57 protein-coding genes and 5 tRNA genes are annotated in these 50,874 nt (G+C 60.4%); 31 read left to right on the plus strand and 31 right to left on the minus strand.

The features are described 5' to 3' along the window. Nucleotides 1-127 precede the first annotated feature (127 nt). The 5 genes from FY112_RS21460 to map form a co-directional block, all read right to left on the minus strand. Nucleotides 128-937 (minus strand): endonuclease/exonuclease/phosphatase family protein, encoded by an 810-nt coding sequence (locus FY112_RS21460; RefSeq protein ID WP_181018260.1) that lies wholly within the window; start codon nucleotides 935-937, stop codon nucleotides 128-130. Between the two features lie 58 nt (nucleotides 938-995). After that, a complete protein-coding gene (gene sthA, locus FY112_RS21465; protein WP_025394349.1) occupies nucleotides 996-2,402 on the minus strand; it encodes a Si-specific NAD(P)(+) transhydrogenase in 1,407 nt (468 codons plus the stop codon). A gap of 219 nt (nucleotides 2,403-2,621) precedes the next feature. After that, nucleotides 2,622-3,809 carry an alpha-hydroxy acid oxidase gene (locus FY112_RS21470; RefSeq protein ID WP_151519236.1) on the minus strand — a complete coding sequence of 396 codons (1,188 nt, stop codon included), beginning with the start codon at nucleotides 3,807-3,809 and terminating at the stop codon, nucleotides 2,622-2,624. 178 nt (nucleotides 3,810-3,987) lie between these two features. After that, entirely contained in the window at nucleotides 3,988-4,815 is an 828-nt protein-coding gene (radC, locus tag FY112_RS21475; protein ID WP_151519237.1) for a DNA repair protein RadC, read from the minus strand. A 7-nt stretch (nucleotides 4,816-4,822) separates the two neighbouring features. After that, nucleotides 4,823-5,659, minus strand: a complete 837-nt coding sequence (gene map, locus FY112_RS21480) for a type I methionyl aminopeptidase (protein ID WP_025394352.1) — start codon at nucleotides 5,657-5,659, stop codon at nucleotides 4,823-4,825. 248 nt (nucleotides 5,660-5,907) lie between these two features. Here map and FY112_RS21485 point away from each other — a divergent pair, with 248 nt between their 5' ends. From FY112_RS21485 to FY112_RS21495, 3 genes are all read left to right on the plus strand, one after another. Further along, on the plus strand, nucleotides 5,908-6,567 hold the full coding sequence (locus FY112_RS21485; protein ID WP_151519238.1) for a TetR/AcrR family transcriptional regulator: 660 nt from the start codon (nucleotides 5,908-5,910) through the stop codon (nucleotides 6,565-6,567). 102 nt (nucleotides 6,568-6,669) lie between these two features. Then, nucleotides 6,670-6,870, plus strand: coding sequence for a hypothetical protein (locus FY112_RS21490; RefSeq protein ID WP_151519239.1), 201 nt, complete (start codon nucleotides 6,670-6,672; stop codon nucleotides 6,868-6,870). Continuing rightward, entirely contained in the window at nucleotides 6,867-7,199 is a 333-nt protein-coding gene (locus FY112_RS21495) for a DUF6105 family protein (RefSeq protein ID WP_003558937.1), read from the plus strand. The genes FY112_RS21490 and FY112_RS21495 overlap by 4 nt, the downstream gene beginning before the upstream one ends. Here the strand turns inward: FY112_RS21495 and ruvX are convergent. Next, on the minus strand, nucleotides 7,136-7,630 hold the full coding sequence (gene ruvX / locus FY112_RS21500; RefSeq protein WP_151519240.1) for a Holliday junction resolvase RuvX: 495 nt from the start codon (nucleotides 7,628-7,630) through the stop codon (nucleotides 7,136-7,138). The genes FY112_RS21495 and ruvX overlap by 64 nt on opposite strands. A gap of 181 nt (nucleotides 7,631-7,811) precedes the next feature. On the opposite strand from ruvX, the gene FY112_RS21505 reads away from it, so the two are divergent. The 4 genes from FY112_RS21505 (at nucleotide 7,812) to FY112_RS21525 (ending at nucleotide 10,795) form a co-directional block, all read left to right on the plus strand. After that, nucleotides 7,812-8,516, plus strand: coding sequence for a metal-dependent hydrolase (locus FY112_RS21505; RefSeq protein WP_151519241.1), 705 nt, complete (start codon nucleotides 7,812-7,814; stop codon nucleotides 8,514-8,516). Nucleotides 8,517-8,585: 69 nt separating this feature from the next. Then, nucleotides 8,586-8,873, plus strand: coding sequence for an Asp-tRNA(Asn)/Glu-tRNA(Gln) amidotransferase subunit GatC (gene gatC, locus FY112_RS21510; RefSeq protein WP_151519242.1), 288 nt, complete (start codon nucleotides 8,586-8,588; stop codon nucleotides 8,871-8,873). 57 nt (nucleotides 8,874-8,930) lie between these two features. Further along, a complete protein-coding gene (gene gatA, locus FY112_RS21515; protein ID WP_151519243.1) occupies nucleotides 8,931-10,412 on the plus strand; it encodes an Asp-tRNA(Asn)/Glu-tRNA(Gln) amidotransferase subunit GatA in 1,482 nt (493 codons plus the stop codon). Between the two features lie 107 nt (nucleotides 10,413-10,519). After that, nucleotides 10,520-10,795, plus strand: coding sequence for a hypothetical protein (locus tag FY112_RS21525; RefSeq protein ID WP_151519244.1), 276 nt, complete (start codon nucleotides 10,520-10,522; stop codon nucleotides 10,793-10,795). A gap of 49 nt (nucleotides 10,796-10,844) precedes the next feature. On the opposite strand, the gene FY112_RS21530 is transcribed toward FY112_RS21525, so the two are convergent. After that, on the minus strand, nucleotides 10,845-11,102 hold the full coding sequence (locus FY112_RS21530) for a YjhX family toxin (RefSeq protein ID WP_151519245.1): 258 nt from the start codon (nucleotides 11,100-11,102) through the stop codon (nucleotides 10,845-10,847). 310 nt (nucleotides 11,103-11,412) lie between these two features. Here FY112_RS21530 and FY112_RS21535 point away from each other — a divergent pair, with 310 nt between their 5' ends. Beyond that, nucleotides 11,413-11,922 (plus strand): GNAT family N-acetyltransferase, encoded by a 510-nt coding sequence (locus FY112_RS21535; protein ID WP_017960228.1) that lies wholly within the window; start codon nucleotides 11,413-11,415, stop codon nucleotides 11,920-11,922. 4 nt (nucleotides 11,923-11,926) lie between these two features. Here the strand turns inward: FY112_RS21535 and FY112_RS21540 are convergent, their stop codons facing one another. After that, a complete protein-coding gene (locus FY112_RS21540; protein ID WP_151519246.1) occupies nucleotides 11,927-12,238 on the minus strand; it encodes a DUF1294 domain-containing protein in 312 nt (103 codons plus the stop codon). 128 nt (nucleotides 12,239-12,366) lie between these two features. On the opposite strand from FY112_RS21540, the gene gatB reads away from it, so the two are divergent. Further along, a complete protein-coding gene (gene gatB, locus FY112_RS21545) occupies nucleotides 12,367-13,869 on the plus strand; it encodes an Asp-tRNA(Asn)/Glu-tRNA(Gln) amidotransferase subunit GatB (RefSeq protein WP_151519247.1) in 1,503 nt (500 codons plus the stop codon). Between the two features lie 3 nt (nucleotides 13,870-13,872). Next, on the plus strand, nucleotides 13,873-14,373 hold the full coding sequence (locus FY112_RS21550) for a GNAT family N-acetyltransferase (RefSeq protein ID WP_151519248.1): 501 nt from the start codon (nucleotides 13,873-13,875) through the stop codon (nucleotides 14,371-14,373). Here FY112_RS21550 and FY112_RS21555 read toward each other — a convergent pair. Further along, nucleotides 14,370-14,972 (minus strand): hypothetical protein, encoded by a 603-nt coding sequence (locus tag FY112_RS21555; RefSeq protein WP_025394366.1) that lies wholly within the window; start codon nucleotides 14,970-14,972, stop codon nucleotides 14,370-14,372. The two genes, FY112_RS21550 and FY112_RS21555, sit on opposite strands and share 4 nt — an antisense overlap. A 58-nt stretch (nucleotides 14,973-15,030) precedes the next feature. Between FY112_RS21555 and FY112_RS21560 the strand changes: the two genes are divergently transcribed. The 3 genes from FY112_RS21560 (at nucleotide 15,031) to FY112_RS21570 (ending at nucleotide 16,546) form a co-directional block, all read left to right on the plus strand. Next, the gene (locus FY112_RS21560; RefSeq protein WP_025394367.1) at nucleotides 15,031-15,495 is read left to right on the plus strand and encodes a GNAT family N-acetyltransferase; all 465 of its coding nucleotides are present in this window, start codon (nucleotides 15,031-15,033) and stop codon (nucleotides 15,493-15,495) included. A gap of 102 nt (nucleotides 15,496-15,597) precedes the next feature. Further along, nucleotides 15,598-15,996 carry an NADH:ubiquinone oxidoreductase subunit NDUFA12 gene (locus tag FY112_RS21565; RefSeq protein WP_131663908.1) on the plus strand — a complete coding sequence of 133 codons (399 nt, stop codon included), beginning with the start codon at nucleotides 15,598-15,600 and terminating at the stop codon, nucleotides 15,994-15,996. A gap of 115 nt (nucleotides 15,997-16,111) precedes the next feature. Beyond that, entirely contained in the window at nucleotides 16,112-16,546 is a 435-nt protein-coding gene (locus FY112_RS21570; protein WP_077981141.1) for a DUF2155 domain-containing protein, read from the plus strand. Nucleotides 16,547-16,636: 90 nt separating this feature from the next. On the opposite strand, the gene aat is transcribed toward FY112_RS21570, so the two are convergent. The 5 genes from aat to FY112_RS21595 form a co-directional block, all read right to left on the minus strand. Next, nucleotides 16,637-17,251, minus strand: coding sequence for a leucyl/phenylalanyl-tRNA--protein transferase (aat, locus tag FY112_RS21575; protein WP_151519249.1), 615 nt, complete (start codon nucleotides 17,249-17,251; stop codon nucleotides 16,637-16,639). A gap of 7 nt (nucleotides 17,252-17,258) precedes the next feature. Further along, nucleotides 17,259-18,614, minus strand: a complete 1,356-nt coding sequence (gene accC, locus FY112_RS21580) for an acetyl-CoA carboxylase biotin carboxylase subunit (protein WP_017960235.1) — start codon at nucleotides 18,612-18,614, stop codon at nucleotides 17,259-17,261. Between the two features lie 4 nt (nucleotides 18,615-18,618). Continuing rightward, nucleotides 18,619-19,089, minus strand: a complete 471-nt coding sequence (accB, locus tag FY112_RS21585; protein WP_017960236.1) for an acetyl-CoA carboxylase biotin carboxyl carrier protein — start codon at nucleotides 19,087-19,089, stop codon at nucleotides 18,619-18,621. Between the two features lie 20 nt (nucleotides 19,090-19,109). Continuing rightward, nucleotides 19,110-19,547, minus strand: coding sequence for a type II 3-dehydroquinate dehydratase (gene aroQ, locus FY112_RS21590; protein WP_085742420.1), 438 nt, complete (start codon nucleotides 19,545-19,547; stop codon nucleotides 19,110-19,112). Between the two features lie 160 nt (nucleotides 19,548-19,707). Further along, nucleotides 19,708-20,466: a DsbA family protein gene (locus FY112_RS21595; RefSeq protein WP_151519250.1), complete on the minus strand. Its 759-nt coding sequence runs from the start codon at nucleotides 20,464-20,466 to the stop codon at nucleotides 19,708-19,710. Between the two features lie 209 nt (nucleotides 20,467-20,675). Between FY112_RS21595 and FY112_RS21600 the strand changes: the two genes are divergently transcribed. Then, nucleotides 20,676-21,833: an aminotransferase class I/II-fold pyridoxal phosphate-dependent enzyme gene (locus FY112_RS21600; RefSeq protein ID WP_151519251.1), complete on the plus strand. Its 1,158-nt coding sequence runs from the start codon at nucleotides 20,676-20,678 to the stop codon at nucleotides 21,831-21,833. A gap of 39 nt (nucleotides 21,834-21,872) precedes the next feature. Here FY112_RS21600 and FY112_RS21605 read toward each other — a convergent pair whose 3' ends face one another. After that, on the minus strand, nucleotides 21,873-23,213 hold the full coding sequence (locus tag FY112_RS21605) for a DUF2778 domain-containing protein (protein ID WP_151519252.1): 1,341 nt from the start codon (nucleotides 23,211-23,213) through the stop codon (nucleotides 21,873-21,875). A gap of 186 nt (nucleotides 23,214-23,399) precedes the next feature. Next, complete coding sequence (gene phaC, locus FY112_RS21610; protein WP_246700725.1) at nucleotides 23,400-25,268, minus strand: class I poly(R)-hydroxyalkanoic acid synthase; 1,869 nt, start codon at nucleotides 25,266-25,268, stop codon at nucleotides 23,400-23,402. A 150-nt stretch (nucleotides 25,269-25,418) separates the two neighbouring features. Between phaC and FY112_RS21615 the strand changes: the two genes are divergently transcribed. The 5 genes from FY112_RS21615 (at nucleotide 25,419) to recJ (ending at nucleotide 31,073) form a co-directional block, all read left to right on the plus strand. Further along, a complete protein-coding gene (locus tag FY112_RS21615) occupies nucleotides 25,419-25,832 on the plus strand; it encodes an SHOCT domain-containing protein (RefSeq protein ID WP_151519253.1) in 414 nt (137 codons plus the stop codon). A 221-nt stretch (nucleotides 25,833-26,053) separates the two neighbouring features. Continuing rightward, nucleotides 26,054-27,271 carry an LL-diaminopimelate aminotransferase gene (locus tag FY112_RS21620; RefSeq protein WP_027684874.1) on the plus strand — a complete coding sequence of 406 codons (1,218 nt, stop codon included), beginning with the start codon at nucleotides 26,054-26,056 and terminating at the stop codon, nucleotides 27,269-27,271. A gap of 61 nt (nucleotides 27,272-27,332) precedes the next feature. Beyond that, entirely contained in the window at nucleotides 27,333-28,658 is a 1,326-nt protein-coding gene (locus FY112_RS21625) for a homoserine dehydrogenase (protein WP_151519254.1), read from the plus strand. Between the two features lie 163 nt (nucleotides 28,659-28,821). After that, nucleotides 28,822-29,079, plus strand: a complete 258-nt coding sequence (locus FY112_RS21630; protein WP_151519255.1) for a hypothetical protein — start codon at nucleotides 28,822-28,824, stop codon at nucleotides 29,077-29,079. 191 nt (nucleotides 29,080-29,270) lie between these two features. Then, the gene (recJ, locus tag FY112_RS21635) at nucleotides 29,271-31,073 is read left to right on the plus strand and encodes a single-stranded-DNA-specific exonuclease RecJ (protein WP_151519256.1); all 1,803 of its coding nucleotides are present in this window, start codon (nucleotides 29,271-29,273) and stop codon (nucleotides 31,071-31,073) included. Between the two features lie 48 nt (nucleotides 31,074-31,121). On the opposite strand, the gene FY112_RS21640 is transcribed toward recJ, so the two are convergent. From FY112_RS21640 to gloA, 5 genes are all read right to left on the minus strand, one after another. Then, nucleotides 31,122-31,196: transfer RNA gene (locus FY112_RS21640), tRNA-Glu, on the minus strand. Between the two features lie 176 nt (nucleotides 31,197-31,372). Then, nucleotides 31,373-31,447: transfer RNA gene (locus tag FY112_RS21645), tRNA-Glu, on the minus strand. A gap of 76 nt (nucleotides 31,448-31,523) precedes the next feature. Next, a tRNA-Glu gene (locus tag FY112_RS21650) sits at nucleotides 31,524-31,598 on the minus strand. Nucleotides 31,599-31,795: 197 nt separating this feature from the next. Continuing rightward, nucleotides 31,796-32,866, minus strand: coding sequence for a D-Ala-D-Ala carboxypeptidase family metallohydrolase (locus FY112_RS21655; protein ID WP_151519257.1), 1,071 nt, complete (start codon nucleotides 32,864-32,866; stop codon nucleotides 31,796-31,798). A 166-nt stretch (nucleotides 32,867-33,032) separates the two neighbouring features. Further along, the gene (gene gloA, locus FY112_RS21660; RefSeq protein ID WP_012757288.1) at nucleotides 33,033-33,473 is read right to left on the minus strand and encodes a lactoylglutathione lyase; all 441 of its coding nucleotides are present in this window, start codon (nucleotides 33,471-33,473) and stop codon (nucleotides 33,033-33,035) included. A gap of 195 nt (nucleotides 33,474-33,668) precedes the next feature. On the opposite strand from gloA, the gene FY112_RS21665 reads away from it, so the two are divergent. Together FY112_RS21665 and FY112_RS21670 are read left to right on the plus strand one after the other, a co-directional pair. Continuing rightward, a complete protein-coding gene (locus tag FY112_RS21665; protein WP_012757289.1) occupies nucleotides 33,669-34,247 on the plus strand; it encodes a cold-shock protein in 579 nt (192 codons plus the stop codon). 2 nt (nucleotides 34,248-34,249) lie between these two features. Continuing rightward, the gene (locus FY112_RS21670; protein WP_151519258.1) at nucleotides 34,250-34,738 is read left to right on the plus strand and encodes a DUF192 domain-containing protein; all 489 of its coding nucleotides are present in this window, start codon (nucleotides 34,250-34,252) and stop codon (nucleotides 34,736-34,738) included. A 54-nt stretch (nucleotides 34,739-34,792) separates the two neighbouring features. Here FY112_RS21670 and FY112_RS21675 read toward each other — a convergent pair. Next, nucleotides 34,793-34,869: transfer RNA gene (locus FY112_RS21675), tRNA-Pro, on the minus strand. 642 nt (nucleotides 34,870-35,511) lie between these two features. Here FY112_RS21675 and FY112_RS21680 point away from each other — a divergent pair. The 3 genes from FY112_RS21680 to FY112_RS21690 all read left to right on the plus strand — a co-directional run bounded on the left by FY112_RS21680 (nucleotide 35,512) and on the right by FY112_RS21690 (nucleotide 36,975). Further along, nucleotides 35,512-35,817, plus strand: coding sequence for an ETC complex I subunit (locus tag FY112_RS21680; RefSeq protein ID WP_131629416.1), 306 nt, complete (start codon nucleotides 35,512-35,514; stop codon nucleotides 35,815-35,817). A gap of 57 nt (nucleotides 35,818-35,874) precedes the next feature. Continuing rightward, nucleotides 35,875-35,951, plus strand: a tRNA-Arg gene (locus tag FY112_RS21685). 184 nt (nucleotides 35,952-36,135) lie between these two features. Continuing rightward, nucleotides 36,136-36,975, plus strand: coding sequence for an isocitrate lyase/phosphoenolpyruvate mutase family protein (locus FY112_RS21690; protein ID WP_151519259.1), 840 nt, complete (start codon nucleotides 36,136-36,138; stop codon nucleotides 36,973-36,975). Nucleotides 36,976-37,303: 328 nt separating this feature from the next. On the opposite strand, the gene FY112_RS21695 is transcribed toward FY112_RS21690, so the two are convergent. Then, nucleotides 37,304-37,594, minus strand: coding sequence for a DUF982 domain-containing protein (locus FY112_RS21695; protein ID WP_062943664.1), 291 nt, complete (start codon nucleotides 37,592-37,594; stop codon nucleotides 37,304-37,306). A gap of 406 nt (nucleotides 37,595-38,000) precedes the next feature. Here FY112_RS21695 and FY112_RS21700 point away from each other — a divergent pair, with 406 nt between their 5' ends. Beyond that, nucleotides 38,001-38,180 (plus strand): hypothetical protein, encoded by a 180-nt coding sequence (locus tag FY112_RS21700; protein WP_003559012.1) that lies wholly within the window; start codon nucleotides 38,001-38,003, stop codon nucleotides 38,178-38,180. Between the two features lie 125 nt (nucleotides 38,181-38,305). On the opposite strand, the gene FY112_RS21705 is transcribed toward FY112_RS21700, so the two are convergent. After that, a complete protein-coding gene (locus tag FY112_RS21705; RefSeq protein ID WP_027665990.1) occupies nucleotides 38,306-38,617 on the minus strand; it encodes a hypothetical protein in 312 nt (103 codons plus the stop codon). A gap of 160 nt (nucleotides 38,618-38,777) precedes the next feature. Next, nucleotides 38,778-39,221 (minus strand): DUF3597 domain-containing protein, encoded by a 444-nt coding sequence (locus FY112_RS21710; protein ID WP_151519260.1) that lies wholly within the window; start codon nucleotides 39,219-39,221, stop codon nucleotides 38,778-38,780. A gap of 469 nt (nucleotides 39,222-39,690) precedes the next feature. Here FY112_RS21710 and FY112_RS21720 point away from each other — a divergent pair, with 469 nt between their 5' ends. Next, complete coding sequence (locus tag FY112_RS21720) at nucleotides 39,691-40,296, plus strand: hypothetical protein (RefSeq protein ID WP_151519261.1); 606 nt, start codon at nucleotides 39,691-39,693, stop codon at nucleotides 40,294-40,296. Nucleotides 40,297-40,355: 59 nt separating this feature from the next. On the opposite strand, the gene FY112_RS21725 is transcribed toward FY112_RS21720, so the two are convergent. The 4 genes from FY112_RS21725 to FY112_RS21740 all read right to left on the minus strand — a co-directional run bounded on the left by FY112_RS21725 (nucleotide 40,356) and on the right by FY112_RS21740 (nucleotide 44,652). Next, on the minus strand, nucleotides 40,356-41,129 hold the full coding sequence (locus tag FY112_RS21725) for an amino acid ABC transporter ATP-binding protein (RefSeq protein ID WP_012757299.1): 774 nt from the start codon (nucleotides 41,127-41,129) through the stop codon (nucleotides 40,356-40,358). A 35-nt stretch (nucleotides 41,130-41,164) separates the two neighbouring features. Beyond that, a complete protein-coding gene (locus FY112_RS21730; protein ID WP_077981125.1) occupies nucleotides 41,165-42,319 on the minus strand; it encodes an amino acid ABC transporter permease in 1,155 nt (384 codons plus the stop codon). A gap of 1 nt (nucleotide 42,320) precedes the next feature. Then, a complete protein-coding gene (locus FY112_RS21735; RefSeq protein WP_151519262.1) occupies nucleotides 42,321-43,523 on the minus strand; it encodes an amino acid ABC transporter permease in 1,203 nt (400 codons plus the stop codon). 103 nt (nucleotides 43,524-43,626) lie between these two features. Beyond that, nucleotides 43,627-44,652 (minus strand): amino acid ABC transporter substrate-binding protein, encoded by a 1,026-nt coding sequence (locus tag FY112_RS21740; RefSeq protein WP_017960259.1) that lies wholly within the window; start codon nucleotides 44,650-44,652, stop codon nucleotides 43,627-43,629. A gap of 361 nt (nucleotides 44,653-45,013) precedes the next feature. Here FY112_RS21740 and FY112_RS21745 point away from each other — a divergent pair, with 361 nt between their 5' ends. Continuing rightward, nucleotides 45,014-46,204 (plus strand): cystathionine beta-lyase, encoded by a 1,191-nt coding sequence (locus FY112_RS21745; RefSeq protein ID WP_151519263.1) that lies wholly within the window; start codon nucleotides 45,014-45,016, stop codon nucleotides 46,202-46,204. Between the two features lie 31 nt (nucleotides 46,205-46,235). On the opposite strand, the gene FY112_RS21750 is transcribed toward FY112_RS21745, so the two are convergent. Both FY112_RS21750 and FY112_RS21755 read right to left on the minus strand, forming a co-directional pair. After that, complete coding sequence (locus tag FY112_RS21750; protein WP_151519264.1) at nucleotides 46,236-47,390, minus strand: FAD-dependent monooxygenase; 1,155 nt, start codon at nucleotides 47,388-47,390, stop codon at nucleotides 46,236-46,238. Nucleotides 47,391-47,417: 27 nt separating this feature from the next. Beyond that, nucleotides 47,418-47,663 (minus strand): zinc-finger domain-containing protein, encoded by a 246-nt coding sequence (locus FY112_RS21755; protein ID WP_003539274.1) that lies wholly within the window; start codon nucleotides 47,661-47,663, stop codon nucleotides 47,418-47,420. Nucleotides 47,664-47,821: 158 nt separating this feature from the next. On the opposite strand from FY112_RS21755, the gene FY112_RS21760 reads away from it, so the two are divergent. The 4 genes from FY112_RS21760 to FY112_RS21775 all read left to right on the plus strand — a co-directional run bounded on the left by FY112_RS21760 (nucleotide 47,822) and on the right by FY112_RS21775 (nucleotide 50,556). Beyond that, the gene (locus FY112_RS21760) at nucleotides 47,822-48,607 is read left to right on the plus strand and encodes an alpha/beta fold hydrolase (RefSeq protein ID WP_151519265.1); all 786 of its coding nucleotides are present in this window, start codon (nucleotides 47,822-47,824) and stop codon (nucleotides 48,605-48,607) included. Nucleotides 48,608-48,735: 128 nt separating this feature from the next. Next, complete coding sequence (gene cysE / locus FY112_RS21765) at nucleotides 48,736-49,569, plus strand: serine O-acetyltransferase (protein WP_003539276.1); 834 nt, start codon at nucleotides 48,736-48,738, stop codon at nucleotides 49,567-49,569. Nucleotides 49,570-49,709: 140 nt separating this feature from the next. Further along, the gene (locus FY112_RS21770) at nucleotides 49,710-49,913 is read left to right on the plus strand and encodes a DUF3126 family protein (RefSeq protein WP_003539277.1); all 204 of its coding nucleotides are present in this window, start codon (nucleotides 49,710-49,712) and stop codon (nucleotides 49,911-49,913) included. 271 nt (nucleotides 49,914-50,184) lie between these two features. Then, entirely contained in the window at nucleotides 50,185-50,556 is a 372-nt protein-coding gene (locus FY112_RS21775) for a phasin family protein (RefSeq protein WP_017960264.1), read from the plus strand. Nucleotides 50,557-50,874 lie beyond the last annotated feature (318 nt).

Genomic DNA, 50,874 nt, shown 5'->3' on the forward strand with positions numbered 1-50,874 from the left:
GAAGGCAAAATGGCGTTGAAGACACATACAAGCACGACGTATCAATGCGATTTAGGAGGTCAAACTAAGGCGTAAAAAAACGGCACGGCGCGCAAACGCTTCACGAAGTGTATCATTTCTCAATATACTACCCAATATCGAGCAGCAATGCGCGATGGTCGGAGACTTCGGGTGCCTCGACCACCTCGAATTTGGCAACCTTCACCCCTGGCGTCACTAGCATGTAGTCGGCAAAGCGGCCCTGCTTCAGATAGTAGGAGGTCCGCGTGTCTACAAGGCCGCTTCCGGTGACGAGATCGGAAAGCCCGAGTCTGGCGAGAATCTCAAAGGTCGCGCTATCAGGCAGCACGTTGAAATCGCCGCAGACGATGAGCCCTTCGTCGCCGGGCCAGACCCGCTCGATGAGCCGGACTAGCGCCGCGGCCTGCTTTTCACGCGCCGCCGTGACGCCCTTGCCTGCGGGATCGCGCAGGCCATGCATGTGGGCGATGGTCACGGTAGAAGCGCATTCATGGCTGAAGAGACGGATGCAATGGGCGTTTCGCGGCCGAGGATGTTCGCCCCAGCCATCAGCCGAAAAACCGCCATGCACGAAGTCCAGCCCTTGGACGATGACGGAATGCGTTTTGCGCACGAAGGTCGCCAGCCCGAATTCGGCGACAATGGCGCTATCGCCGTCGAAGAGTTCGCCTCTCGATGTCGGGCAGAAGAAGCCATCATGGCCGGGCAGGGCGGTGCTGATCTCGGTAAAGAGATTGAAGCGCTGCGGCAGCTCGACATCGCCATCCCGATAGGTCGACCAGCCTGTGCCGACGCCGGGTGCGCGCAAAACCTCCTGCAGGCACAGCACGTCGGGATCGGCCGCCGTCACATATTCAATCAGCGCTTGATGAAGCCTGCCGCCCCATGCGTTCAAGGAAATGATGCGCAATATCATTCGGCTCCGTTTTGGCGGCCGGACTTAGACGGCCGTTCCCTCGACGACGCGACGGACTTTAGAGCTCCGACTTGATGTCGCCCATCCGGTTCCAGGCATCGAGCCCGGCGATCTTGTAGGCTTCGGCGAGCGTCGGATAGTTGAAGGTGTTCTCGACGAAATATTCGACCGTGCCCTTGAGGTTGAGCACCGCCTGGCCGATATGCACCAGCTCGGTGGCGCCTTCGCCGACAATATGCACGCCGAGCAGGCGTCGTGTCTTCAGCGAGAAGATCAGCTTCAAAAGCCCGGTATCGAGGCCCATGATATGACCGCGCGAGGTTTCACGGAAGCGGGCGATGCCGCATTCATAGGGAATACCGCGCTCCTTCATCTCTTCTTCAGTCAGGCCGCAGGTCGAAATCTCCGGCACGGCGTAGATGCCATAGGGGAAATATTTCGGCGGCTCCTTGGCGACCGCGCCGACCGCGACGCGGGCGGCGATGCGGCCCTGTTCCATCGAGGTCGAGGCAAGGCTCGGAAAGCCGACGACGTCGCCGGCGGCATAGACGTTGGCAACCGATGTCTGGAAGGTTTCCGGATTGACCTTGAGACGGCCGCGGCTGTCGGCTTCGAGGCCGATGGCCTGAAGGTTCAGCGCATCAGTCGCCCCCATGCGGCCGGCGGCGAAAAGCACCATGTCGGTCGTCAGGCGTCGGCCGCTGTCGAGCGTCAGTTCGACCTTGCCGTTTTCGAGCCTCTCCACCTTATCGGCCTTCTGGCCGAGCAGCAGCTTCATGTTGCGGTCGCGCAGCTGGTAGGTAAAATCCTCGATGATTTCCTTGTCGATGAAGTCGAGCATTGTCGCCTTCGGGTCGATTACGGTTACGGCGGTGTCGAGCGCGCTGAAGATCGTCGCATATTCGATTCCGATGACGCCGGCGCCGATGACCACCATCGATCGCGGCAGGTCCTGGATGTCCAGCAGTTCGTCGCTGTCGAGAACGGTCTTTCCGTCGAAGGGCATGTAATCGGGGCGGAATGGTTTAGTGCCGACTGCAAGCAGTACGCTGGCGGCGGTGACCTGCGTGGTCTCGCCGTCATCCTTGATCACCTGCAGCGTCGACGCATCGATGAAGCTTGCCTTGCCGCGAATATGCTGCACGCGGTTGCGGGCGAACTGGTGTTCCAGCACCTCGACCTCGTGGTTGAGCGTAATCAGCAGGCGGCGCCGCAGGTCATCTGCACTGATCTCTTCCTTGACGCGGTAAGACCGGCCGTAGAAGCCGCGTTCGCGCCAGCCGGAAAGATTAAGCGCAGTCTCGCGCAGCGTTTTGGAAGGGATGGTGCCGGTATGCACGGATACGCCGCCGACGCGTTTGCCCTGCTCGATGACAAGCACTTTCTTGCCGAGTTTTGACGCCTGGATCGCGCCGCGGCGCCCTGCGGGACCGCTGCCCACCACAACGAGATCGTACTGAAGCATCATCAAGCCCCGGATTGGAAAGGAATCATATTGCGACGCAAAATGTCGCCCGTCCATCGTTAGCCGGTCAATGTTACAGATTGTTTTACGGCCGCCTCATTGGTCCTGACGGGTGCTTTTTCGGGCAAGTGAGCCCTTCGGGAAACAGCTTTACGCCAAGGGTCGTAGCCGACGAACACCGGCAGGGGCGCTTGCCATGCTCGGTGGCTCGACGGCATTTCATGCGTGGGTAATGTAGTCCGCGGAAATATCGCCCACCTTGGTGACGCCGAGCAGCGCCATATTGCTATGCAGTTCCGTCTTCAGGATATCGGCCGCCTTGAGCACGCCCGGTAGGCCCGCGACGGCTGCGGCATAAAGGAATGGCCTGCCCACGAATACGAAACAGGCCCCGAGTGCGAGGGCCTTCATGATGTCCGTTCCACGCCTGAAACCGCCATCGACCATGACGGCAACGCGGTCTCCAACACGGGATGCAATCTCCGGAAGGACCTGAAGGGGAGATGCGGTGCCGTCGAGCTGGCGGCCGCCATGGTTGGAGACGATCACTCCATCCGCCCCGGTGTCGACAGCTCGGGCCGCGTCGTCAGGATGCATGATCCCCTTGACCACGAGTTTGCCGGACCACCTGTTGCGTATCCGCTCCAGATGGTTCCAGTTGAGATGGTCGCGCCTGCCGAAATCGCGCGTGACATTCGAGGAGATGATCGGCGCGCCTCTTGTGGCATAGGAATTTTCAAAATGCGGAATGCCATGCCGGACGATCGTGCGCAGGAATGTGCCGGTGGTCCAGCGCGGGTGCGAGATGCCCTGCCATGCCAGGCGGAAATCGGGACGCAGAGGCGTCGAAAATCCGGCCCTTATATTGTTTTCCCGATTTGGCAGCGTGGCTGTGTCCACGGTCAGCAGAAGCGTGCGCAAGCCGGCCGCGCCGACGCGATCGATGAGAGCGTCGATGCGGTCGGGTTCGCCGGGGAGATAGGCCTGAAACCATGCTTGCGGCGAAACCGCAGCGATCTCTTCCAAAGGGATAAGCGATGAACCGCTTATGATCATCGGGATTCCCGATTGATCCGCTCCTTGCGCGAGCACGATGTCACCTCGATAGGCCATCAGCGCGCTGATACCCATCGGCGCGATGCCGAATGGTGCGGCATGGGTCTTGCCGAAGAGGCTCGTCTCGGTGCTGCGTTTCGAGACGTCGCGAAGGACACGAGGCCGGAAGGCATAGGCCTGGAAAGCCTCTGCATTATGCCGTAGCGACGCATTGGTCTCGGTCGCGCCTGCGATATAACCGAACAGGGGCTTTGGCAGATGTCGCCGCGCCTTTATTTCAAAGTCATCGAGGCAGAGCACGTCGCGGCAGAGCCGGGTCGATCGATCGGTATTGCCGCTGCGGATCGTCATGGAGCTTCATCTTCTCGGTATTTCGGGCGGGCATCGTCCAGGGTGCAGGACTGCATACAATCCCGCACCACCGACTGCTGTCAACTCCAGCATTCCGCAGTCTTCTCGCGGGATGGACCAGGGCATGGTCGATGCGCCGGGGCTCTGCATCTCGCCAGCGATCAGCCGCAGTGTTTGTTCAGATCAGCTTCAGCCCCTTCAGGCTGACATGGCCATCCTTGCCGATGATGACATGGTCGTGGACGGTGATATCCAGCGCCTTGGCGGCATCGATGATCACCTTCGTCATGTCGATGTCGGCGCGCGACGGTGTCGGGTCGCCGGAGGGATGGTTGTGGACGAGGATCATCGCCGTTGCCGAAAGCTCGAGCGCGCGTTTGACCACCTCGCGCGGATAGACCGGCGTATGGTCAACCGTGCCGCGGCCCTGCACCTCGTCGGCGATCAGCACATTGCGCTTGTCGAGGAAGAGGATGCGGAACTGCTCGCGGGTCTCGTGCGCCATGGCGGCATGGCAATACTGGATGACCGAAGACCATGAGGACAGGACCTGTTTGCTCCTGAGTTCGCTCTTCAGCGTCCGGTGGGCGACAGTCGAGATCAGCTTCAGGTCGAGCGCCACGGCCTCGCCGACGCCCTTGATCTCCATCAGCAGCGCCTGAGGTGCACCGAAAACGCCGGAGAGCGAGCCGAACCGTTCGATCAGCGCCTTGGCGATCGGCTTGGTGTCGCGCCGCGGGATCAGCCGGAAAAGCAGCAGTTCGAGGATTTCGTAGTCGGCCAGCGCGGTGTCGCCGAGCTCCCGGAAGCGGTCACGCAATCGCTCGCGATGGCCGTGATAATGCTCTTGGCCGGCGAGCGAGGCGGGCAGGGCGGTCCTGGCATTCGGCGCGGACGGCTTTTGCGGCCGTCCGCCAAAGAACGAGCGTTCGTCGGCGGCAAGGGACTCTTGCGTTGGGAAAGGCAGCTCGTCGTCGGAAGATGTCGAAACGGGGCCTTTCGCCATCGGACCGTCACCCGTTGTGTGACGGCAGGCCGGGGCGGTCGAGCCCACCCGGCGACAGCGTGAAGATCTCGCAGCCGTCGGAGGTGACGCCGACGGTATGTTCGTACTGCGCCGACAGCGAGCGGTCGCGGGTGACTGCCGTCCAGCCGTCGGCCAGCACCTTCACATGCGGCCGGCCGAGGTTGATCATCGGCTCGATGGTGAAGATCATGCCTTCGCGCAGCTCCGGCCCCTCATTGGCGCGGCCGTAATGCAGGATATTCGGCGAATCGTGAAACAGCCGGCCGACACCGTGGCCGCAGAAATCGCGCACCACCGAACAGCGCTCGGCCTCTGCATAGGTCTGGATCGCCTCGCCGATCGCGCCTGTGCGGGCGCCGGGCCTGACGGCGGCAATGCCGCGCATCAGCGATTCATAGGTGACCTCGAGCAGCCGCTCGGCAGCACGCTTGACGACGCCGACCGGATACATCCGGCTGGAATCGCCATGCCAGCCGTCGAGCACGAAGGTAACGTCGATATTGACGATATCGCCGTCACGCAGCGGCTTGTCGTTCGGAATGCCATGGCAGACGACGTGGTTGATCGAGGTGCAGGTCGATTTGGTGTAGCCGCGATAGTTCAGCGTCGCCGGATAGGCGCCGTGATCCATGCCGAAATCGAAGACGAACCTGTCGATCTCATCGGTCAGCAGGCCGGGCTTGACGATGTCGGCAAGCGCATCGAGGCAGCGCGCGGTCAGCTGGCATGCCTTGCGCATGCCCTCGAATGCTTCAGCGTCATAAAGCCGGATGGCGCCCGTATTCTTCGGGGGCGCGGTAGAGGCTTCGATATAGTTCACCATTGCTTGGCCTTAGCGGAGATTGTTAGATTTGTTCATAATGCAGCTATGCCGGGTTCGTCCATCACGATCAACCGCCAGGACGAGATTTCTGAGCGGATCCGATCCGTCCAACGTGCAGCCTGCCACATCCGTTCGGCGGACAATCAACGGTCCGGCTCGAATATCCACAATCTTCCCAAAGGGATAGGATTGATTGCATGAAGCCTCCCCGCTACTCACCGATTGGTGACAGCGGGGAAGGGTCGATCATGCTGAATGAAGCCGCAAATCTTGAAAATTCACCCGGGACCGGCGAGGGGCCGGAGCGGCGCGTGCGTGATCGCGGTGCCACCGAGCGCGCCATCCTTGCCGCCGCCAAGGGGCTGCTCGCCGAGGAAGGCTTCCAGAATTTCGGCATCAATGCGGTCGCCCGCCGCGCCGGTTGCGACAAGCAGCTGATCTATCGTTACTATGGCGGCCTCGACGGCTTGGTCGAGGCGATCGGCACCGATCTCGGCACATGGGTCAAGGATCGCATTCCGGAAGACGCCGGCGGCATGTTCCTGCTCACCTATGGCGACCTGATGGAGCGGCTGTCCCTTCTCCTCCTCGACGCCTTGAGAAACGATCCGCTGATGCGCCGCATCCTCGCCTGGGAGATATCGGAAAACACCGAACAGGTGAGGCGGTTGTCCGAGGCGCGTTCGAAGGCGCTGGCTCTTTGGCTGGAGCGCATGCGCGGCTCGCTGGCGCCGCCGAAGGGGGTGGATGCGGCAGCCGTCAACGCCGTCGTCATCGCCGCGATCCAGCACCTTGTGCTCGCCGCCGCAGCCGGCGGGCAGTGCGCCGGCCTGTCGCTGAAAATGCCCAAGGACTGGGAGAAGGCAGCGACGGCGCTGAAGCGCATCGTGCGCGGCGTCTACGGCTGATATCTGCTCATCCACAGGTGGCGGGCGTAGCATTAACCTTAACAAATGGTTTACGTTGCGTGGGGCTGGTTAACCCGACAGTGTGGTCTCAGCAGAGATTGTATGAGTAGAAGACCCGATTTGACGACCATGGGAACCAAGATCGCCAAGGCAGTGTTTCTGGTGGCGGCGATGATGTTTTTCGCAGTCCTGGCGCTGGATATCGCAACTCCGACGCTCGTGCTTTGCATCATGGCATTGTCGACCCGGTTGGTCTCCCTCGATCTGCCCGTGGCGCGCAAGTATGGAGGAGAGGCCGCATGAAGTGGTTTCTGATCTTCTGGGCCGGCCCCATCGTCTTTCTGGGCGGATGGTACTGGCTCTCCTATTACGACATGAGTTTCGGCATCTTCATGCTGAGCCGCCAGGTCCATGACCTGACGTTCGAGCTATACGGCAAGGCGCTTGGCATTCCGCCGGAGACCATCCCGCCGCTCGTTGCCCGCGCGATCGCGGTGGACAGCCTTGTGGTCTTTGCCATTATCGGCCTTCGGAAGCGCAAGTCGATCATCGCCTGGTGGAAGGCGCGTCAGGCGCTGAATTCATCTCCATCAGACCTTGCCAGCAAGGAAAGCCTGTCAAGCGCGCCCTGAAGGATGAAGCTTGCCGCGGCTGAATCGATCCGTTCAGCCCGCTTGGCGCGGGAGACGTCCATTTCGAGCAGCGTCCGTTCGGCCGCAACCGTCGAAAGCCGCTCGTCCCAATAGACGAAGGGCAGTGGCGTCTTCTGCTCCATGTTCCGCACGAAGGCGCGCGTCGCCTGCACGCGCGGACCCGCCGATCCATCCATATTCATCGGCAGGCCGATGATAAAGCCTGCGACCTTTTCCGCCGTCGCGAAGTCCAACAGCGCCTGGGCATCGATGGTGAACTTGACGCGGCGGATCACCGTGCGCGGCGTGGCGAAACGCCGCCCCAGATCGGACATCGAAAGCCCGATCGTCTTGGTGCCGAGATCGAGGCCGGCAATCGCCTGTCGCGGGGCAAGCGTCTCGGCCATTTCCTCGATTGTCAGCACCGTCATCGCCGTTTCATCCCGTCAAAACAAATTGAAGTCGCCGCCGCTTTTCTTTGCGGCCGCATAAGATATGTCCTTAGGGCATGACGCCGAAAAGTGTGAGCGGTTTTCCGACGACATCATGCTCTCATTCTTTGATGTGGCATCGAAACCGGCTTTGCATCACGTAATAAAGGAGAGACATTTCATGAAGATCACCTGGCTCGGCCATTCCGCCTTCCGCATCGAGACATCAAAGGCGAAGATCCTGCTCGACCCGTTCCTCAGCTATAACGCCTCCTTTTCCGGCCAGAATATCAAGGATGTTTCCGCCGGCATCACCCATATCCTGCTGACGCATGGCCATGGCGATCATGTCGGCGATACCGTGGCACTCGCCAAGGAAACCGGCGCCGTCGTTCTCGCCAATGCCGATCTCGCCGCCTGGCTTGGCTCTAAGGGCGTCGACAAGATCGAGATGGGCAATACCGGCGGCACGATCGCGCTCGGCAGCTTCTCGGCAACCTTCACCAATGCGCTGCACTCCTCCGCCCAAATCACCGAGGACGGCGTCTCACACGCGCTCGGCAACGCCAATGGCCTGATGTTGCATTTCGACGACGAAGCCTCGATCCTTGCCATGGGCGATACTGACATCTTCTCCGACATGGCGCTGATCAACGAATTGCACCAGCCTGATATCGGCTTCGTGCCGGTCGGCGACCGCTTCACCATGGGCGGCGCGGTGGCAGCACTTGCCTGCCGGCGCTATTTCAACTTCAAGACCGCAATCCCCTGCCACTACGGAACCTTTCCGATCATCGATCAGACGGCCGAAAAATTCGTTGCCGGCATGGACGGATCGAAGACGGATGTGAAGGCGATGAGGCCTGCCGAGAGCCTGTCGATCTGACGAAACCCCGTTGCGTCAGGCGGACATGGCCTTTATAGCGAGTAGGAAAAATCCTATCCGGAGAATGCCATGTCCGTCGATCTTGCCACCGTGAAGCGCGTCGCCCACCTTGCCCGTATTGCCGTCTCCGAGGACGAGGCAAATCGCATGGTCGGCGAGCTGAACGGCATCCTTGGCTTCGTCGAACAACTCTCCGAAGTGAATGTCGACGGCGTCGAGGCGATGACGTCGGTGACGCCGACGGCGATGAAGAAGCGGACCGATGAGGTGACCGACGGCAGCAAGGCAGCCGATATCGTTGCCAATGCGCCCGTCACCGACCACAATTTTTTCCTGGTGCCGAAAGTCGTCGAATAAGGCTTCAAAGCCTCTTTCCGACCCTGTTGCCATTTCCAGATCTGAAGCGAAAACACGATGAGCGAACTCACCAGCCTGACCATTGCCGAAGCCCGCCAGAAGCTGCGCGCCAAGGAAATCACCGCGATCGAACTGACCGAAGCCTATATCTCGGCGATCGATGCGGCCAATGGCCGGCTTAACGCCTATATCAAGATCACGCCGGATCTTGCCCGCGTTATGGCCAAGAACTCCGACGAGCGCATCGCCGCCGGCAAGGCGGGCGACCTCGAAGGCATTCCGCTCGGCATCAAGGATCTCTTCGCCACCGTCGGCGTTCACACCCAGGCCTGCAGCCACATTCTCGATGGTTTCGAGCCGCGTTATGAATCGACCGTGACGCAGAACCTCTGGGATGACGGCGCCGTCATGCTCGGCAAGCTGAACATGGACGAGTTCGCCATGGGCTCGTCCAACGAGACCTCGCATTACGGCCCGGTGATCAATCCCTGGCGTGCAGCAGGTTCCAACCAGCAGCTCGTGCCCGGCGGCTCGTCGGGCGGTTCGGCCGCAGCCGTCGCCGCACATCTTTGCGCCGGCGCGACCGCGACCGATACCGGCGGCTCGATCCGCCAGCCGGCCGCCTTCACCGGCACCGTCGGCATCAAGCCGACCTATGGCCGCTGCTCGCGCTGGGGCACTGTCGCCTTCGCCTCTTCGCTCGACCAGGCAGGCCCGATCGCCCGCGACGTACGCGATGCCGCGATCCTTTTGAAGTCGATGGCAAGCGTCGACGCAAAGGACACGACATCGGTCGATCTGCCGGTGCCGGATTACGAAGCAGCTCTCGGCCAATCGCTGAAAGGCATGAAGATCGGCATTCCGAACGAATATCGTGTCGACGGCATGCCGGATGAGATCGAGACCCTCTGGCGCCAGGGCATCGCCTGGCTGAAGGATGCCGGCGCCGAGATCGTCGACATCTCGCTGCCGCACACCAAATACGCCCTTCCGGCCTATTATATCGTCGCTCCGGCCGAGGCATCCTCGAACCTCGCGCGCTACGACGGCGTGCGCTACGGCCTGCGCGTCGACGGCAAGGATATCGTCGACATGTACGAGAAGACGCGTGCCGCGGGCTTCGGCAAGGAGGTCAAGCGCCGCATCATGATCGGCACTTATGTGCTGTCGGCCGGCTATTACGATGCCTATTACATCCGCGCCCAGAAGGTCCGCACGCTGATCAAGCGCGATTTCGAACTCACCTTCGACGCCGGCGTCGATGCCATCCTGACGCCGGCAACGCCGTCGTCTGCCTTCGGCGTTGCCGATGAGAACCTCGCCGCTGATCCGGTGAAGATGTATCTGAACGACATCTTCACCGTGACGGTCAACATGGCGGGCCTGCCCGGCATCGCCGTGCCGGCCGGCCTCGACCACAAGGGCCTGCCCCTCGGCCTGCAGCTGATCGGCAAGCCTTTCGACGAGGAAACCCTCTTCAAGACCGCCCACGTCATCGAGCAGGCAGCCGGCCGGTTTACGCCGGCCAAGTGGTGGTAACGGATCTAACGATCCGAAAGATAGCGGCTGCCGACCACGAAACGGTCGGCGCCGTCGGCTTTGCCGCATGGTTGACTGATTGATAGCCGGAACCAGGAGAAGGTTTTATGGCCAGCAATGATCTTGCGCAATTGATCGAGGCATTCGATCGCCTCTCTGCCGGCGGTTTCACCATGGGTGCGGAGTGGCAGGCGGTCCACGACATCTGCCAGCGCCACGAGGGCGAACAGCCGTTCGACTGGGGGCACGCGCTTTGCCATCGCATCGAGGGCGATGACTGGAACGCCGATTACTGGTATCGCCGCGCCGGCAAGGCGCGCGGCACAGGCACGATGGCCGACGAGTGGTCGGTGATGCGAACGGAACTCTCTGCAAAGGCTTGAGGCGATATCCCGATCGCGCCCGTTCCAGACGCGATCGGGAGTGCCGCTATTACTTGTTGTTCAACTGCGACCTCACCAACCTCAGCCCTCTTTCGGTGATCCGGTAGGGGTGGCCGCCTGCGGACTTGATTGCCTTCAGTCGCTTCAGCCTGCGGAAGAGATCGAGATCGACGCCGGGATAGAGCCAGCCGTCGCGGGTGAAGCAACTGACCGCCTCGATCTTCCTGTCGTCGTCGCGGGTAATTTCAATGCGGCCGCCCTGGGCCATGAGATGCAGGATGCGCTGCTCCGTGCGAGAAATGTCCATGTGTTGAGATCCGGTATCGCGCCGTCAGGGCGCACAAAAACGATCTGGCGCTCATTCGAACGTCAGGGCTTCGTTTTTTTCGGGCCCATGCGCGCAAGCGAACTTGCGGGCAGGGCCTTTACCGGGTCTCAGGCAGGCTCAACATAAAACACCTCGATAAGACCTACTATTCAGCCCGGAAAATTCCGTCAAGAGCGTACTTGCCTCTCAAAACCAGTCGAAAACCGCGGTTTCGGTCGATCATCTCTTTGGAGCTACTGGTAAAATCCGCGACTCAATGGTCTAGTTGACGGGTAACGCGGAGGTGTCGTTGATCCACATTCGCAATGCCCGCGACGGTGAAGCGGAGCTATTGAGCGAGATCGGGCTGAGGGCCTGGCAAAAGGCGATGGCGTCGATCGGCGAATCGGACGCGATGACCGACGCGGCGCGCAACGCCTTCCGGAACTTCGTGGAAAACGACTGGCTGACCATCACCGTCGTCGAGCAGAACGGCCAGGTCGCAGGCTGGGCGGCGCGCGAGGGATTGGACGAAACCATCTCGGATTTCTGGATCGACCCCGCCTTCAACCGCCAGGGCCTCGGTTCGGCTCTTCTTGAGCGCATCGAAAAGGATATTGCCGATCAGGGCTTCGAGAAGGCGGCGATGCAGACCCATTCCGGCAACAGCGAGGCGATCGGCTTCTTCCGGAAGCACGGCTACAGTATCCATTGGCTCTCGGTCGCCTACAATCCGAAGCTTGATCGCGACGTCCCCTCCGTCGGGCTGACGAAACAGCTGGTCTCCGACGGCCAAGGTGGATATGGGCAGGAATTCTGATGCTTCAAAAATCCTGAGGAAGCAGAAAGCTCCATTGCGGCACGAAGGCCAGGATAGCAATCAGTGCGCCATGCAGGATCAGGATCGCCGCCAGGATTGACCGGAACGGCTCCTTTCTCGTCTTGTGCCGCAACAGCTGCTGTGCCGCCACCGCGCCAAGGCTGCCGCCGATCAGCGCAAGCAAGAGAAGCGTGCGCTCGCTGATGCGCCGCCTGCCGTGGCGCGACGCCTGCTTGTCGAAGAAATAGATCCAGAATACCAAAAGGTTCAGCGCCAGAAACAGCAAGGCCCATTTGATAATATCGGTCATCGTCATAGGGGAACCCTACCGCGGCTGCGTTAATGGACGGCAAAACCGCGATGCACGCCATGGCGAAGCCTTGCACCGGCACGCCATTTCCTTTACCTCACCAGTGGAAAAGAACAGCCTGCAAAGAGCATCAGATGACCCTTGTCGACGTCCGCACGCCTGATCCGAAACGCTTCATCCCCGGCGCCACCGGCGACTGGGAAGTCATCGTCGGCATGGAAGTCCATGCCCAGGTGCTGTCCAATTCGAAGCTCTTCTCCGGCGCTTCGACGGAGTTCGGCAAGCCGCAGAATTCGAACGTCTCGATGGTCGACGCCGCCATGCCCGGCATGCTGCCCGTCATCAACGAGGAATGCGTCAGGCAGGCGGTTCGCACCGGCCTCGGCCTGAAAGCCCAGATCAACAAGCGCTCGCTGTTTGATCGCAAAAACTATTTCTATCCCGACCTGCCGCAGGGCTATCAGATCTCGCAGTTCAAGGATCCGATCGTCGGCGAGGGCAAGATCGTCATTTCGCTCGGACCGGACCGCCAGGGCCAGTTCGAAGACATCGAGATCGGCATCGAGCGCCTGCATCTGGAGCAGGATGCCGGCAAGTCGATGCATGACCAGCACGCGACCATGTCCTATGTCGATCTGAACCGTTCCGGCGTAGCGCTGATGGAGATCGTCTCCAAGCCCGACATGCGCTCGTCCGACGAGGCCAAGGCTTATATGACCAAGCTGCGCTCGATCGTGCGCTATCTCGGCACCTGCGACGGCAACATGGACGAAGGTTCGATGCGCGCCGACGTCAACGTCTCCGTCCGTCGGCCGGGCGAGGGTTTCGGCACGCGTTGCGAGATCAAGAACGTCAACTCCATCCGTTTCATCGGCCAGGCGATCGAATATGAAGCCCGTCGCCAGATCGGCATTCTGGAGGACGGTGGCAAGATCGATCAGGAGACCCGCCTCTTCGACCCGAACAAGGGCGAGACGCGCTCGATGCGCTCCAAGGAGGATGCGCACGACTATCGTTATTTCCCCGATCCTGATCTGCTGCCGCTCGAATTCGACGATGCCTTCATCAAGGCGCTCGAAGCCGATCTGCCGGAACTGCCTGACGACAAAAAGGAGCGCTTCGTGCGCGAGCTCGGGCTGTCGATCTACGACGCCTCGGTGCTCGTTTCCGAAAAAGCGATCGCCGATTATTTCGAAGCGGTCGCCGCAGGCCGTGACGGGAAGACGGCCGCCAACTGGGTGATCAACGATCTGCTCGGCGCGCTGAACCGCACCGGCAAGGACATCGAGCAGACGCCGGTTTCGCCGGCCCAGCTCGGCGCCATCATCGATCTCATCAAGGCAGAAACCATCTCCGGCAAAATCGCCAAGGATCTCTTCGAGATCGTGCTCAACGAGGGCGGCGATCCCGCAGAGATCGTCGAAGCGCGCGGCATGAAGCAGGTGACGGATACCGGCGCGATCGAAAAGGCCGTCGACGAGATCATCGCCGCCAATCCCGATCAGGTCGAAAAGGTCAAGGCGAAGCCGACCATGGCGGCATGGTTCGTCGGTCAGGTAATGAAGGCGACCGGCGGCAAGGCCAACCCGCAGGCCGTCCAGGCCCTCGTCAAGGCGAAGCTCGGCATCGAGGAGTAAGCGGTGTATTTCGTCCGCACCGCCGGCGAGCGCGACCTGGAGAAGGTGCGCGCCCTCTTGGTGGAGAGCTTTCATGCCACCTATGACAGCCTGCATGGCAGAGCCAAGGTGGCGGATCTGATCACCCATCTCTTTTCGCCGGTGGCGCTGAAGACGCGCCTCGTGCGAAAGGATGCCGAATTCCTCGTTGCCGATGATGGCCGCAATATCGGCGGCATGGGTTATGCGGCCATGTCGCAGCAATTGACGAAGACTGTCATGCTGCATCTCCTCTATGTCGGGCCGGCGCTGCAGCGCCAGGGTATCGGCCGCGATATCTTCGCCGAGCTCGAAACCTGCTTTCCCGATGCGGAGATCATGCGCCTCGAAGTCGAACCGCAGAATGCTGCGGCGATCGCCTTCTATCGCACGCATGGCTTCACCGAGATCGGCCGCAACGAGAATAGTGGAGCCGGACAATCCGGCATTCCGGCATTGGTGTTGGAAAAGCGCTTGGCGGGTTAAACGCCTGTATCGTTGAGTGCCTTGCTATGGTGGGTGTGGTAGGTTTGGAGCAGTTGCATCAGTCGCTCCTTGCTGACGGTAAGACCACCCGTTTCGATGCGCAGTTGCCGAAGTTCATTCGTCGCACGTGCGGTATGGAATAGTGAGAACACCGGTTTGCGACCCTGAATGCCGTCTGGTCGGCACCAGACAGCGATTGTATCTCCAGTGCCTTCTGCGTCCGTTCCCGGCGATGCGGACAACAGGTTGCCCAGAACGAGAAAAATTGTTCGCAAAATCCTTTGCGCCAGCGTGGGTGCCGCCGCCTCGATGCGTGCGACTGCCGGCCACGGAATTAATTCTTGCATTAGCCGAAGATCTTTGAAGCCATTTGGACCTATCGCAATGATCGTCTTATTGGATGAAAAGATCAGGACATAAAGATTGCGAAATAGGTAGTACGCAACTGGCGGACCACAGAGGAGGGACAGGAAAAACGAATTCAAAGTCCTATCGAAAATCCCGAAGCCGAAGAAAATTATCACCAGTGTTGATAGTGCAATTCTAAGCCGAATATCCCTGGCGGAGTATCTGACCTCACGGATATCGCTCAAGAACATCCGTCTTTTTCCTTCCGCAACAATCATCGTCCGATTTTTACATAGGTAGAAAAGTTTGATGCCACAAGATTTGAATATCCGTGAAGCTCGCAAGGACGACCTGCCGGCGCTGGTGGCTATGTTTTCGGCCGACGCACTCGGCGGTCACGGCGATACCACGGAAGCTGAAGCCTTTACCGATTACGTCAGGGCCTTCGCCGTCATCGAGGCTTCGCCTGACCAGACGCTTTATGTCGCAGAGCGCGGCGGCAAGGTCGTCGGCACGTTTCAGACGATGGTGACGACCACGCTCACCGGCCGCGGCTCCTCGGCGATGATTATCGAGGCGGTGCAGACACGCGCCGATATGCGCGGGCAGGGGATCGGTGCGCTGATGATCGAATTCGCCATTGCCGAGGCAAAAGGCCGCGGTATCGGGCGGGTAGCGTTGACCTCGAATGCGGTGCGCAAGGATGCCCACCGTTTCTATGAAAGGCTGGGCTTCAAGCCCTCTCATCTCGGCTTCAAGATGGCTTTGAAATGACCATGGCCGTCGTGGAATCGCTGGACAATTCGGCTTGGCGACGGCATAAGCGAGGAAACGAATTCTGGTTTGGCTCGCATCTGGCGGGCACAAGGAAAAGACATGTGGAATCTTCTGGTTCAGACCTTTACCTGGTGGAACGGTCAGACGATGGGCACGCGTTTTGCGACCTGGCGATTTGGCAAGCGCGTCGGCGAGGATGAATTCGGCAACGTCTACTACGAAGGCGGCATGTCCTCCTACGGTCTGCCGAAGCGTTGGGTGATCTACAAGGGTTATGCCGAAGCCTCCGCCATTCCGCCGGGCTGGCATGGCTGGATGCATCATCGCACCGATGTTCCCCCGTCCAAGGAGACCTATGTCGCCAAAGATTGGCAGAAGCCGCACCGGCCCAACCATACCGGTTCGCCGCAGGCCTATCGTCCGCCGGGTTCCATCGCCGTTCCGGGCGAGCGTCCGCGCGTCACCGGCGATTACGACGCCTGGACGCCAGGCAACTGAGACGGCTCGACCGGGCGATCCCAAGACCCGGCTTTTGGCCACAATTGACCTTTACCCGCAGGTTGGCCGCGCTTGACCGCGGCTGTGAACTGAAAATGTCTGGAGACGGGTACATATGAAGCTCTTCACGCGGAACATGGTCCTGCGTGCCGCCGGATCGCTGCTGGCGCTCTCGGCCCTGCTTCCACCAGTTGCGGCACATGCCGCACGCATCGAAAATCCGGTTGCCGTCTTTTCCGGCCTCGACAAGATCACCGGCCGCATCACGACCTTCGACGTCTATGTCAACGAGACGGTCCAGTTCGGTGCGCTGCAGGTGACACCGAAGGCCTGTTATTCGCGCGACCAGTCGGAAGCACAGAAGATCGACGGTTTCGTCGAGGTCGACGAGATCACCCTCGACCGCAAGATCCGCCGCATCTTCACCGGCTGGATGTTCGCCGCCAGCCCCGGCCTCAACGCTGTCGAGCACCCGATCTACGACGTCTGGCTGAAAGAATGCAAGGCAAGTTCGGATGTCCCGGCGCCTGACGGCGCCAAGGCGAAGTAACTGCGTCTTTGCTGGTCTGCGGCATCTTCCTCAACCCGGCGTGTGGCATGGGGCGATGTTGTCTGCTGGATTTTACTCTGAAAACGATCCTCAGAACGCCAGATGCGGCGATTCCATCGCCGCGGCAAGCATCGCGGCATAATCGGCCTTCGGAACGTCGATCGCTCCGAACGTCTTCAGGTGCTCGGTGGTGAACTGCGTGTCGAGCAGGGTGAAGCCCCTTTCCCGCAGCCGGTCGACCAGATGCACGAGGCAGATCTTCGAGGCATCTGTCCGGCGCGAAAACATGCTTTCGCCGAAGAAGGCCGAGCCGAGCGAGACGCCGTAGAGGCCGCCGACCAGCTCATTGCCCTCCCAGGCTTCGACGGTATGGGCATGGCCCATGTCGAAGAGCGTCGAGTAGAGCGATCGGATCGTCCTGTTGATCCAGGTGCTCGGGCGCCCGGATGTCTCCTCCGCACAGGCAGCAATGACCTGATCGAAAGCGTGATCGAAACGGATCTCGAAGGGTTTCTTGCGTACTGCCTTGGCAAGGCTTTTCGATACGTGGAAATGGTCGAGCGGCAGCACGCCACGCAGTTCCGGTTCGACCCAGAAGATCTCCGGGTCGTCGGCGGATTCGGCCATCGGGAAGAGGCCGATGGAATAGGCGCGCAGGAGAATGTCAGGGGTTATGCCTGGTGACTTCCTGCGCGATCCTGCCATTCCGGTCCTATGCCGCCGGTGTGTTGGCGAGGTAGTCTTCCAGCCAGTGGATATCGTAATCGCCGTTGGCGATATCCTGGTTGGAGACGAGATCCTGGAACAGCGGCAGCGTCGTATTGATGCCGTCGACGACGAATTCGTCGAGCGCCCGGCGCAGGCGCATCATGCATTCGACGCGGGTACGGCCGTGCACGATCAGCTTGCCGATGAGGCTGTCGTAATAGGGCGGGATCTTGTAGCCCTGATAGGCACCGGAATCGATGCGCACGCCGAGGCCGCCCGGCGCGTGGAAATGCGTGATCGTACCGGGCGAAGGCACGAAGGTGCGCGGGTGCTCGGCATTGATACGGCACTCGATGGCGTGACCGGAAAAATGCACTTCGTCCTGCGTCACCGAGAGACCGCCGCCGGAAGCGACGCGGATCTGCTCGTGCACGAGATCGATGCCGGTGATCGCTTCGGTGATCGGATGCTCCACCTGCAGGCGGGTGTTCATTTCGATGAAATAGAACTCGCCGTTTTCGTAGAGGAATTCGATCGTGCCGGCGCCGCGATATTTCAGCTTCTTCATGGCGTCGGCGCAGACCTGGCCGATCTTCATGCGCTGCTCGACGTTGAGTGCCGGCGAATTCGCCTCTTCCCAGACCTTCTGATGGCGCCGCTGCAGCGAGCAGTCGCGCTCGCCGAGATGGATTGCATTGCCTTCGCCGTCACCGAACACCTGGATTTCGATGTGGCGTGGCTTGCCGAGATATTTTTCCATGTAGACGGCATCGTTACCGAAGGCGGCTGCCGCTTCCGTGCGGGCCGTCGACCAGGCCTCGATCAGGTCGGCCTCGCTTTTGGCGACCTTCATGCCGCGTCCGCCGCCGCCGGCCGTGGCCTTGATCAGCACGGGATAGCCGATTTCAGCCGCCGTCTTCAGCGCATCCTCTTCGGTCTTCACTTCGCCGTCCGAGCCCGGAACGACGGGGATGCCGAGTTCCAGCGCCGTCGTCTTGGCGGTGATCTTGTCGCCCATGATGCGGATATGGTCCGCCGTCGGCCCGATGAAGGTGATGCCATGGGCTTCGAGGATGTCGGCGAACTTGGCATTCTCCGACAGAAAGCCGTAACCCGGATGCACGGCGTCGGCACCGGTGATCTCGCAGGCGGCAACGATCTGGTGGATGTTGAGATAGCTCTCGCGCGAGGAGGGCGGGCCGATGCAGACACTTTCGTCGGCAAGACGCACATGCATGGCATCGGCGTCGGCGGTCGAATGAACCACCACGCAGGCGATGCCGAGCTCCTTGCAAGCCCGAAGCACGCGAAGGGCGATTTCCCCGCGATTGGCGATGAGGATTTTCGAAATCATGGGCATCGGCCTATTCGATGACGACGAGGGCTTGGCCGTACTCGACGGGGTGTCCGTCATCGACGAGGATCTCAGTCACCTTGCCTGACTTCGGCGAGGGGATCTGGTTCATCGTCTTCATCGCTTCGATGATGATCAGCGTCTGGCCTTCCTTGACGGTCGCGCCGACTTCGATGAACGGACGCGCACCCGGTGCCGGCGCCATGTAGACGGTGCCCACCATCGGTGCATTGACGACATTGGCCGGATTGCGGCTGGGCGCTGCGGCAGGCGCGGCAACGGCTGCCGCAGCGGCGGCTGCGGGCGCGGCATAACCAGGTGCTGCGATCGGCGCCTGGACATATTGCGGCGTGCCGGCGCGCGAAACGCGGATGCGCAGGTCGTCCTGCTCGACCTCGATCTCCGTCAGATCCGTTTCGTTCAGTATATTGGCGAGATCGCGGATCAGTGCCTGGTCGATACCCGATTTCTTTTCAGCCATGGTGTTGCCCTGTCTTCTTCTTATGCCGTGATGTTCTTCAGCGCGTGGAGCGCCAGGATGTAGCTATGAGGCCCGAAGCCGCAGATCACGCCTTTGCATGCCGGCGCGATCATCGACTTGTGGCGGAATTCTTCCCGTGCATGCACGTTGGATATGTGGAGCTCGACGACGGGAATGGAAATCGCGCGGATCGCATCATGCAGCGCGACCGATGTATGCGTATAGGCGCCTGCATTGATGGCAACGCCGACGGCCTTTTCGTCGGCCTCATGGAACCAGTCGACGAGCGTGCCTTCGTGGTTGCTCTGACGGAAGTCGATATCGAAGCCGAGTTCGCGGCCTGCAGCCTTGCAGTCCGCCTCGATGTCCTTGAGCGTCTTGCCGCCATAAATGCCAGGCTCTCGTTTGCCCAGCATGTTCAGGTTGGGGCCGTTCAGGACAAAAATCGTTTGCGTCATCGAATGTTCCGTAAAATGTACGACGGCAACCTATAGACTCCGCGAAGGCTGAATGAAAGCCCTTACGGATTGCCCAGCGGCAATCGTGCCACATTTGTCCACATGGTTGAAACACTTCGATTTTGGCGATTTGATGGGCTATCGTTCGGCGGTTGATTGCTCAGCAGGCGGTCTTGCCGCAGCTGCGCATGTTCTTGACCTTGGCTTCGAGATCGTCGAGCCCGACGGCGCCCGGCACCAGTTCGTTGCCGATCACATAGGAGGGCGTGCCGCTGATGCCGAGACTGGAGGCGAGCTGGTAGGTCGCCTGGACGATCCCGTCATTCGGGCTCTTTGCCATCTCGGCGCGGATCTTGTCCTCGCTGACGCCGAGCGAAGCTGCGACCGCGACCGCTGTTTCGTCAGAGGCGCGGCCTTCGGTGCCGAGAAGGGCGACGTGGAAATCGGCATATTTCTCCGGTGCGAGCTTGCGGAAGGCGTCGGCCACCTTGTGGGCGGCGACAGAATCCGGTCCGAGGATCGGGAATTCCTTGAGGACGAAACGGACGTTCTTGTCCTTCTTCAGCATCGCCTGCATGTCGGGAAGCGCATGGCGGCAATAGCTGCAATTATAATCGAAGAATTCGACGACAGTGACATCGCCCTTGGGATTGCCGAGCGTGACGTCGTTCTTCGATTCGAAGATGTCGGTGCTGTTCTCTTCGATCGCCATATTGGCCTTCACCGACCGCTGGGCTTCCTGCTTCTTCTGCAGCGCATCCTGGACTTCGAGCATGATCTCGGGGTTATCGAGCAGGTATTGCTTGATGAATTCGCCGAACTCCTTCTTCTGCTGGTCGTCGAGCGCTGCCGCCGGAAGCGGAAGGGCGATCGATGCGGCAAGCGCCAGTGCGGTGAAGGTCTTCGGGAAGAATGCCATGATATCCTCGTCATCGGCGATATGGTCGTCTCTTCATCGAGAAGACCCGTCGCCGGGTTATGGACTTGAATGCGTCGCGTCAAGGTACGGTGCGTTCGGTTCTGCTCAAACCAGAATTTTTCGTCCCGCGCGGCCCTCGCGGGATTGTGATGAGCCGATTAATGCGGCAATTGTCGGGCCGTGACGCAGAAGCTGAGCGAGAAACGATCTTGTTTTCCATATCGAAACGCAGCGAAGTCGAGCCTTTTCACGCCATGGACGTCCTGGCGGAGGCGACGAAGCGGCGTGCGGCCGGCCATCCCGTCATCTCGATGGCGGTTGGCCAGCCCTCGCATCCGGCGCCTCAGGCGGCCCTCGAAGCAGCGCGCGCAGCCCTTGCCGAAGGCCGGATCGGTTATACCGATGCGCTGGGGACGGCACGGCTGAAATCGGCGCTTGCCTGGCACTACAAGGATCGCCACTGCCTGGAGATCGATCCCAAGCGCATCGCCATCACCACAGGTTCCTCGGCCGGCTTCAATCTCGCCTTCCTGTCGCTCTTCGATGCCGGCGATGCGGTGGCGATCGCAAGACCCGGTTATCCCGCCTATCGCAATATCCTCGGCGCGCTGGGTCTGAAGGTTCTCGAAGTGCCGGTAACGGCCGAGACCCACTTCACCCTGACGCCGCAAAGCCTCGAAGCGGCGCAGAAGGAAAGCGGCATCACGCTGAAAGGCGTGCTGCTCGCAAGCCCCGCCAACCCGACCGGTACGGTGACCGGCCGCGAGGGGCTGAAGGCGCTTTCGGATTACTGCGCGGCCCATTCCATCGCCTTCATCTCCGATGAAATCTACCACGGGCTGACCTTCGCCGGCGAGGAGGCGAGCGCGCTGGAACTGACCGACGAGGCGATCGTCATCAACTCTTTTTCTAAGTATTATTGCATGACCGGCTGGCGAATCGGCTGGATGGTACTGCCGGAACGCCTGGTTCGGCCGATCGAGCGGGTGGCGCAGAGCCTCTATATATCCCCGCCCGAGCTCTCCCAGATTGCCGCCACGGCCGCTCTCAGCGCCGGCGCCGAGCTCGATCGTTACAAGGCCAGTTACGCCGGCAACCGCGACTTGCTGATGCGGCGACTGCCGCAGATCGGGTTATCGATTGCCTCGCCCATGGACGGGGCCTTCTACGCCTATCTCGACGTCACCCGCTTCACCAATGACAGCATGGGCTTTGCCAAGCGCATGCTCGCGGAAATCGACGTCGCCGCCACGCCCGGTCTCGATTTCGATCCGCTGGAGGGAAATCGAACGCTGCGTCTGTCCTACGCGGGCTCGCAAGCGGAGATCGCCGAGGCGGTGGAGCGAATCGCAGCCTGGCTGAAGTAGCGTCCGATGCCGGGCAAGCGGCGGTGCGCTCTCCAATCCTCAGCTGCGCCGCGAAAACAGCGAGGCAAGCGTCGAAGACGGTTTATTGTTCAGCCGCGGCACCACGACGAGCTGCTTGATGTCGCCGCGTTTGTAGGCGGCGAGGAAGCGGCGGTAATCCTTGAAGGAGACGCAGCCGTTGGAATCGCCGTTCTTGCCGAGCATGTAGGTGTGGGCAAGCAGGCCGACACGGTCATAGATGGCGTCCGAACCCTCGATCGGTGTCAGCCGCAGCGCCTCGACGCCGTGGAAAAGGCTCTCGCGCATGGTAAGAACATAGGTGTGCGGCGGCGTCGGTCCGTGCATCTTCTTGTTGGCGAAACGCGGCTTGTCGCGCATCTTGCCGAGCCCGGAATGGGCCTCGAGCCGCTCGCCGTTCGGCAGATAGACGGTGCTGTTCTCGATGTCGTAGATCGCCACGCCTGCGCGCAGCTTCGGCGAGAAGACCGGCTTGTCGTAGCGCGGTACTGCATCGTCCTCGTCATCCTCGATCGGCGCGTTCGGCTGGGCGTAGGCAAGCACAGGCTCGCCAGAGCGCTCAGACCCCTTGGAGAGCGGTGTCGGTTTGCCGACGAGTCCGTCAGGACGCGCCATCGGCAGCGGCACCGAATCCTCGTTCGGCGCCAGCACGAGATCGAAGGGTGGCGCGTCTTCCGCGGCGGCGACGACCACCGGAGCTGGCTCCGATGCGGGAATGGAGGCCGTTTTGAGGGGAGATGCGGTTGGCTCGACCGGAGCCGGCGCGAGTTGCCGGGATCCTGCATCGGCAAGTGCCAGCAGGGTCGGGAGTTCGGCTGCGGCGACGGCTTCTTTCGAGGGAACGATGATCCGGTCGCCGTCGTCTTCTTCCGTCTCTGCCGAGGCGAGCTCGACCGCCGCCGCCGCAATCACATCGTCCTTGCGGAATTTGGCGCTGTCGGAGATCGCCGCCACGACCGGCTGTTCGGCAGCCATGGCGAGCCGATTGTTTTTGGCAAGAACCGCAAGCGCCGTTGCAGCGGCGGCGGTCTTTTCGGCATGGGATTGAATGAGGTTCGCCGTCAGCGGGACCTTCGGCTTCGCATCGAAGGCTGTCAGCCGGTCAGCCTTGCCGACATGGATCAGCCTCTCATGGCGCGGTGAAGGCGCCACCTTCGGCGCAGCCGCCACCTGTGCCAGGCGATCCGGCGGAGAATAGGGAGCGGCTATCGAGTGCATCGTCGCGAAGGTCGCGATCAGCCAGGTGGAGGTCAGAAATCCGGCGCCGACAACACCGTAAAGGAAACCGCGAGATCTGCGCCAACGGAAAGCAGATCCGCCAAGAGGGGTGACGTCATCGAACGTCCCGACCGCACACGCCATACTACACTCGTCTTTCAAACTCGCTACGCAGGCCGGCGGCACTGACTGACTACACTTCGCCGGGGCCGGTACAGGCGCAAATGGGCCGAATTTAGACCACCCACGACGTCCGGCTGTCTCGCAAGGATGACGAATTATGGTTTCTAATTTGTTTACGCGGCCTCAAAAAGAGATGTGTTTGGGCTCTCAGGCGCGCTCCATCACATAACTTCCGGGCGCTTCCTCGATGGCGTTCAACGCATCGCCACCGGGTTTGCGCGCCGGCACGCGTCTGCCGTCATGCGTCTCGATCCAGGCCTGCCAATGCGGCCACCATGAGCCTGGGGTCTCCGTCGCCTGTTCGAGCCAGGTCTCGTAGTCTCCCTTGGCGGGGCCGCCCGTCCAGAATTGATATTTCTTCCTGTCAGGCGGATTGACCACGCCGGCGATATGTCCCGAGCCGGTCACGACGAACTCCACCTTGCCGCCGAAGAACCGGCTGCCGAGGAAGACGGACTTGGCAGGGGCGATGTGATCCTCACGGGTGGCGAGATTATAGATCGGGATCTTGACGTCCTTCAGCGACACGGACTTGCCGTCGAGGATCATCTCGTTCTGCGTCAGCGCATTCTTGAGATAGCAATTGCGCAGGTAGAAGGCATGATTTGCCGCCGCCATGCGGGTCGAATCGGCGTTCCAGAACAACAGGTCGAAGGGCAGGGGATCCTGACCCTTGAGGTAGTTGTTGACGAAATAAGGCCAGATCAGCTCGGAGGCGCGCAGCATGTTGAAGGCCATCGACATCTTCGTGCCATCGAGATAGCCGGCCGCCTGCATATGCTCTTCGAGCGCTTCAAGCTGCTCCTCGTCGACGAAGATTTTGAGGTCGCCGGCATGGGTGAAGTCGACCTGGGTGGTGAAGAGTGTGGCGGTCTTGATGCGCTTGTTCTTCTCCTTGGCATGCAGTGCCAGTGTTGCCGCAAGCAGCGTGCCGCCGACGCAGTAGCCGACGGCGTTGACGTCCTTCTCGCCGGTCGCCTTCTCGACCGTTGCCAGCGCGAAATCGATGCCCTCGCGGGCATAGGCCGCCCAGTCCTTATCGGCGTGGCGCGCATCCGGGTTGACCCAGGAAATGACGAAGACCGTCTGACCCTGGTCGACGCACCATTTGATGAAGGATTTTTGCGGGTTGAGGTCGAGAATATAGAACTTGTTGATCCAGGGCGGGCAGATCAAAAGCGGCCGCTTCAGTACCGTTTCGGTCGAAGCCTCGTACTGGATGATCTGGCAGATGTCGTTCTGGGCGATCACCTTGCCGGGCGTCAGCGCCATATCGCGGCCGACGGCGAATTTTGTCATGTCGGTCTGGCGAAGGCGAAGGTCGCCATGTCCGGCAGCGATATCCTCGGCCAGCATCTTCATCCCGCGCACCAGATTGGCGCCGCTGGTCGCGATCGTCTCGCGGTAGAGCTGCGGATTGGTGACAATGAAGTTGGTCGGCGAAAGTGCCGCCGTAATCTGCTTCACGTAGAAGCCGGCCTTGTGTTTGGTGTGCTCGTCGAGGCCCTCGGTCTCCGACACCATCTTTTCTACCCAGTCGGTCGTGACGAAATAGACCTGGCGAAGAAAATCGAAGAACGGATTCTTCTCCCAGTCCTCGTCCGAGAAACGCTTGTCCTTGCGGGTGTCCGGCTCGGGAGGCGTGGGATCGCCCTGCATGCCGCGCGTGCCTTGCATGCGCTGCATCGAGCGCATCCAGATGCCGAAGAACGAGGACATCAGCTGCGTCTGTGCCTCGAAGGTGCGGCGCGGATCGGAAATCCAGTATTCGGTGACCTTGGAAAGCGTCTTGACCATGTCGGTCATCGGATCGGCGGCGCTTTCGCTGATCTCGCCGCGTTCGCGCGGCGCAAGCCAGGCAGATGCTGCTTGTCCGAGATTTTCGAGCGCCCGAGCGAAATTCATCGCCATGGCCTCAGGATCCTTCAGCAGATAGGGATCGAGATCGGTCGCGTCGAAGCCGGCCTTTTCGCCATTCTTTTGGCCGCCATTCTCCTGCTTGCTGTCGGTCACCATTTCCTCCGGCGGCAGCACCACTCTTTTTATCCATTCGTTGTACATCGTGATCGAACGAGAAAACAAGTTCCACCCGCATCGGCTCATGCTATTGCTTTGTGGCTGCGACAAATTTAACAGTCGAAGCAGTCAAAACTGGATTTTTGAGGCATGACGAAGAACGGCATTCGGCGCATCGCAACCTTCAACCGCACCGCACTGATCTGCGCCGCGGCGGCGATGGCTCTTGCCGGATGCAATCTGACGGCGGAACAAAAAGCCGCAGCCGCCGCCAAGCGAGCGGCGCCAACCGCCGTCGTCATGCCGGCCACCAAGGGCGATGCGGCCGAGGGCGGCCTTGCAAAATACCCGGACGGCTATCCGAATTTCGGCGCGCCGCTGACCGCCGCCAATGTCCAGATGAGCGACGAGCAGGCGGCCGAACTGCAGCATCAGCTGACGGCTCTGGCCGCCCGGCGCAAGGCAGGCGCGATCTCGGAAGCCGAATATCAGGCCAAGGTCGCCGAAATGCGGCGTCTCGCCGCCGAGCACGGCACGGATACGCTGTCTGAAATCTCCAAATAGACCTTGCCTTTCAGGCAATTTGGACGCAAAGCCTTCGGCAAGGATCGGAAGATACAATTTTCCCGATAAAGCGCGTTACGCGGCCTTTCCGTCAAAGATTCGCCGCGTCGCTTGGGTCTGATGAATACGGCGTTGCGATTCTGAAGTTCGTGTCGCAGCCGCCGGGAGACGGAACGAACTTCGACTGCGGCCCGAAATGCCGCCTTTCCATGGGGAATGAGATGGAAGAGTTTCACAAAGTCCGGCGTTTGCCGCCTTATGTTTTCGAACAGGTCAACCGTTTGAAGGCAAGCGCGCGAGCGGGCGGCGCCGATATCATCGATCTCGGCATGGGAAACCCCGACCTTCCCACTCCCCAGTCGATCGTCGACAAGCTGTGCGAGGTCGTGCAGGATCCGCGCACGCACCGCTATTCCTCTTCCAAGGGCATTCCGGGCCTGCGCCGCGCCCAGGCCGCCTATTATGCCCGCCGTTTCGGCGTCAAGCTCAACCCGGATACCCAGGTGGTCGCCACCTTGGGCTCCAAGGAAGGCTTCGCCAACATGGCGCAGGCAATCACCGCGCCGGGCGACGTGATCCTCTGCCCGAACCCCACCTATCCGATCCACGCCTTCGGCTTCCTGATGGCGGGCGGCGTGATCCGTTCCATGTCGGTGGAGCCGGATGCGAGCTTCTTCGAGCCGCTGGAACGGGCGGTCCGGCATTCGATCCCGAAGCCCTTGGCGCTGATCCTCAACTATCCCTCGAACCCGACGGCTTTTGTCGCGACGCTCGATTTCTACAAGGACGTCATCGCCTTTGCGAAAAAGCACGACATCATCGTGCTTTCCGACCTCGCCTATTCGGAAATCTACTTCGACGGCTCCCCGCCGCCGTCGGTTCTCGAAGTGCCGGGTGCAATGGACGTGACCGTCGAGTTCACCTCGATGTCGAAGACCTTTTCCATGCCCGGCTGGCGCATGGGCTTTGCCGTCGGCAACGAGCGGCTGATCGCGGCGCTCACCCGCGTCAAGTCCTATCTCGACTACGGCGCCTTCACGCCGATCCAGGTGGCGGCGACGCATGCGCTGAACGGCGATGGCTCCGACATTGCGGAAGTCCGCAACGTCTATAAGCGCCGCCGCGACGTCATGGTCGAAAGCTTCGGCAAGGCCGGGTTCGACGTGCCGCCGCCGGCTGCGACGATGTTCGCCTGGGCGAAGATCCCGGAAAAGTTCCGTCATCTCGGTTCGCTGGAATTCTCCAAGCTGCTGGTCGAGAAGGCCGACGTCGCCGTTGCCCCGGGCATCGGCTTCGGCGAAATGGGCGACGACTACGTCCGTCTGGCGCTTGTCGAAAACGAACACCGCATCCGCCAGGCTGCGCGCAACATCAAAAAGTTCATGTCGACGGCAGACGAGACGATGCACAACGTCATCTCGCTGAACGCACACCGCTAATCCAACCATTGGGCAGCCGCGTCATGCGGCTGCCACCACACAGACATTTCAGGATCGATCCATGGCAGATGCCCTCAAAATCGGCATTGCGGGCTTGGGCACCGTTGGCGCCTCGCTTGTCCGCATCATTCAGCAGAAAAGCAACGAGCTTGCCGTCACCTGCGGGCGTCCGATCACCATCACGGCCGTCTCGGCCCGTGACAAGGCAAGGGACCGCGGCATCGATCTTTCCGCTGTTACCTGGTTCGACCGGCCGGAGGAGCTTGCCGAAAAGGGCGATATCGACGTCTTCGTCGAGCTGATGGGCGGCACCGAAGGGGCGGCCAACGTCTCGGTGCGTACGGCACTCCAGCGTGGTCTCCATGTGGTGACAGCCAACAAGGCGCTGCTTGCCTATCACGGCGTCGAGCTTGCAACGATCGCCGAGGAGAAGGGGTCGCTGCTGAACTTCGAGGCGGCGGTCGCCGGCGGCATCCCGGTCATCAAGGCGCTGCGTGAATCGCTGACGGGCAATTCCGTCTCGCGCATCTATGGCATCATGAACGGCACCTGCAATTATATCCTGACCAAGATGGAGAAGGAGGGGCTTTCCTTCGCCGAATGCCTGAAGGAGGCGCAGCGGCTGGGTTATGCCGAGGCCGATCCGGCCTTCGATATCGAGGGCAACGACACGGCCCACAAGCTTTCCATCCTGACGACGCTCGCCTTCGGCAATCAGATCGCGGCCGACGACATCTACCTCGAAGGCATCACCAACATCTCGATCGAGGATATCCACGCCGCTGCCGAACTCGGTTATCGCATCAAGCTCTTGGGCGTTGCCCAGCGCACCGATACCGGCATCGAGCAGCGCGTCCATCCCACAATGGTGCCGGTCGATTCGGTCATCGCCCAGGTCGACGGCGTCACCAATGCGGTGGCGATCGAATCCGACGTGCTCGGCGAACTGCTGATGGTCGGCCCTGGCGCCGGCGGCAATGCCACGGCCTCGTCGGTGCTCGGCGATATCGCCGATATCGCCAAGAGCCAGCCGGGCGCCCAGCGCGTGCCGGTGCTCGGCCATCCCGCGGCGACGCTGGAACCCTACCGCAAAGCGCAGATGCAGAGCCACGAGGGCGGCTATTTCATCCGCCTGACCGTGCTCGACCGCACCGGCGTCTTTGCCAGCGTCGCAACCCGCATGGCCGAAAACAACATCTCGCTGGAATCGATCGTCCAGCGCTCCAAGCAGCATCTGGCGCCATCGCACCACCAGACGATCATTCTCGTCACCCATGCGACGATGGAAGAGTCGGTGCGCAAGGCAGTCGCCTCGATCAAGTCGGAAGGTTACCTCTTCGGCGAGCCGCAGGTGATTCGCATCGAGCGGCCGAAAGAGGAAGGCTGACCTCTTTTTTTGCCACAATCCGGGATAGCTGACCCGCTCTGTGCACGCAGGGCGGGTTTTATTATTGCCTGTTTAGCCGCTCTCACGAAAACTTATATTAACAGATACCGAAACATTGATATAAATAAGCCGGGAGAGGGAGTCGCCGGCTTTGGAGAATTTCGTGAACAAGGACAGCCATGCCGGGAAGGGGTATGGTCGCCCGGAAGAGGAACCTCCCGACCATTCTGGTGTGTTTGAGGACGTTCCCGAGACGAACCGTGATGAGGCTCGTGACCACCCCTCGGACGAGGCCTCGAATGAGGCCTATGACGACGACGAAAGCCCGGAAGGCCGTAACTGGGCCATTCTTCTTACCCTCTTCTCCGTTATCCTGGTGCAACTGGCCGGCATCGCCCTGATCGTCTGGGCGGTATTCTAAAGCGTGTCGTGATCTTTCAGATTCGCTCTCGCGCTTTAGGTCTTTATTTTTACGCATGTCGTTTTCGCAAAATCGCTGCACACTTTTGTTTTGCGCGACATGCTTTGGTAAAAATCCGTGTCTGCAAATCCATCGCTATGTTATCTCCGCTGCTCCTGTAGAAAGAGCAGATGAAGTCAGCGGAGTGTGGCATGGCAGATCTCGTCGACCCGGTACAGCGCGCATTTCTCGGCGTGGAGAAATCCGCGCTCGACAATCGCTGGGTCGCACGGCTGGACCAGGCCGGGCAGAACCGCGCCCTGGCCATGTCGCAAATCCACGGACTGCCGGATCTGATCGCCCGGGTGCTTGCCGGGCGCGGCGTGACGGTAGACGAGGCGATCGAATTCCTCGATCCGACGATCCGCAGCCTGATGCCAGATCCCCATAGGCTGACCGATTGCGAAAATGCCGCGGCCCGCCTCCTGCGCGCCATCGAGCGCGGCGAGAGCGTCGCGATCTTCGGCGACTACGACGTCGACGGCGCCGCCTCCTCGGCGCTGATGTTTCGTTTTCTCAGCCATTTCGGCGTCAAGGCGACCATCTATATTCCCGACCGCGTCTTCGAAGGTTACGGTCCCAACCCGGCGGCGATCACCCAGTTGATCGATAACGGTGCCCAGCTGATCGTCACCGTCGATTGCGGCTCCACCAGCCACGAGGCGCTGGCCGCCGCTGCCGCGCGCGCTATCGATGTCGTCGTCATCGATCACCACCAGGTGACACATGAGCTGCCGCCCTGCCATGCGCTGGTCAACCCGAACCGCGAGGACGATCTCTCGGGGCAGGGGCATCTTTGCGCCGCCGGCGTCGTCTTCATGGTGCTGGTCGCGACGCTCCGGCTGCTGCGCGCGGCCGGCAATAAGCGCATCCTGGCGCTCGACCTGCTGCAATGGCTTGACATCGTGGCTCTTGCGACGGTCTGCGATGTCGTGCCGCTGAAGGGCCTCAACCGCGCCTATGTGGTGAAGGGGCTAGTCGCTGCCCGCCACCAGAGCAATGCCGGGCTTGCCGCACTCTTCCGCAAGGCGGGGCTCGCCGGCCCGGTGACGCCCTATCATTTCGGCTTCCTGATCGGCCCGCGCATCAATGCCGGCGGGCGGATCGGCGACGCGGCACTCGGAAGCCGGCTGCTGACGCTTGATGACGCCGGCGAGGCGGATGTGATCGCGCAGCGCCTGGACGAGCTCAACCGCGAGCGCCAGGCGATGGAGGCGATCATGCTGCAGGAGGCCGAAGCCGAGGCGCTTGCCGAATATGGCGACGGCGAGGGTGCCTCCGTCATCGTCACCGCCCATGAGAAATGGCATCCCGGCATCGTCGGGCTGATCGCGGCGCGGCTGAAGGAAAAATTCAAACGTCCCGCTTTCGCGATCGCCTTCGATCCTTCCGGCCGCGGCACCGGCTCGGGCCGCTCGATCAACGGCTTCGACATGGGCAGGATGGTTCGGGCTGCGGTCGACGAGGGTCTGCTCGTCAAAGGCGGCGGCCACGCCATGGCCGCGGGGCTGACGGTCGAGCGCGCCAATCTCGGCAGGCTGAGAACCTTCTTCACGGAGAAGGCCGAGAGGACGGTGGCCAGCCTCGTCGCCAACGAAACGCTGAAGATCGACGGTGCGATCGGCGCAAGCGGCGCCACCCTCGAACTCATCGACCGCCTGGAGGCTGCCGGCCCCTATGGTTCGGGCCACGCACAGCCGCTCTTTGCCGTGCCGGCGCATAGGGTGCGAGACGCCCGCCTGGTCGGTGAGAAACATGTGAAGGTGACGCTGGAGGCCATGGACGGATCGCGGCTTGACGGCATCGCCTTCCGCGCCGCCGATACGGCGCTCGGCAATCTTCTCATCAATTCGCGCGGCGCCAGCCTGCATGTCGCCGGTTCGCTCGGTGCCGATCATTACCAGGGCGCACGCCGCATCCAGCTCCGCGTCTGCGATGCTGCGCCGGCGAAATAGAACGGTCGCGCAAGGCGCTGACGATGTGAAGTGTCAAGGGAGAGAAAGTGGTACGCCCTAGGGGAGTCGAACCCCTCTTCCCAGAATGAAAATCTGGTGTCCTAACCGATAGACGAAGGGCGCGTCCTTCGTGGTGGCGCCCTTATAGTCAGCACCTTCGAAGGCCGCAAGCGCCAAGGCGCGAAAAAATCATCGTTTTCGCCGATTTTTTCGCTGCTGTGGAAAACATTGTATCGTGAGGTGACGGAGCCGGGAAGATAAGCCAGCGGGCTGGTTTAGGGGCGATTGCGCAAACCTGATGGTACGCCCTAGGGGAGTCGAACCCCTCTTTACAGAATGAGAATCTGTCGTCCTAACCGATAGACGAAGGGCGCGCAGCCAGCCACGTTAAAATAGAAGCGCGCGCCGGCTTCTGCAAGCGGAAGTGTTGGCTTCTATATCGAGAGAAAGTGGTACGCCCTAGGGGAGTCGAACCCCTCTTCCCAGAATGAAAATCTGGTGTCCTAACCGATAGACGAAGGGCGCTTCCTTCGTGGTGGCGCCCTTATAGTCAGGCGTTTTGAATCCCGCAAGCGGAATTGCGGTTTTCTTTCAAAAAAATGACAGGAAATCCGACTGTCTTCGTGAAGCCGATTATTGAAGCTGAATCAATAGGCTGCCGGTTGTTTCTTTGACGAGACGCGGCGGCGCTGCCGTAACGTAATGCGGAAATCGCGCGGCCGTCAGATCGCTCTCGCCGTCGTTATCGGTGCGCGCTTGCCGCCGCAGCCCCAGTTCCAGTCGCGGGTTTTGCCGGTGTCGAGGTGAACCGAATCCGTGTGGCAGTAGGTGCCGACGCCGCCGCGGTCCGGCAACGAGCGGATATAGGTGGCGATATCCCATTTCGTCACACCGTCGATCTGGATGTCGGCGGCCTCGCAGCTCTTGTGCATCGATTCGTCGGCGCCGCCGACGAGGCGGTTATGCTCTTCGTCACGGTAGCCGGAGGTAACGATAACAGGCCGGCCGAAATGACTTTCGACCATCTTGATCACTTTCAGCAGGTCGGGCTTGAAGCAGCCAACCTCGACCTTTTCGTTCTGGAGATGCAGCCCGTTCGGCGCGATACGCGTCATGCCGGGCAGGGCCGCCTTGTGCAGCAGGCCCGAGAGGCTGCCGAGCAGGTTTTGCTTCGGCGCGCTGTAGAGCGCGTTCATCGTCGAGGTCGGAATGCTGCCCGTCGCCAGCGACGCCGTTTGCACGGGCGCTAGCTGCGTGCTGCTATTCTGCGAGGATTGCTGCGGCAGCACCGGCTCCGCCGGCTGTTGGGGCACGGGCGGCTGGCTGTAGACGCTGCTTCGCGCAGGTGCTGCACCTTCCGCCGGCACATAGGCCTGCGGCTGAATGACGGTGGACGTGCTGTTGTTCTGCGGCGCCGGCTGGTGATCGGAAAAGATGCTCATGGCCTGCGCGTTGATCCCGGTCGACTGCAGGACGAGCCCGCCAATATTGGCAGGCGCCGCCATTGCCGAGCCGGCGGGCGGGACGGCTGCATTCGGACCTTGTGCCACGACCTGAGGCGCGGCCTGGACGCCGGAGACGTTGACGAGCCGAGGATCGGTATAGACCGAACGTGGGGCAGGGCTTGCAGGCGCTGCCGTGGCGAGCTGCGGTGCTGCTGCGGCCGGCACAGCCGGAACCACCGCTGCCGAATCGAGCGCCTTCTTGTCCGACGCGCAGCCGGACAGCGCCAGCACCGAGGTGGCGATCAGCAACGCGCCCGTCACGGGCATCCGCATCTGCATCTTACGCAAGCGACAGTCTCCAGTTGATGCGAAAAACAAGCGAAACACGCTTCTCTTCCGCTTCGAGTCGTCAGGAGATTGCCTGCGGCGTCGGATCGCGGCAAGCGCCGAGGCGCCGGCCAGACCCGAAATCGAAAAAGCCGCAAGCCTCGCAAAAGCCTTGCGGCGAAAACCCTTACCAGGCGCCGGTATTGCCCATCGAGGCCCAGGGCTCGGCGGCCGGAAGCGGGCTGCCCTTCTGCAGGATTTCGATCGAGATGCCGTCGGGCGAGCGCACGAAGGCCATGTTCCCGTCGCGCGGCGGCCGGTTGATGGTGATGCCATTGTCCATCAGATTTTGGCAGGTGGCGTAAATATCGTCGACCTCATAAGCGAGGTGGCCGAAATTGCGACCTCCGCTATAATCTTCCGTGTCCCAATTGTAGGTAAGCTCGAGGCAGGGAGCTTTTTCGCTGCGCGCACGGTCGAGATCGTCGCGAGCAGCCAGGAAAACCAGGGTAAAACGGCCCTTCTCATTTTCGTGGCGGCGAATCTCCTCCAGCCCGAAAAGCGTAGTGTAAAAGGTGAGTGAGGCGTCGAGGTCTTTGACGCGCACCATTGTATGAAGATAACGCATTCTATTTACTCCTTTATTGGGGCTAGCTTTTTTCGGCGAGCCGAGGTCAGCTTCGGGCAAGTCATCTTTATAAAATGTGCACCTGGGAATAACCGAAAACTAGGACTTGCGCTTATCCGTTACCAAGATGTTAATCTTGATTTCAAGAATCAGTTAACCGTAACAGTGTGACGCGTATTCGAGGGGCTGGCGACAATGGCTGACAGGATTTCATCGAACGAATACTCCGATCTCGACGAGCTATCAGGAGAGGCGGTCGATCTTGTTGAAATCACCGGAGTCGTCAAGTGGTTCGACGTCGCCAAGGGTTTCGGCTTCATCGTGCCCGACAACGGCATGCAGGATGTTCTCCTGCACGTGACCTGCCTGCGCAGAGACGGTTACCAGACGATCCTCGAGGGAACGCGCATCGTCGCCCTCATCCAGCGCCGTGAGCGCGGCTATCAGGCTTTCAAGATCCTCTCGATGGACCAGTCGACCGCGGTTCATCCCTCGCAGCTGCCGCCGGTGCGCACGCATGTGCAGGTTACCGCGACGAGCGGCCTCGAGCGTGCGCTGGTCAAGTGGTTCAACCGCACCAAGGGCTTCGGCTTCCTGACGCGCGGCGAGGGCACCGAAGATATCTTCGTGCACATGGAGACGCTGCGCCGCTTCGGCCTGACGGAGCTTCGCCCCGGCCAGGTGGTTCTCGTCCGCTTCGGCGACGGCGAAAAGGGCCTGATGGCCGCAGAGATCCATCCCGACGTTCCGAGCCCGGCCAGCCGGTCGCACTGAATATGCGCGGCCTAATCCTATTTGATGCTATCAGAAGCGCCATCCTGGCGCTTTTTTTCATGGTTGCGCTACCGGCGTTCGCTGACGAGGAGATGCGGTTCGACAAGGAGCCGCTGCTCATCCAGACCGCTGCGGGCAAGGTGCTGCATTTCACCGTCGAGATCGCCGCGACCCCGGATCAGCGCGCCCGCGGACTGATGTTTCGCAGGACGATGGCCGATGATGCCGGCATGATCTTCGATTTCGACCAGCCGCGGCGCGTCACCATGTGGATGGTAAACACCATCCTGCCGCTCGACATGCTTTTTGCCGACCACACCGGCACGATCCGCCATATCAAGGAAAAGGCAGTGCCCTATTCGCGCGACATCATCGATTCGATGGTTGCGGTGAAATACGTTGTCGAACTCAACGCCGGCATCGTCGCCAAACTCGGAATCAAGCCGGGCGACAGGATCGTCAGCGCCACGACGACGAAGAAGGCGAAGTGACGGCGTGTGCCGCGGTGCACCTGCCAAGGAATTCAAAAATATCGGGATATTGAATGGTCGGAGTGGAGAGATTCGAACTCCCGACCCTCTGGTCCCAAACCAGATGCGCTACCAGGCTGCGCTACACTCCGTGCCGTGAATGGCAGGGGAGATACACGGTTCACTTCGCCGTCGCAACCCATAAATCCAGCTCTGACCGAAGATTCCTCGCCAGACCTGTGGATGCAAGACAGAAAAATCTTGATAGGTCGCCAGCCTGCTTGCCAGGCGCACAAGTTCGGTCTGTCTGGCGCAATTGTACGTCAGCACAAGGCTCCCTTAGCCGTGGGCGATCAGGCCGATATATTGGGCGTAGCTGATGGCAACGTAGAAGAACGCCGTGATGCTAGCGCCTATCACAATGGCATTGAACTCCGCCGAACGTCTCATCATGAGCTGCAAATCCACTGAAATTGATTGAGCCGTAAACTAGTGCCGAGGGAAGGCAGCGGCAATCAGGTTGTGATCACAAGGTGAGACAAGCGGAAATATTGCGAAATCCGGCCGGCAATCACCGGATTTGAAAGGGAGGCGGTGTCGACCGTTATGCGAACGGAGTCGGCAGCCGTGTCGCACACCGCCTTTTTTCTTGAAAAAGCGGGGATTCGCGGCTAAGCAAAATTCATCTCTTGGCATTATCCTCAGCGATGATGCCAAGGCCCGAGAATGGGCCGGCAACGGGATTGAGACCATAAAAGGCGGGCGCTGCCCGCATAGTCGGAGACGCTGCAGTCATGTCTGCCAAGATCTATCGTCCAGCCAAGACCGCCATGCAGTCCGGCAAGGCCAAGACCCATCTCTGGGTGCTTGAATACGATCAGGAGTCGGCGCGCAAGATCGATCCGATCATGGGCTACACTTCCTCGGGTGATATGCGCCAGCAGGTGAGGCTCACCTTCGAAACGCAGGAACTCGCCGAAGCCTACGCCCAGCGCAGCGGCATCGAATACCGCGTCATCGCACCGAAGGATCCGGTTCGCCAGGTCGTCGCCTATCCGGACAATTTCCGCTATACGCGCACGCAGCCCTGGACGCATTGAGATTTCTGGTCCAGATATGCCGCATCCGGTCGCGCTCGTGAGACGCGGCCGCCGGACGGCCCCTTAGCTCAGCTGGATAGAGCACCTGCCTTCTAAGCAGGTTGTCGCAGGTTCGATTCCTGCAGGGGTCGCCACCATTTCAAGTGTCCGTACCGAAGAGATGGGTAACAGCTGGTTTCGGCCTCTGGTGCGGACTCATGTCTGGTCCAGCGGCCCGAGCGGACATTGTCGCTATTCTCGCCGAAGCAAGTTTGTGAGCTTGTTCATATTTCGTTCCCATGGTGCTACTCTCACCCTCAGTGACCGCAAGAGGCATTTATGGATCAATGGGCCAAGTTCGAGCGACTGAAGGCACTTCACCAGGGAGACAGCGCCTTTGTCATCCCCAACCCATGGGACGCCGGTTCGGCTCGTCTTCTCGCAAGCCTTGGCTTCGAGGCGCTCGCGACCACCAGCGCGGGTTACGCCTTTTCTAAAGGCAAGTTGGATTCATTCGCGAGCCTTGGGCGGGATGAGGTACTTGAGAACGCCGCCGAGATCGTTGGCGCTGCCGATCTTCCTGTCTCTGCTGATCTTGAAGATGGCTTCGGTGCATCGCCAGAAACCTGTGCGGAAACCATCCGCTTGGCCTGCGAAATCGGACTTGTCGGCGGATCGATCGAAGACGCAACAGGCAATTCTGCTGCCCCGATCTACGAGCTGTCGCAAGCCGTCGAGCGCATCCATGCTGCAGCAGAGGCTGCACGCGGTCTGCCTTTCCTACTCACGGCGCGGGCGGAGAACTATCTTTGGGAGAGACCCGATCTGGACGATACCATCGAACGGCTGCAGGCGTTTTCGGCCGCTGGGGCAGATGTGCTTTACGCCCCCGGCTTGCCTGATATCGAGGCAATCAGAACCATTTGCGCGGCCGTGGACAAGCCAGTCAACGTGGTCATGGGTTTGAAAGGGCGAAAATACTCTGTTGCCGAACTGTCGAGCGTCGGCGTGCGCCGCGTGAGTGTCGGCGGCTCTTTCGCGCGGGCCGCGCTGGGGGCGTTGATGCGCGCCGCTATGGAGGTCAAAACAGCCGGTACGTTTGAGTATGCCGACGACGCGCTCTCCGCTGCATTCGCCAGCCAACTGATGTCACGGGAGAAGCGCCAGGACAGGCTATGAGTTGGGCAGAACCAAAGTCGAGAAGCAAGCTTTCTTCAAGGGACCGCTGCGGCGGTTAGTTTGTCGTCAGCAGGACGACCCGGACGGAACGTCACGGTGGCTTTCTTCGCGCGGATGAAACCATCCAGCCCGTAACAGGGTCGGAGCTCGATTTCGATGTCTTCTGGTCCTTTTGGCAGGGCATAGTAGCTGGCTCCGGCTCGAATTCGGCAGTCGTTCCGTTATTCGCCAAAGCTCAGGAACGCGGTGCCCATATCTGTTCGAGCGGCGAATTTGCACTGCTCGAGCGTTTTCCGCAAATTCTTCCCTGGAATCTGCTCGAGCGATCTCAGTGAACGACCGAGAGGTAGCGGATGCCGGCTTCATCAGCCGCTCTCATCAGCGCTTCCCGTGCGGCATTTGGGGGCGTGGTGCCGCGGATGGCGTCGAGGCATGTCCTCACCGCCACGACATATTCCTCGCCGTCATCGCCGGGCCATTCGGAAATGAGCATGGTGGCTGCGTCGCCGAGGGTCCTGACGACGCTGTATTTTTCCTGGCCGCTCATGAGGATCCTCAGTGCGGGAAACTGATGCGATGTGTACCGATTCATGACATTTGGTCCTTGCATCATAAACATATTAGTAACTCTGCAAGAAGTGTTCCAACCAGCGCTGCAGGATGATTATCCTCTATGAATCGGCAAAAGCAGTCGGCAACGCCTCTCCAGGCAGGAAGCCGGGAACTTGTTTTAAACACATTGCCGTCATATTGATTCATCTATCGAAATTGCTTGTCGAGCTTGGTTGCGCCTTGGCGTCCCAGCTGATCTTTCCTTTCAAAATCGATTTCTGCGCCGTCCGGCAGCCGCCGGAGGGTGATTGTCATGCCGGTTGAGGGGGGATCGTCATGAACGCAGGCAATTCTTTGATCGACACAAGCCTCCGCCCACACCCATCGTCGCTGCCTGATATGCCTTCGGTCTTTGACCGCGGATGTCAGCGGCGGCATTCCGGCTGGGTTTTCCAGCCATTGAGGAGAATTTCATGAGCAAGACCAATGCAGAGGCACTGTTGCGCAAAGCGCAGCGCCAGGTTGCCAATACCAGCGGCGGTGGCCATCTCGGCGGCACCAACTTCGGTCAGGGCAATGATGCCAAGACCTCGTCCGGAAGCGGCAATCGCCCGGCGGGCAAGGGTCGGCCGCCAGCTGGCGGCAAACGCTGACTATAAAGCCGCGCGTCTTTTCCGATTTAAGGAACTATGCAGAGGTTGCAGCATCGCGATTGAAGACAGCCCCGCCAAAATGGCGGGGTTTCTGTTTGACAGGCCTCTGAAGGGCGCGGCTCTTCTCAGCGATCCAGGAAATGATCGAAGTAGACCTGGGGGATGGGGTAGGCGTGGACGCCTCTGTCGACGAAGCTGCGCCTATAGAGGCAATTTCTGAGAGCCGCGTTGTAATGCAGGCTTCGCGGGTCCGGCGAGCCTCGTCGCCATGAGCTTGCTTCCGGCACGCAGCGTTGGAGTGCCTTGTCGTATCGAGCCAGGAGGACCGGGTCCGTATCGACCCGAATGCCGCTGTAGGATTGATAGTTTGAAGGAGATTCTGCGGCCGATATACAGCCCAGGCTCAGTGCAACACCAACGACTGCCATCAATCTCATCGGATTTAATTCTCCCCTGATCGATTATCGAAGTATCGAGCCAAACATTATTGGTTCCAGCGCCTGCGGGCAAGGGACGCCTTGTTCCGGCGTCCGCATCTGCCCGAGACGTTGCCCGCATCGCTGCCGCCACAGAATAGCGGCAGCGATGCGTCATCGATCAATCCAGGAGATCGGCCGGGACTTTGCCGCCATTTTCCGAAAGCCGCTTCATCAGTGCCTTGTGCAGCCACATGTTCATTTTTGCGGAATCGTTGGTGTCGCCGGTATAGCCGAGTTCAGCGGCTAGTTCCTTGCGTTCGGTCAGGCTCGCATCCATCCCGACGGCTTTCATCAGGTCTACGATCGAGCGGCGCCAATCGAGTTTCTGACCGCTCTTTTTCGCAGCCGCATCGAGGATCGGGACGATATCGACTGTGGCTGTGCCTGTGGCCGTGGGGACTGGCTTGCTCTGCGGGGCAGGGGCCGCAGGCGCCGGTCTGGGGTCTGCCGACGGTGCGGCAGGCGGTGGCGCAGGCTCTGTCTTCGGTGCGCCGGCAGCAACGGGTTCGGCTGCTTTCGCCTCTCCGAAGATTGCATGTTTGATCTTGTCGAAAATACCCATTTTAAACCTCCAGTTCCCTCAGATGAGAACATGCTGAAACATGGACTTCCCGCTTGATATATCCAGGCGGAAAGGGAGTTATTTTTAGCATGTTCAATCGCTGGTGGAAAAGCCGATACCCGCGACAGCTGTGTCGATCATAAGGAAAAGCTGCCATCGGATTATTCGCCGCCGGCTGAAGATTGCTGGCGCCGACGGAGGGAATACTTCAACGGCCCTCCGACTGTCATCAGACATGCCCGCTTTTGGCACAGTCGGTCGGGCAATTCGGAATTCAATAACCGCGAAACATCATTATACGCCGCCGAACCGACTTGCCGCGCCCTGTCGTGAAACATTCGTCATCTCTTCACGTTGCCTTGCCATGGAGTCCTGTAGTTGCAGGCGATCTGATCGATCGAAGGTACGCGCGTTCCTCGATTTTCGACTGCCGGGCAGATCGTTCGGCGGAATGGAAACGGAGGAAAACATGACCCATAACCACAATAGACTCTCCCTTGCAGTCTTCGCATCTACCTGCGCCCTCCTTGCCATGCCGGCAAGCGATGCGCGTGCGATCGATGTCGGTGTGTCGGTGAATGCAGGCAACGCCGTCAGCGACGATGCCGATGCTTCCGTTGGCGGCTCGAGTGGCGTCAATGCCGATGCGACCGCCAATGCCGGCAGTGGCCGGGGCATCGACGCCGATGTCAATGCCAGTGTCGGCGGCGGCAACGGTCTCGACGCAGACGCCCACGCCAGGATCGGGGGCGGGCGCGGCGTCAATGCCGATCTCAATGCACGCACCGGCGGTTTTGATGGGCTCGATGCCAACGCCACGGCCTCGGTCGGCAGCGGTAATGGTGTCGACGCCAATCCCGTCATCAGCAGGGTAGACGGGGCAGGCAGCAGCGATAGACCCGCGGCTGAGCGCAGCCTCAGCGCATCCCAGATCCGCACCCTGGAGGCCTTCCAGGCGAGGCCTGTCAATGAGCAGCGCAAGATGCTCGTCCGTTGCGCCGATATCTCCGGCTCCGGCGGTGATTCGGGTCTTGCCGGTCTCTGCAGTCTGCTGCGGGCGACAGCCTCCCGCTGAATGTGAAAGACCCGCCGAACCGGAAGGCGCGGCGGGTCTTATTCAAGGGACGCTTCGATCTAGTGCAGGATCTGGCTGAGGAACAGCTTGGTGCGTTCGTGCTGCGGATTGTCGAAGAACTCGGCCGGCGAGTTCTGCTCGACGATCTGGCCCTGGTCCATGAAGATGACGCGGTTGGCGACCTGGCGGGCAAAGCCCATTTCATGGGTGACGCAGAGCATGGTCATGCCTTCCTCTGCAAGGCCGACCATGGTGTCGAGCACTTCCTTGATCATTTCGGGATCGAGCGCCGAGGTCGGCTCGTCGAACAGCATGATCTTCGGGTTCATGCACAGCGACCGGGCGATCGCCACGCGCTGCTGCTGGCCGCCGGAGAGCTGGCCCGGATATTTGTTGGCCTGCTCCGGGATCTTGACCCGCTTCAGGAAGTGCATGGCCACTTCTTCGGCCTGCTTCTTCGGCATCTTGCGCACCCAGATCGGCGCCAGCGTGCAGTTTTCCAGGATCGTCAGATGCGGAAAGAGGTTGAAGTGCTGGAACACCATGCCGACTTCGCGCCGCACCTCGTCGATCTTCTTCAGATCATTGGTGAGCTCGGTGCCGTCGACGACGATCTTGCCTTTCTGATGCTCTTCCAGGCGGTTGATGCAGCGGATCATCGTTGACTTGCCCGAGCCCGACGGGCCGGCAATGACGATGCGCTCGCCGCGCATGACCTTCAGGTTGATGTCGCGCAGCACGTGGAAATCGCCGTACCACTTGTTCATGTTGACGATCTCGACCGCCACTTCCGTTGCGGAAACGGTGAGCTTTTTCGCTGGAGCTTCAGCCATGACTATTTTCCCTCATTCTTATCGTTGTAGCGTTCTTATCGTTTGTGGCCGGTATCGAGATGGCGTTCCATGAAGCCTGAATAACGCGACATGCCGAAGCAGAACAGCCAGAAGATGAAGCCCGCGAAGATCAGGCCCGTCATTGGCGTGACGGCGCTTGCCCAGTTGGCATCGGAGAAGTTCAGCTTGACGATGCCAAGCAGATCGAACATGCCGATAATGGTGACCAGCGACGTGTCCTTGAACGTTCCGATGAAGGTGTTCACGATGCTCGGGATCACCAGCTTGATGGCCTGCGGCATGATGATTAACCGGGTCTTCTGCCAGTAGCCGAGGCCAAGCGAATCTGCGCCTTCGAACTGTCCCTTCGGGATCGCCTGAAGGCCGCCGCGGATCACTTCCGCCATATAGGCCGACGTGAAGATCGACACGCCGATCAGCGCCCGAAGCAGTTTGTCCACGTTCCAGCCTGTGGGAAGGAAAAGCGGCAGCATGACACTTGCCATGAACAGAACGGTGATCAGCGGAACGCCTCGAATGACCTCGATGAAGGTAACGCAAAGCATCCGGATGACGGGCATCTTCGAGCGGCGTCCCAGCGCAAGCAGAATGCCGACTGGTAGGGAGACGGCAATACCGACAAAGGACAGGACGAGCGTCACCATCAACCCGCCCCAGAGTGGAGTTTCCACCACTTCGAGGCCGAAGCCGCCGTGAAGAAGCCAGAAGGCGACGATCGGCAGGACGGCGAACAGAAGAATGGCGTTCAGGCCCTTGCGCGGCGCCGACGGGATCAGCATTGGAACCAGCAGCACAATGAACAGGATCCCGACGATCGCTGGCCGCCAACGCTCACCGAGCGGGTAGCGGCCGAAGATAAACTGATCGTACTTGGCGCTGATGAAGGCCCAGCATGCACCGCTCCAGCCGTCGGGCTGGATGCCGCCCTGGAGCGTCGTCGCGCAGAATGTGCGGTCCGGACCGGACCACACGGCCTGGATGAACAACCAGTTGACGAGCTGCGGCACGGCCCATGCGATGAGCGCAAGAGCCAGAATTGTCAGGATCACGTCCTTCGGAGTTGCCAGGAGATTGCGACGTATCCAGGCGACGGCTCCCCTCTCGCCGGGCGGCGGCGGTTCGGCGGCAAGGATGGACGTTCTGACGAAGGGTTTATCGGCAACCGACATCTTATCTCTCCACCAGTGCCATCTTGGCATTGAACCAATTCATGAACAGCGACGTGAGAATGCTCAAACTGAGATAGACGATACCCCAGATGCAGACGATCTCGATCGCTTGACCGCTCTGATTGAGGATCGTGCCACCGACGGCAACGAGATCCGAGAAACCGATCGCGATGGCGAGTGAGGAGTTCTTGGTCAGGTTGAGGTACTGGCTCGTCAGCGGCGGGATGATGATGCGCAGCGCCTGCGGCACCACGACAAGTCTCGTCACGCTCGATGGATGCAGCCCCAGCGCGCCGGCTGCTTCGGATTGTCCCTTTGGAACGCCGCGAATGCCGCCGCGAACGATCTCGGCGATGAACGAGGCGGTATAGAAGGACAGAGCGAGAAACAGCGACATGAATTCGGGGCCGACGACGGAGCCGCCCGTGAGGTTGAATTTTCCGGCAACCGGAACGTCGAAGGTGAGCGGAAAGCCGGAGACAACGAAGACCAGCAATGGCAAGCCGACGATCAGCGCGATCGCCGTCCATACGGTGTGGAACGGCTGGCCGGTTGCGGCTTGGCGTTTGTAGGCCCAGCGCGCGATGATGATGGTGGCGACAATCGCAATCACGAGGGCGATGCCGACCGCTATCATGCCCGTCTCGAAGATTGGCTTCGGGAAGGCTAGTCCTCTGTTGTTGAGGTACATGCTGAACGGCAGACCCACCGACTCGCGCGGCTGCGGCAAGACGGAGAGAACGCCGAGATACCAGAAAAAGATGACGAGCAGCGGCGGAATGTTGCGGAAAACCTCGACATAGACCGTGCAGAGCTTGGCAATCAGCCAATTGCGCGACAGCCGGCCGATCCCGATCAGAAAGCCGATGATGGTCGCCGTGAAGATACCGGTCACCGCCACCAGCAAGGTATTCAGAATACCGACGAGAAGTGCGCGCGCATAAGTCGAGTCACTCGAGAAGCCGATCAGCGACTGGCCGATTTCGAAACCGGCGCGACCGCGAAGAAAGCCGAAACCCGATGCCGTATTGCTGCGGGCAAGGTTCACGGCCGTGTTGTGGGCCACCCACCACACAAAGCCCACGAGAACGACAATTGTTAGAACCTGGTAAAATATGCTCCGGTATTTCGGGTCGTACATTGCCGACCGGAAACTCCAGCCGGTGCCATGCAAAGGTGTCCTATCCACAGCCTCATGCGTCATACCGCGCCAATCCCCTTGTGCCCGTTTTCGGGCTTTCTTTTTTAACTTTTGGAAGCGGGAAGGCGGCTCGGCCGCCCTCCCGGTATTTCATGCCAGTGCTCGATTAACGAACCGGCGGTGCGTACTGGATGCCGCCCTTGTTCCACAGAGCATTCAAGCCGCGTTCGATCTTGAGCGGGCTGCCCTGACCGATGTTGCGCTCAAAGATTTCGCCATAATTGCCGACGCCCTTGATGACGTTGGCGGCCCAGTCATTGGTCAGGCCGAGATCGGTACCGATCTTGGTGTCGGTCTCGCTGCCGAGGAAGCGCTTGATATCCGGGTTCGGCGAGTTCTTCATCTCGTCGACATTTGCCTGGGTGATGCCGAACTCTTCGGCATTGATCAGCGCATAAGCCGTCCAGGAAACGATGTCGAACCACTGATCATCACCCTGACGGACGGCCGGGCCAAGCGGCTCCTTGGAGATGATCTCAGGAAGGATGACGTGTTCGTCGGGATTCTTCAGCGTCAGACGCAACGAATAGAGACCGGATTGGTCGGTCGTGTAAACGTCGCAACGACCGGCGTCGTAGGCCGCGTTGACCTCAGGAAGATTTTCGAAGACGACCGGATTGTACTGCAGATTGTTCGTCTTGAAATAATCGGCAAGGTTCAGTTCGGTGGTGGTACCCGACTGCACGCAGACTGCGGCGCCGGAGAGTTCGAGAGCCGACTTCACGTTCAGGCCCTTGCGCACCATGAAGCCCTGGCCGTCATAATAGGTGACGGGACGGAAGTTGAAGCCGAGTGCGGTGTCGCGATTGATCGTCCAGGTCGTATTGCGCGAGAGGACGTCGATTTCGCCGGACTGCAGAGCGGTGAAACGTTCCTTCGCGTTTGTCGGCGTGTACTTGACCTTGGTGGGGTCGCCGAACACCGCCGAAGCGACGGCCTTGCAGAAGTCGACGTCGAAGCCGGCCCAATTGCCGGAAGCGTCAGGTGCGGCAAAGCCGGTAAGGCCGGTATTGACGCCGCACTGAACGAAACCCTTTGCCTTGACGTCTGAGAGAGTGGTGGCGGAGGCGGCCGAGGCGCCAACTGCCAAAACTGCTGCGCCGATGGCGGCCGACAGGAGCTTATTTTTCATTTTCCCAACCTTTTCCGTTGTCTTATCTTTTCTTGTGGAGAGTGCGTGCCGACAATCCGTGCCGCCTCCCCATTGTCTCGACACCCTCCCGGCGCGAGTGACCCTATCACAGTCGCAAATGTCACTATGGTCAAGTGTCGCGCCCAATAATTGCGGCGAAATTCAACATTTTGGCAGATGGCGCTGCATTCATGGGCGGTTGACTAGGAAATAGGCGTCCAGTTGCGGAAAAATAACGCGAAAATCGAAATTTCCATCATTTCGGATCGTCGCCTCAACCGATCTTCAAGGGGTTGACCTGATATGGCAGGGCGTCCAAAAGTCCACTTTCGCGTCTCCGTCGCCAAAGGCTATTCCCGACATGAAAGACAAAGACAGCTTGCTGCAGAATGCCGGCATCAACACCCGCCTGACCCATATCGGCAACGACCCTTTCGATTATCACGGCTTCATCAATCCGCCGGTCGTGCATGCCTCGACGGTGCTGTTTCCGAATGCGCGGGCGATGGAGACGCGCACGCAGAAATACACTTACGGGACGCGCGGCACCCCGACGACGGATGCGCTCTGCGAGGCGATCGACGCACTCGAAGGCTCAGCCGGCACGATCCTTGTGCCGTCGGGCCTTGCGGCCGTCACCATTCCGTTCCTGGGTTTCGTCGCTGCCGGCGATCATGCGCTGGTGGTCGATTCGGTCTATGGCCCGACGCGCCATTTCTGCGACACGATGCTGAAGCGCCTCGGCGTCGAGGTGGAATATTACGATCCGGAGATCGGCGCCGGCATCGAGACGCTGTTCCGGCCGAACACGAAGCTCGTTCACACCGAGGCTCCCGGCTCCAACACCTTCGAGATGCAGGATATTCCGGCGATCTCGGCAGTTGCGCACCGCCACGGCGCCGTCGTCATGATGGACAATACCTGGGCGACGCCGATCTATTTCAGGCCACTCGATCACGGCGTCGACATCTCGATCCACGCATCGACGAAATATCCGTCCGGCCATTCCGACATCCTGCTCGGAACGGTTTCGGCCAATGCCGAGCACTGGGAGCGGTTGAAGGAAGCAAACGGTGTGCTCGGCATCTGCGGTGCACCCGATGATGCCTACCAGATCCTGCGCGGATTACGCACCATGGGCCTGCGCCTCGAGCGGCATTATGAAAGCGCACTCTCGATCGCGCAATGGCTGGAGGGCAGGGACGACGTCGCCCGCGTGCTGCATCCGGCCCTGCCGAGTTTCCCCTCTCACCATCTCTGGAAGCGCGATTTCAAAGGTGCCAGCGGCATCTTTTCCTTCGTGCTGGCCGCTGACGGTCCCGAGAAGTCCAGAGCAAAGGCGCATGCCTTCCTCGACGCGCTCAGGATTTTCGGTCTCGGCTATTCCTGGGGTGGCTTTGAAAGCCTCGCCTTGCATGCCTATCTCAACGATCGCAAGATCGCCAAGGCGCCGACGGACGGTGCGGTCATCCGCCTGCAGATCGGCATCGAGGACGTGGCCGACCTGAAGGCCGATATCGAACGGGGTTTTGCGGCAGCAAGCGCGGTCTGATCAGACACGCTTTGTCGTCGCTGGTCGCGCCTCAAGGCAGATCGACAGCCCGATAGCCGTAGATCCAGTCGAGATCTGCCGCGAGGCTTAGCGGCGGCTTGAGGCCGAGCACGAGATCGCGGCCGATCCGGATCGGCCCTTTCGCATGATAGGCGAACCGGTTGAAGGCGCCACGCTGGCGAAGCTTCGCAATGCGCGGCACCCGATGTCTTTCGAACCGCGCCAGCGCTTCCGCCGCGGGACGGTTCGAAAGAAACGCCGGCAGTTCGTATGCGTCTTCGATCGCCATCGCCGCTCCCTGGGCGGCAAAAGGCATCATCGCATGCGCGGCGTCGCCGATCAGAACTGTCCTGCGGCCGTCCTGCCATGCGCCTGATGTGGTTTCGAACAGCGGCCAGAACGTCAGCTTCCTCTGTCTGTCGAGCAGCGAGACGATCGCGGTGTTCCAGCCGGAAAGGCGCGCCCGCAGTTGCGCCCGCTGTTCGGCCGTCGGCTCGCTTTGCCAGGCCTGCGGCGCGATATTGCCGGCGGTGATCGCCACCATGTTGAAGCTGCCGGTCTCCCTCAGCGGATAGCAGACGAGATGCGCCGAACCGCCGAGAAAAGCCGAAACGCTTGTCCGGTCGAGGAAACCGGGCGCCTCCGTTTCGGCAATGGTGAAGCGGTAGGCGATATTGCCGGAAAAGCGCGGCGAGGGGCTGCCCGGAACGAATTGCCGCAGCTTCGACCAGACGCCGTCGGCGCCGATCACGACATCGGCCGCTCGCTCGAAAGGCGGTGGGGTCGAGTCCATCCGCACGCCGAGGTGAAGCCGGCAGCGCGGATCGGCCGCAACCGCAGCCAAAAGGGTTTTCTGCAATGTGGTGCGATGCAGGACGCCATAGGGAGCGCCCCAGCGTTCCCGCGCGAATTTGCCGGCCGGCACGGCCGCGAGCTGGCGGAGCGAACCACCCGATATCAGCCGGATCGCGTCCGGCTCGAGCCAGACCTTTGACAGTCCTTCAAGGATACCGAGTTCGGCAAGGATGCGGGAAGCGTTCGGCGAGATCTGCAATCCGGCGCCGATGTCGGTGAGTTCGCCCGCCTGCTCGAAAATCTCCGAGCTGATACCGCGGCGCGAAAGCGCAAGGGCAGCTGTCAGCCCTGATATCCCGGCGCCAATAATGGCGGCATGTTCGACCGGCATTGTCCGTCCGATCCGGATCTGGACGCGTTACGCCGCCTTCACGTGGAAAACGCAACCGGCCGGATTGGTCTGGCTTGGCTTGAGCGCGGAATTGAAGCGATAGAGCGTCGAGCAGTAGGAACAGACCTTCTCGTTGTCGTCGCCCATGTCGATGAAGATATGCGGATGATCGAAGGGAGCCGAAGCGCCGGTGCACATGAATTCCTTGACGCCGACTTCGATAACGCGGTGACCGCCGTCGTTCTGGAAGTGAGGAATGTTGTGGCCGGCCATGTCGCTCTCCGAATGCTCTGAAATCTGCGCGAACCTTATAAGCCTTCGCCGCAAATGTGTAGAGCCAAAGCGCCGCGCCAGGCACAGTTTTTAGCCACAGTTTTTGGCTTCACGATGAAAGGCCACTCGACTATGGTCGCGCCAAAAAGGAAGGCCCGATGAACCTGAATACGCCCACATTTTCGAGCTTCACCCATGACGGACTGCAGCTCGCCTTCTTCGATGAGGGCGATCCGGCCGGCGTCCCCGTGTTGTTGATCCACGGCTTTGCCTCGACTGCAAACGTCAACTGGGTGCATCCGGGCTGGCTGAAGACGCTCGGTGATGCCGGCTACCGGGTGATCGCCATCGACAATCGCGGCCACGGGGCAAGCGACAAGCCGCACGATGCCGAAGCCTATCGTCCCTGGGTCATGGCCGGCGATGCGATCGCCTTGCTGGATCATCTGGGCATCCCCGAAGCCAATGTCATGGGCTATTCGATGGGCGCGCGCATCTCCGTCTTTGCCGCGCTTGCCAATCCGCATCGCGTCCGTTCGCTGGCGCTCGGCGGCCTCGGCATCGGCATGACCGACGGCGTTGGCGACTGGGACCCGATCGCAGATGCGCTGCTGGCGCCCTCGCTGGAGGCGGTGACGCATACCCGCGGCCGCATGTTCCGCGCCTTCGCCGAGCAGACGAAGAGCGACCGCGTCGCTCTTGCCGCTTGCATCCGCGGCTCGCGCGATCTCGTCGCCCGCTCCGACATGGCCAAGCTCGACATGCCGACGCTGATCGGCGTCGGCACCAAGGATGATATCGCCGGCTCGCCGCAGGAGTTGGCGGCGCTGATGCAAAATGCCGAAGCGCTCGATATTCCCGGCCGCGATCATATGCTCGCCGTCGGCGACAGGGTTTTCAAGCAGGCGGTTCTGGCCTTCTACGCAAAGGTCGCCCATCGCTGACAACATCGTGATGCCGAAAAACCATACTAAAAAACCATGGCGACGGCACCCATTTATGTTATTGGCGTTTTCCTCTATATATTGGCATTCCGAAAACGGCATTCCGGCTGGGAACGAGGAGAGCGGCGATGGTCGCAAAGACTGACATTCGTGCTTTTGACACAGGCCATCCGCTGAAGGTGATGGATCCCATCTGGGACAGCCTGCGTGAGGAAGCCCGACTCGCCGCCGAACGCGATCCGGTTCTCGCCGCCTTCCTCTATTCTACTGTGATCAACTACCATTCGCTCGAGGAATGCGTCATCCACCGCATCTGCGAACGTCTCGATCACCCCGACATGCAGGCGAACCTGCTTCGCCAGACCTTCGAGGAAATGCTCCTCGACTGGCCGGACTGGAGCTCCATCCTGCGTGTCGATATCCAAGCGATCTACGACCGCGATCCCGCATGCCTGCGCTTCATGGAGGCGGTACTTTATTTCAAGGGCTTCCACGCGCTGCAGACGCATCGTCTCGCCCATTGGCTGCTGAACCGCGGCCGGCGTGATTTTGCGCTTTATCTGCAGAGCCGTTCCTCCAGCGTCTTCCAGACCGACATCAATCCGGCCGCCCGTATCGGCAAGGGCATCTTCCTCGATCACGCCACCGGCCTCGTCGTCGGCGAGACGGCCGTCATCGGCGACAACGTCTCGATCCTGCACGGCGTCACACTCGGCGGTACCGGCAAGGAGGGCGCTGACCGCCATCCGAAGATCGGCTCCGGCGTCATGATCGGCGCCGGTGCGAAGATCCTCGGCAATATCGAGATCGGCTATTGCTCACGCGTCGCCGCCGGCTCCGTCGTCCTGAAGGCGGTGCCGCCCAAGAAGACGGTTGCGGGCGTGCCGGCCAAGGTCGTCGGCGAGGCCGGTTGTTCCGAGCCGTCGCGCAACATGGACCAGGTGATCGGCGCCGATATCTGAGCGCCCGTTGGAAACAAGGATAGGAAAAGTCGGCGGGATCCGAGCGGGGAGGGCCATGAGCAAACGGCAACCTTGCCTTTACACCGCTGCATTTCCTGTGCAAGAAGCGGCCAATCAAGACCGCTTACGGAGATGACAGAGTGAAGCCAGAAGAAATCAAGAAGCTCGACGCCTATTTCAAGCGCATGTTCAACCCGCAGATGATCGTCAAGGCGCGTCCGCGCAAGGATGATTCTGCGGAAGTCTATCTCGGCGAAGAATTTCTGGGTGTCGTCTATATCGATGACGAGGACGGCGACCGCTCATACAACTTTTCGATGGCGATCCTCGACGTCGATCTCTGATCGCGCTCGAATGCTTCAAAAGGACCGAACGGCGCAATCCGTTCGGTCTTTTTTGTTTTTCGATTCGGAGTGAGAATTTATTCAAAACTTCTGGTTGCGGCATTCTGATATATTTTAGCAAAATCAGTTAAAGACGTACGTGCCCTGACGCGCGGACTTTGTTATATGATTGTCATGCAACTACTGGATGTTGTGCAGCGCACAAGACTACTTGACTATTTTTGCATTGCAGCTACCCTGCCGCCACCAACAGCCCAACGGAGGATGGCTTATGTTCAACTTTGAAGACGCCAACAAGAAGAGCAAGGAAGCCGTCGACACGGCGGTGAAAACCTATTCCGACACCACCAAGGGTTTTCAGGCGATCGCCGCTGAAGCCACGGAATATTCGAAGAAATCCTTTCAGGACGCGGTGACGCATTTCGAAACCCTGGCCGGCGTCAAGAGCTTCGAGGCCGCTTTCGAGCTGCAGACAAACTACGTCAAGGCGTATTTTGAAGGCTTTGTCTCCGAGACGACGAAGCTCAGTGAGATGTATGCCGATCTCGCCAAATCAGCCTACAAACCCTATGAAGCGCCGGTCGCCGCTGCCGTCGTCAAGACCGCCAAGTCGGCGCCCTCGGCGACGCCTGCTGCTGCATGAATCGATTTTGACGGCGCAACCTGCGCTACATATTGAAAAACGAAGACCGGCTACGCATCTGTGGCCGGTCTTTTTGTTTCCGCTTTCGCTGCAGCGCCCGCATGGGATCGACCAGGGACTTTTTTGGTCTTTCCCGTGCATGCCGGCCATTTCTTGATTGCAGTGTCTGACAGGGGGCTTAAAATCAGCCTATTATGAACTAAGTTAGTGTTTCAGATATTCGGCGGGAAAAGCACCCTCCCATGCTCCGCCGGATTGCTTGAGGAATGAATGACAATGATCGCAAAGCCGATCCGGATGCAGAACGACAGCGAAAGG

It is taken from the genome of Rhizobium sp. PEPV16 (assembly GCF_008919455.1).
Taxonomy (GTDB): domain Bacteria; phylum Pseudomonadota; class Alphaproteobacteria; order Rhizobiales; family Rhizobiaceae; genus Rhizobium; species Rhizobium leguminosarum_Q.

Coding starts and splice junctions, on each gene's coding strand:
- FY112_RS21460 (WP_181018260.1), bottom strand. CDS start 937: ATGATATTGCGCATCATTTCCTTGAACGCATGGGGCGGCAGGCTTCAT.
- sthA (WP_025394349.1), bottom strand. CDS start 2,402: ATGCTTCAGTACGATCTCGTTGTGGTGGGCAGCGGTCCCGCAGGGCGC.
- FY112_RS21470 (WP_151519236.1), bottom strand. CDS start 3,809: ATGACGATCCGCAGCGGCAATACCGATCGATCGACCCGGCTCTGCCGC.
- radC (WP_151519237.1), bottom strand. CDS start 4,815: ATGGCGAAAGGCCCCGTTTCGACATCTTCCGACGACGAGCTGCCTTTC.
- map (WP_025394352.1), bottom strand. CDS start 5,659: ATGGTGAACTATATCGAAGCCTCTACCGCGCCCCCGAAGAATACGGGC.
- FY112_RS21485 (WP_151519238.1), top strand. CDS start 5,908: ATGCTGAATGAAGCCGCAAATCTTGAAAATTCACCCGGGACCGGCGAG.
- FY112_RS21490 (WP_151519239.1), top strand. CDS start 6,670: ATGAGTAGAAGACCCGATTTGACGACCATGGGAACCAAGATCGCCAAG.
- FY112_RS21495 (WP_003558937.1), top strand. CDS start 6,867: ATGAAGTGGTTTCTGATCTTCTGGGCCGGCCCCATCGTCTTTCTGGGC.
- ruvX (WP_151519240.1), bottom strand. CDS start 7,630: ATGACGGTGCTGACAATCGAGGAAATGGCCGAGACGCTTGCCCCGCGA.
- FY112_RS21505 (WP_151519241.1), top strand. CDS start 7,812: ATGAAGATCACCTGGCTCGGCCATTCCGCCTTCCGCATCGAGACATCA.
- gatC (WP_151519242.1), top strand. CDS start 8,586: ATGTCCGTCGATCTTGCCACCGTGAAGCGCGTCGCCCACCTTGCCCGT.
- gatA (WP_151519243.1), top strand. CDS start 8,931: ATGAGCGAACTCACCAGCCTGACCATTGCCGAAGCCCGCCAGAAGCTG.
- FY112_RS21525 (WP_151519244.1), top strand. CDS start 10,520: ATGGCCAGCAATGATCTTGCGCAATTGATCGAGGCATTCGATCGCCTC.
- FY112_RS21530 (WP_151519245.1), bottom strand. CDS start 11,102: ATGGACATTTCTCGCACGGAGCAGCGCATCCTGCATCTCATGGCCCAG.
- FY112_RS21540 (WP_151519246.1), bottom strand. CDS start 12,238: ATGACGATGACCGATATTATCAAATGGGCCTTGCTGTTTCTGGCGCTG.
- gatB (WP_151519247.1), top strand. CDS start 12,367: ATGACCCTTGTCGACGTCCGCACGCCTGATCCGAAACGCTTCATCCCC.
- FY112_RS21555 (WP_025394366.1), bottom strand. CDS start 14,972: ATGTTCTTGAGCGATATCCGTGAGGTCAGATACTCCGCCAGGGATATT.
- FY112_RS21560 (WP_025394367.1), top strand. CDS start 15,031: ATGCCACAAGATTTGAATATCCGTGAAGCTCGCAAGGACGACCTGCCG.
- FY112_RS21565 (WP_131663908.1), top strand. CDS start 15,598: ATGTGGAATCTTCTGGTTCAGACCTTTACCTGGTGGAACGGTCAGACG.
- FY112_RS21570 (WP_077981141.1), top strand. CDS start 16,112: ATGAAGCTCTTCACGCGGAACATGGTCCTGCGTGCCGCCGGATCGCTG.
- aat (WP_151519249.1), bottom strand. CDS start 17,251: ATGGCAGGATCGCGCAGGAAGTCACCAGGCATAACCCCTGACATTCTC.
- accC (WP_017960235.1), bottom strand. CDS start 18,614: ATGCCCATGATTTCGAAAATCCTCATCGCCAATCGCGGGGAAATCGCC.
- accB (WP_017960236.1), bottom strand. CDS start 19,089: ATGGCTGAAAAGAAATCGGGTATCGACCAGGCACTGATCCGCGATCTC.
- aroQ (WP_085742420.1), bottom strand. CDS start 19,547: ATGACGCAAACGATTTTTGTCCTGAACGGCCCCAACCTGAACATGCTG.
- FY112_RS21595 (WP_151519250.1), bottom strand. CDS start 20,466: ATGGCATTCTTCCCGAAGACCTTCACCGCACTGGCGCTTGCCGCATCG.
- FY112_RS21605 (WP_151519252.1), bottom strand. CDS start 23,213: ATGGCGTGTGCGGTCGGGACGTTCGATGACGTCACCCCTCTTGGCGGA.
- phaC (WP_246700725.1), bottom strand. CDS start 25,268: ATGGTGACCGACAGCAAGCAGGAGAATGGCGGCCAAAAGAATGGCGAA.
- FY112_RS21615 (WP_151519253.1), top strand. CDS start 25,419: ATGACGAAGAACGGCATTCGGCGCATCGCAACCTTCAACCGCACCGCA.
- FY112_RS21620 (WP_027684874.1), top strand. CDS start 26,054: ATGGAAGAGTTTCACAAAGTCCGGCGTTTGCCGCCTTATGTTTTCGAA.
- FY112_RS21625 (WP_151519254.1), top strand. CDS start 27,333: ATGGCAGATGCCCTCAAAATCGGCATTGCGGGCTTGGGCACCGTTGGC.
- recJ (WP_151519256.1), top strand. CDS start 29,271: ATGGCAGATCTCGTCGACCCGGTACAGCGCGCATTTCTCGGCGTGGAG.
- gloA (WP_012757288.1), bottom strand. CDS start 33,473: ATGCGTTATCTTCATACAATGGTGCGCGTCAAAGACCTCGACGCCTCA.
- FY112_RS21665 (WP_012757289.1), top strand. CDS start 33,669: ATGGCTGACAGGATTTCATCGAACGAATACTCCGATCTCGACGAGCTA.
- FY112_RS21670 (WP_151519258.1), top strand. CDS start 34,250: ATGCGCGGCCTAATCCTATTTGATGCTATCAGAAGCGCCATCCTGGCG.
- FY112_RS21680 (WP_131629416.1), top strand. CDS start 35,512: ATGTCTGCCAAGATCTATCGTCCAGCCAAGACCGCCATGCAGTCCGGC.
- FY112_RS21690 (WP_151519259.1), top strand. CDS start 36,136: ATGGATCAATGGGCCAAGTTCGAGCGACTGAAGGCACTTCACCAGGGA.
- FY112_RS21695 (WP_062943664.1), bottom strand. CDS start 37,594: ATGTTTATGATGCAAGGACCAAATGTCATGAATCGGTACACATCGCAT.
- FY112_RS21700 (WP_003559012.1), top strand. CDS start 38,001: ATGAGCAAGACCAATGCAGAGGCACTGTTGCGCAAAGCGCAGCGCCAG.
- FY112_RS21705 (WP_027665990.1), bottom strand. CDS start 38,617: ATGAGATTGATGGCAGTCGTTGGTGTTGCACTGAGCCTGGGCTGTATA.
- FY112_RS21710 (WP_151519260.1), bottom strand. CDS start 39,221: ATGGGTATTTTCGACAAGATCAAACATGCAATCTTCGGAGAGGCGAAA.
- FY112_RS21720 (WP_151519261.1), top strand. CDS start 39,691: ATGACCCATAACCACAATAGACTCTCCCTTGCAGTCTTCGCATCTACC.
- FY112_RS21725 (WP_012757299.1), bottom strand. CDS start 41,129: ATGGCTGAAGCTCCAGCGAAAAAGCTCACCGTTTCCGCAACGGAAGTG.
- FY112_RS21730 (WP_077981125.1), bottom strand. CDS start 42,319: ATGTCGGTTGCCGATAAACCCTTCGTCAGAACGTCCATCCTTGCCGCC.
- FY112_RS21735 (WP_151519262.1), bottom strand. CDS start 43,523: ATGACGCATGAGGCTGTGGATAGGACACCTTTGCATGGCACCGGCTGG.
- FY112_RS21740 (WP_017960259.1), bottom strand. CDS start 44,652: ATGAAAAATAAGCTCCTGTCGGCCGCCATCGGCGCAGCAGTTTTGGCA.
- FY112_RS21745 (WP_151519263.1), top strand. CDS start 45,014: ATGAAAGACAAAGACAGCTTGCTGCAGAATGCCGGCATCAACACCCGC.
- FY112_RS21750 (WP_151519264.1), bottom strand. CDS start 47,390: ATGCCGGTCGAACATGCCGCCATTATTGGCGCCGGGATATCAGGGCTG.
- FY112_RS21755 (WP_003539274.1), bottom strand. CDS start 47,663: ATGGCCGGCCACAACATTCCTCACTTCCAGAACGACGGCGGTCACCGC.
- FY112_RS21760 (WP_151519265.1), top strand. CDS start 47,822: ATGAACCTGAATACGCCCACATTTTCGAGCTTCACCCATGACGGACTG.
- cysE (WP_003539276.1), top strand. CDS start 48,736: ATGGTCGCAAAGACTGACATTCGTGCTTTTGACACAGGCCATCCGCTG.
- FY112_RS21775 (WP_017960264.1), top strand. CDS start 50,185: ATGTTCAACTTTGAAGACGCCAACAAGAAGAGCAAGGAAGCCGTCGAC.